The 57,671-nt window shown below is 61.5% G+C and carries 45 protein-coding genes and 1 CRISPR repeat array (1 of these 46 cut by a window edge); of the genes, 20 read left to right on the top strand and 25 right to left on the bottom strand.

Annotated elements, in window-relative coordinates:
• Positions 1 to 241 precede the first annotated feature (241 nt).
• The 8 genes from gdhA to HWX48_RS09350 all read right to left on the bottom strand — a co-directional run bounded on the left by gdhA (position 242) and on the right by HWX48_RS09350 (position 6,565).
• A complete protein-coding gene (gdhA, locus tag HWX48_RS09385; protein WP_175956921.1) occupies positions 242 to 1,606 on the bottom strand; it encodes an NADP-specific glutamate dehydrogenase in 1,365 nt (454 codons plus the stop codon).
• 183 nt (positions 1,607 to 1,789) lie between these two features.
• Entirely contained in the window at positions 1,790 to 2,311 is a 522-nt protein-coding gene (locus tag HWX48_RS09380) for a hypothetical protein (RefSeq protein ID WP_175956920.1), read from the bottom strand.
• Entirely contained in the window at positions 2,298 to 2,783 is a 486-nt protein-coding gene (locus HWX48_RS09375; protein ID WP_175956919.1) for a hypothetical protein, read from the bottom strand. The genes HWX48_RS09380 and HWX48_RS09375 overlap by 14 nt, the downstream gene beginning before the upstream one ends.
• Positions 2,783 to 3,193 carry an ABC transporter gene (locus HWX48_RS09370; protein ID WP_175956918.1) on the bottom strand — a complete coding sequence of 137 codons (411 nt, stop codon included), beginning with the start codon at positions 3,191 to 3,193 and terminating at the stop codon, positions 2,783 to 2,785. The genes HWX48_RS09375 and HWX48_RS09370 overlap by 1 nt, the downstream gene beginning before the upstream one ends.
• Positions 3,180 to 3,386: a hypothetical protein gene (locus tag HWX48_RS09365; protein WP_175956672.1), complete on the bottom strand. Its 207-nt coding sequence runs from the start codon at positions 3,384 to 3,386 to the stop codon at positions 3,180 to 3,182. The genes HWX48_RS09370 and HWX48_RS09365 overlap by 14 nt, the downstream gene beginning before the upstream one ends.
• Positions 3,387 to 3,425: 39 nt before the next feature.
• Positions 3,426 to 4,502: a type II secretion system F family protein gene (locus HWX48_RS09360; protein ID WP_175956917.1), complete on the bottom strand. Its 1,077-nt coding sequence runs from the start codon at positions 4,500 to 4,502 to the stop codon at positions 3,426 to 3,428.
• Positions 4,499 to 5,359, bottom strand: coding sequence for a type II secretion system F family protein (locus HWX48_RS09355; protein ID WP_175956915.1), 861 nt, complete (start codon positions 5,357 to 5,359; stop codon positions 4,499 to 4,501). The genes HWX48_RS09360 and HWX48_RS09355 overlap by 4 nt, the downstream gene beginning before the upstream one ends.
• A complete protein-coding gene (locus HWX48_RS09350) occupies positions 5,360 to 6,565 on the bottom strand; it encodes a CpaF family protein (RefSeq protein ID WP_175956913.1) in 1,206 nt (401 codons plus the stop codon).
• A 174-nt stretch (positions 6,566 to 6,739) separates the two neighbouring features.
• Here HWX48_RS09350 and HWX48_RS09345 point away from each other — a divergent pair, with 174 nt between their 5' ends.
• Positions 6,740 to 7,918 carry a phosphotransferase gene (locus HWX48_RS09345; RefSeq protein WP_175956911.1) on the top strand — a complete coding sequence of 393 codons (1,179 nt, stop codon included), beginning with the start codon at positions 6,740 to 6,742 and terminating at the stop codon, positions 7,916 to 7,918.
• A gap of 103 nt (positions 7,919 to 8,021) precedes the next feature.
• Here HWX48_RS09345 and HWX48_RS09340 read toward each other — a convergent pair whose 3' ends face one another.
• Together HWX48_RS09340 and HWX48_RS09335 are read right to left on the bottom strand one after the other, a co-directional pair.
• Entirely contained in the window at positions 8,022 to 11,612 is a 3,591-nt protein-coding gene (locus tag HWX48_RS09340) for an ATP-dependent helicase (RefSeq protein WP_217701616.1), read from the bottom strand.
• 23 nt (positions 11,613 to 11,635) lie between these two features.
• A complete protein-coding gene (locus tag HWX48_RS09335) occupies positions 11,636 to 14,893 on the bottom strand; it encodes a UrvD/REP family ATP-dependent DNA helicase (protein WP_175956908.1) in 3,258 nt (1,085 codons plus the stop codon).
• Positions 14,894 to 14,974: 81 nt separating this feature from the next.
• On the opposite strand from HWX48_RS09335, the gene HWX48_RS09330 reads away from it, so the two are divergent.
• Positions 14,975 to 15,196 (top strand): DUF3107 domain-containing protein, encoded by a 222-nt coding sequence (locus tag HWX48_RS09330; protein ID WP_175956906.1) that lies wholly within the window; start codon positions 14,975 to 14,977, stop codon positions 15,194 to 15,196.
• 27 nt (positions 15,197 to 15,223) lie between these two features.
• Here HWX48_RS09330 and HWX48_RS09325 read toward each other — a convergent pair whose 3' ends face one another.
• Positions 15,224 to 16,174, bottom strand: coding sequence for a glycosyltransferase family 2 protein (locus tag HWX48_RS09325; protein ID WP_175956903.1), 951 nt, complete (start codon positions 16,172 to 16,174; stop codon positions 15,224 to 15,226).
• Positions 16,175 to 16,293: 119 nt separating this feature from the next.
• Positions 16,294 to 16,920 (bottom strand): ferritin-like fold-containing protein, encoded by a 627-nt coding sequence (locus HWX48_RS09320; protein ID WP_175956901.1) that lies wholly within the window; start codon positions 16,918 to 16,920, stop codon positions 16,294 to 16,296.
• A gap of 328 nt (positions 16,921 to 17,248) precedes the next feature.
• On the opposite strand from HWX48_RS09320, the gene HWX48_RS09315 reads away from it, so the two are divergent.
• From HWX48_RS09315 to HWX48_RS09285, 7 genes are all read left to right on the top strand, one after another.
• Positions 17,249 to 19,228: a DEAD/DEAH box helicase gene (locus HWX48_RS09315; RefSeq protein ID WP_254873054.1), complete on the top strand. Its 1,980-nt coding sequence runs from the start codon at positions 17,249 to 17,251 to the stop codon at positions 19,226 to 19,228.
• A gap of 283 nt (positions 19,229 to 19,511) precedes the next feature.
• Positions 19,512 to 20,564: a hypothetical protein gene (locus HWX48_RS09310; protein ID WP_175956899.1), complete on the top strand. Its 1,053-nt coding sequence runs from the start codon at positions 19,512 to 19,514 to the stop codon at positions 20,562 to 20,564.
• A 119-nt stretch (positions 20,565 to 20,683) separates the two neighbouring features.
• On the top strand, positions 20,684 to 21,817 hold the full coding sequence (locus tag HWX48_RS09305) for a hypothetical protein (protein WP_175956897.1): 1,134 nt from the start codon (positions 20,684 to 20,686) through the stop codon (positions 21,815 to 21,817).
• The gene (locus HWX48_RS09300; RefSeq protein ID WP_175956895.1) at positions 21,814 to 22,500 is read left to right on the top strand and encodes a response regulator transcription factor; all 687 of its coding nucleotides are present in this window, start codon (positions 21,814 to 21,816) and stop codon (positions 22,498 to 22,500) included. Before HWX48_RS09305 ends, HWX48_RS09300 begins: the two co-directional genes overlap by 4 nt.
• A gap of 63 nt (positions 22,501 to 22,563) precedes the next feature.
• Positions 22,564 to 23,646: a hypothetical protein gene (locus tag HWX48_RS09295; protein WP_175956893.1), complete on the top strand. Its 1,083-nt coding sequence runs from the start codon at positions 22,564 to 22,566 to the stop codon at positions 23,644 to 23,646.
• A gap of 176 nt (positions 23,647 to 23,822) precedes the next feature.
• Positions 23,823 to 25,049 carry a peptidoglycan-binding protein gene (locus HWX48_RS09290; protein ID WP_175956891.1) on the top strand — a complete coding sequence of 409 codons (1,227 nt, stop codon included), beginning with the start codon at positions 23,823 to 23,825 and terminating at the stop codon, positions 25,047 to 25,049.
• The gene (locus HWX48_RS09285) at positions 25,049 to 27,028 is read left to right on the top strand and encodes an ATP-binding cassette domain-containing protein (protein ID WP_175956889.1); all 1,980 of its coding nucleotides are present in this window, start codon (positions 25,049 to 25,051) and stop codon (positions 27,026 to 27,028) included. The genes HWX48_RS09290 and HWX48_RS09285 overlap by 1 nt, the downstream gene beginning before the upstream one ends.
• A gap of 304 nt (positions 27,029 to 27,332) precedes the next feature.
• On the opposite strand, the gene HWX48_RS09280 is transcribed toward HWX48_RS09285, so the two are convergent.
• The 3 genes from HWX48_RS09280 to HWX48_RS09270 are packed head-to-tail and all read right to left on the bottom strand — an operon-like array spanning position 27,333 to position 29,232.
• Positions 27,333 to 28,172 carry a hypothetical protein gene (locus HWX48_RS09280; protein WP_175956888.1) on the bottom strand — a complete coding sequence of 280 codons (840 nt, stop codon included), beginning with the start codon at positions 28,170 to 28,172 and terminating at the stop codon, positions 27,333 to 27,335.
• On the bottom strand, positions 28,172 to 28,867 hold the full coding sequence (locus HWX48_RS09275; RefSeq protein ID WP_175956886.1) for an ABC transporter ATP-binding protein: 696 nt from the start codon (positions 28,865 to 28,867) through the stop codon (positions 28,172 to 28,174). The genes HWX48_RS09280 and HWX48_RS09275 overlap by 1 nt, the downstream gene beginning before the upstream one ends.
• A complete protein-coding gene (locus tag HWX48_RS09270) occupies positions 28,864 to 29,232 on the bottom strand; it encodes a GntR family transcriptional regulator (protein ID WP_175956885.1) in 369 nt (122 codons plus the stop codon). Before HWX48_RS09270 ends, HWX48_RS09275 begins: the two co-directional genes overlap by 4 nt.
• A 252-nt stretch (positions 29,233 to 29,484) precedes the next feature.
• Between HWX48_RS09270 and HWX48_RS09265 the strand changes: the two genes are divergently transcribed.
• Positions 29,485 to 29,910, top strand: coding sequence for a pyrimidine dimer DNA glycosylase/endonuclease V (locus HWX48_RS09265; RefSeq protein WP_175956883.1), 426 nt, complete (start codon positions 29,485 to 29,487; stop codon positions 29,908 to 29,910).
• A 319-nt stretch (positions 29,911 to 30,229) separates the two neighbouring features.
• Here the strand turns inward: HWX48_RS09265 and HWX48_RS09260 are convergent, their stop codons facing one another.
• Together HWX48_RS09260 and HWX48_RS09255 are read right to left on the bottom strand one after the other, a co-directional pair.
• Entirely contained in the window at positions 30,230 to 30,862 is a 633-nt protein-coding gene (locus HWX48_RS09260; RefSeq protein WP_175956881.1) for a MarC family protein, read from the bottom strand.
• Positions 30,859 to 31,701, bottom strand: coding sequence for a PHP domain-containing protein (locus tag HWX48_RS09255; RefSeq protein WP_175956879.1), 843 nt, complete (start codon positions 31,699 to 31,701; stop codon positions 30,859 to 30,861). The genes HWX48_RS09260 and HWX48_RS09255 overlap by 4 nt, the downstream gene beginning before the upstream one ends.
• A gap of 176 nt (positions 31,702 to 31,877) precedes the next feature.
• On the opposite strand from HWX48_RS09255, the gene HWX48_RS09250 reads away from it, so the two are divergent.
• Positions 31,878 to 33,428: an aminopeptidase P family protein gene (locus HWX48_RS09250; protein ID WP_175956877.1), complete on the top strand. Its 1,551-nt coding sequence runs from the start codon at positions 31,878 to 31,880 to the stop codon at positions 33,426 to 33,428.
• Between the two features lie 99 nt (positions 33,429 to 33,527).
• Here the strand turns inward: HWX48_RS09250 and HWX48_RS09245 are convergent, their stop codons facing one another.
• Entirely contained in the window at positions 33,528 to 39,650 is a 6,123-nt protein-coding gene (locus HWX48_RS09245) for an Ig-like domain-containing protein (RefSeq protein ID WP_175956875.1), read from the bottom strand.
• Between the two features lie 296 nt (positions 39,651 to 39,946).
• Entirely contained in the window at positions 39,947 to 40,666 is a 720-nt protein-coding gene (locus tag HWX48_RS09240; protein ID WP_254873053.1) for a general stress protein, read from the bottom strand.
• A gap of 96 nt (positions 40,667 to 40,762) precedes the next feature.
• Between HWX48_RS09240 and HWX48_RS09235 the strand changes: the two genes are divergently transcribed.
• The 4 genes from HWX48_RS09235 to HWX48_RS09220 all read left to right on the top strand — a co-directional run bounded on the left by HWX48_RS09235 (position 40,763) and on the right by HWX48_RS09220 (position 44,475).
• Positions 40,763 to 42,052 carry a CBS domain-containing protein gene (locus HWX48_RS09235; protein WP_175957031.1) on the top strand — a complete coding sequence of 430 codons (1,290 nt, stop codon included), beginning with the start codon at positions 40,763 to 40,765 and terminating at the stop codon, positions 42,050 to 42,052.
• Positions 42,045 to 42,647, top strand: a complete 603-nt coding sequence (locus HWX48_RS09230; protein WP_175956872.1) for a DUF1003 domain-containing protein — start codon at positions 42,045 to 42,047, stop codon at positions 42,645 to 42,647. Before HWX48_RS09235 ends, HWX48_RS09230 begins: the two co-directional genes overlap by 8 nt.
• Positions 42,648 to 42,656: 9 nt before the next feature.
• Complete coding sequence (locus tag HWX48_RS09225; protein WP_175956869.1) at positions 42,657 to 43,781, top strand: Mrp/NBP35 family ATP-binding protein; 1,125 nt, start codon at positions 42,657 to 42,659, stop codon at positions 43,779 to 43,781.
• Positions 43,782 to 43,845: 64 nt separating this feature from the next.
• Positions 43,846 to 44,475, top strand: a complete 630-nt coding sequence (locus tag HWX48_RS09220; protein ID WP_175956867.1) for an O-methyltransferase — start codon at positions 43,846 to 43,848, stop codon at positions 44,473 to 44,475.
• A 138-nt stretch (positions 44,476 to 44,613) separates the two neighbouring features.
• On the opposite strand, the gene HWX48_RS09215 is transcribed toward HWX48_RS09220, so the two are convergent.
• From HWX48_RS09215 to dapE, 4 genes are all read right to left on the bottom strand, one after another.
• Positions 44,614 to 44,991 (bottom strand): DUF5684 domain-containing protein, encoded by a 378-nt coding sequence (locus HWX48_RS09215; RefSeq protein WP_175956865.1) that lies wholly within the window; start codon positions 44,989 to 44,991, stop codon positions 44,614 to 44,616.
• A gap of 259 nt (positions 44,992 to 45,250) precedes the next feature.
• Entirely contained in the window at positions 45,251 to 45,415 is a 165-nt protein-coding gene (locus tag HWX48_RS09210; RefSeq protein WP_175956862.1) for a DUF3117 domain-containing protein, read from the bottom strand.
• A gap of 141 nt (positions 45,416 to 45,556) precedes the next feature.
• A complete protein-coding gene (locus HWX48_RS09205) occupies positions 45,557 to 46,306 on the bottom strand; it encodes a TIGR00730 family Rossman fold protein (RefSeq protein WP_175956859.1) in 750 nt (249 codons plus the stop codon).
• A gap of 79 nt (positions 46,307 to 46,385) precedes the next feature.
• A complete protein-coding gene (gene dapE, locus HWX48_RS09200) occupies positions 46,386 to 47,492 on the bottom strand; it encodes a succinyl-diaminopimelate desuccinylase (RefSeq protein ID WP_254873052.1) in 1,107 nt (368 codons plus the stop codon).
• A gap of 225 nt (positions 47,493 to 47,717) precedes the next feature.
• Between dapE and HWX48_RS09195 the strand changes: the two genes are divergently transcribed.
• Together HWX48_RS09195 and HWX48_RS09190 are read left to right on the top strand one after the other, a co-directional pair.
• On the top strand, positions 47,718 to 48,548 hold the full coding sequence (locus HWX48_RS09195) for a purine-nucleoside phosphorylase (RefSeq protein ID WP_175956855.1): 831 nt from the start codon (positions 47,718 to 47,720) through the stop codon (positions 48,546 to 48,548).
• Positions 48,549 to 48,577: 29 nt separating this feature from the next.
• Positions 48,578 to 50,269 (top strand): phospho-sugar mutase, encoded by a 1,692-nt coding sequence (locus tag HWX48_RS09190; protein ID WP_175956853.1) that lies wholly within the window; start codon positions 48,578 to 48,580, stop codon positions 50,267 to 50,269.
• Between the two features lie 128 nt (positions 50,270 to 50,397).
• Here HWX48_RS09190 and HWX48_RS09185 read toward each other — a convergent pair whose 3' ends face one another.
• Positions 50,398 to 51,021: a hypothetical protein gene (locus HWX48_RS09185; RefSeq protein ID WP_175956850.1), complete on the bottom strand. Its 624-nt coding sequence runs from the start codon at positions 51,019 to 51,021 to the stop codon at positions 50,398 to 50,400.
• 184 nt (positions 51,022 to 51,205) lie between these two features.
• Here HWX48_RS09185 and HWX48_RS09180 point away from each other — a divergent pair, with 184 nt between their 5' ends.
• Entirely contained in the window at positions 51,206 to 52,261 is a 1,056-nt protein-coding gene (locus tag HWX48_RS09180; protein WP_175956848.1) for an FRG domain-containing protein, read from the top strand.
• A gap of 17 nt (positions 52,262 to 52,278) precedes the next feature.
• Complete coding sequence (locus HWX48_RS09175; RefSeq protein WP_175956846.1) at positions 52,279 to 52,665, top strand: hypothetical protein; 387 nt, start codon at positions 52,279 to 52,281, stop codon at positions 52,663 to 52,665.
• A gap of 80 nt (positions 52,666 to 52,745) precedes the next feature.
• On the opposite strand, the gene HWX48_RS09170 is transcribed toward HWX48_RS09175, so the two are convergent.
• Positions 52,746 to 53,372 (bottom strand): hypothetical protein, encoded by a 627-nt coding sequence (locus tag HWX48_RS09170; protein WP_175956844.1) that lies wholly within the window; start codon positions 53,370 to 53,372, stop codon positions 52,746 to 52,748.
• Positions 53,373 to 53,495: 123 nt separating this feature from the next.
• Here HWX48_RS09170 and HWX48_RS09165 point away from each other — a divergent pair, with 123 nt between their 5' ends.
• On the top strand, positions 53,496 to 53,822 hold the full coding sequence (locus HWX48_RS09165) for a hypothetical protein (RefSeq protein WP_175956841.1): 327 nt from the start codon (positions 53,496 to 53,498) through the stop codon (positions 53,820 to 53,822).
• Between the two features lie 380 nt (positions 53,823 to 54,202).
• A CRISPR array of direct repeats spans positions 54,203 to 57,671; the repeat unit is 28 nt; unit sequence GGGTAACCCCCGCATGTGCGGGGACGAG (it continues 7,291 nt past the right edge of the window).

Here is a 57,671-nt window from a genome sequence, read left to right as displayed (position 1 = left end):
CGCGTCATATTAGTGTTGCTCATTCGCAGCGGCATCGCTATTGGGGATGTCCCTGATTTTCACCCTGTAGTGGCTGGGGTCAGGCAATATACGGATCCACGGGGAGGCCAATCCACGGGGAGGCCAATGCACAGGGCGGGGCGGAGGACATTGTCCTCCGCCCCGCCCTATAGCGTGAGTGGTGATCCGATCAGACGTGTCCCTCTGACAGAAGAGGGCGCCTATCGGATGAGACGCGCTCTCAGATCAGGCCCTGCGCGACCATCGCATCGGCGACTGTGATGTAGCCAGCCAGGTTAGCGCCCGCCACATAATTGGCGCCCTGACCGTACTCGTCAGCGGTGGCCAGACAGTTGGCGTGAATGTCGATCATGATCTGGTGCAGGCGCTGCTCAGTGGTCTCAAAAGTCCACGAGGTGCGGCCAGAGTTCTGCTGCATTTCCAGAGCAGAGGTAGCCACACCACCTGCGTTGGACGCCTTACCGGGAGCGTAAAGCACGCCAGCATCCTGAAGCAGATCAATTGCATCGGGGGTGGTGGGCATATTTGCGCCCTCGGCGACCAGCTGGACACCATTACGGATGAGGGTGGCAGCAGCCTCGGCAGGCAGTTCATTCTGCGTAGCGCAGGGAAGAGCCACGTCACAGGGGACATCCCAGATGGATCCGCCCTGGATGAAACGGACTGAGCCGCCACGCTCGGTGGCGTAGTCGGAGACGCGACCGCGCCGCTTTTCCTTAATGTCCTTGAGCAGGTCAAGGTCGATGCCAGCCTCGTCAACGACGTAGCCCGAGGAGTCCGAGCAGGCGATCACGGTCGCGCCAAACTGCTGGAGCTTTTCGATGGCGTAGATGGCGACATTGCCCGAACCGGACACGACGACCTTCTTACCGTCGAAGGAGTCACCCTTCGCCTTGAGCATTTCTTCCGCGAAGAACACCAGGCCGTAACCGGTGGCTTCGGTGCGCGCTTGAGAACCTCCCCAGCCCAGGCCCTTACCGGTGAGGACGCCGGCATCGAAGCGGTTCTTGATGCGCTTGTATTGGCCGAACATGTAGCCAATCTCGCGGCCACCCACACCGATGTCACCGGCGGGAACGTCCGTGTCGGGACCGATGTGACGCTGAAGCTCAGTCATGAAGGATTGGCAAAAACGCATGACCTCAGCGTCGCTGCGCCCCTTGGGATCGAAGTCGGCGCCGCCCTTGCCGCCACCGATGGGCAGGCCAGTCAGGGCGTTCTTGAAGATCTGCTCGAAACCGAGGAACTTCATGATGGAGATATTCACCGAGGGGTGGAAGCGGATACCACCCTTGTAGGGGCCCAGAGTGGAGTTGTATTCCACGCGGTAGGCGCGATTGACGTGAATTCGTCCAGCGTCATCCTGCCAGGGGACGCGGAAGATAATCTGGCGTTCAGGTTCAACAATGCGCTCAAGAATGGCCAGGTCGGTGTATTCGGGCTTAGCATCGCCCAGGGGCCCCAGGGTGAGGAGAACTTCGTACACTGCCTGCAAGAACTCAGGCTGAGCCGAGTTCTTATTGATGACAGATTGGAACTGGGGGCGCAGGGCTGGCGCCAAGCGCTCAATGTCAAGGTTTGCCATGTGTTGAATTCTCTCAGAGAAAACTTTGCCATCCCTAGACCGTTTCAACATGCGAGCACTACAAAGGTAGAGACTGACGGATCAATCACAGCAGCACAGACCACACCTAGGCCCTTCGCCCTGCCTTGCTTTGCCCTCCCCTACTGTGCCCTGCCCTTCCCTGCCCTAGACTGCCCTGCGACGCTAGCGCATCACAGCCGCACCTGACTCCTGCAGACGCGGAGCCAACAACTCATTAACAAACGGCGGCACCAAAGGCAGAGTCGCCACCGCCCTCACCTCCACCACCACATCCTTCACCGAACGGGTCACACTGACGACCTGCACGCCCTCGCCCACCCGGCAGGTCGAGGCCGACAAGTCCACTAAACGCTGCTGAGTGACCCCCAACGCCCACGCCGGATTCACCTCAAGATTCTGGCCCCCACTGGAATAAAACGGATGCGCATCCACATTGCCCGAAGCCGCGAGCGCCACAGCATCCGCGCAGGCCAGCAGACGCCTGTGCTGCAAATGAACAGCCGCAATATTCGCCGCCACCAGGCATGCGATGAGGACAATCATCACAAGCACCGCCATGAGGACACCGATGCGCCCCTCCTCAGCATCGGCCTCACCCTCGTCCTTCACACTAGGGGGACGAAGGAAGAATGCGCGCCCCTGCACAAACCAGACCACAGCCCAAGGGCGTCTACTCCAGACCATGCACACTCAGTCCTTCCACCGGCATCCCCACCTGCGCTACTACGGGAATAAAAGCCCGCGCCCCCACCCAGTCAGGCACAAGAGGCAGAGGCGTACGCGCCTCCACTGTCACCGTCACCACGCCACCAGTCGAACAATCTGCGGGCTGGCACACTGCATGAAACATTGGGGGCGCCAGGCCGAAATCACTAAAAGCCAGCTGCACCTGCCGCTCAGCCAACGCGTGAGCCTGCGGGTGTGCAGCCAGGATTCTCGCGCCATTGCGTGCGGCGGCCTCGGCAGCGTAGGTGGCGGCCTGCACCTGCCCCAAGGAAAGAATGATGTAGAAGACGGGAATAACGAAAAGGATCATCACGGCAATGAACTCAATGAGAGCCTCACCTGCTTCTCCGGCACGCCACTGCTCTGTCTCCGTCTCATCCTGCCCCCTGGCCTCCCGCAAGAACAGCTTCGCCTCTCTCAAACAGCGCATCAGGGGGCCTCCATGACGGCACTGCCCTGCACTTCCAGTAACGGGGGGCCGAGGGTGAAGAACACGGGCAGCGTGGTGCGCACCGTGACCACCGCAACAGCGCCCGCCGGATCCGGTCGGGTACTCAACACCACACTGCGCCCAGGATCGTGCCCCAGCAAGCTCTCAAGCAGAGCCTCCACGCGGTGCTGAGCTTCGGCAGAGTTTCCACCCAGCAGGGCAGCTCGACGCGCCCCCTCACCCGCAGCAGAAATCGTCGTATTGCGGGTGTGGACCAGGATCGCGCTTTGCAGGAGGATCATCACCACAAGAAGTACAAGGAATTGGACGAGGATGTGGGAGACAACCTCAGACCCTTCGTCTCGGGATGGGTCCTGACGCTGAGCTTCAGAGGGTCTAGCGGCCAGCAAAACGCTGCATCGCCTGTTCGAAGAGTTGAGTGAGTGCTTCATTGGCGACCGCCCAGATCGCGGCCACAAGGGCGGCCGTCATCAGGGTGATGAGCACCCAGCCGGGCACGTCGCCGCGTTCAGGGTCATCGCCCTCGCAAGGAGGGAGGATGAAACGCTTCAGGTGATTGTATGTTGAACGAAGGGTGGACATTTTTCTCCTCAGTGAAGGGTCGTGGACAAGCGAATACGGTCAAGGCCCAATTTTGAGGGCCGCCAAACCGGGATAGAGAGCGAAAAGAATAGTGATAGGAAGGATGAGGAAGACGACGGGAAAGAGCATGATGATCTCTCGTTTTCCGCCTTCTTCCATGAGCCGCTGGCGGTTGTGTTCGCGGATATCTTGCGCCTGATCGTGAAGGACCATCGCCAGCGGTGAGCCGCGCTCAATGGCGGTCACCATCGTCTGACACAGACGACTCAGGGAGGGCGAGTCATTGCGTTGCGCAAGCTGTGTCAGCGCATGCGAGGTCGGTTTCCCCAAGGTGAGCTCGGAGACGGTCCGAGAGATCTCCCCAGCTAGCTCGCTGGCGGCCACGCTTGATACCCGGGCCAGGGCACCGGGAATGGATTCGCCTGCTCCGACGGCCAGAGCCAGCAGGTCAGACATGTCAGGGACCTGGGAGTCAATGAGGCGTTGGCGGCGCTGGGCGCGCAGGGTCAGCAGTTGATCCCACAGAGCAGCCCCGGCGAGTGCGCCAATAGCAAGTGCGAGCACGACGCTGAGGAGGCCACTCAGACTCAGTCGTGCCACCAGGAGGGCGCTTGCGACGCCGAGGGTGCTCATCGACACGAGGGTGGCAATGACCTGCTGGAGTCGGAAGTGCGCCAGGGTGTGCGTCCCTCCCAGGAGTTCGAGGCGGCGCTCAACGGAAGTTGAGGTCGACCCGATAGCCTCAACCACCTGCGCCCAGCGGGATCGCAGCCAGCTGAGGGCGAGGTTCTCGCCTTGCCCTTCCGGGTGGCGGACGTGGTGCAGTCGCGATGCGAGGGTGACGCGGTGGCTGCGGATGGCGCTGGCGATGAGGACTACTCCCACTGCCCCGACAAGGACGACAAGGACGCTGGCGAGGCCGCCGGAGAAGGGAGAGTTCAGGAGAGGGACGGGGGCATCCTGCCCGTACTGACCAGACATCATCTCGCTGGCGTCCTGGCCGCTGTGCATCGGACGCGGGTCAATGGGTGGCAGTGGAACTGCGGACAGGGCGTGGGTCCCCGGCAGTGCCAGTACCCCAATGTCTGCTGAAGGTATCCACGCTGAGGGGTTCATCGCAGTGACCTTTGATCGGTGGACAGACGCCCAATCTTTCGCATTACCGCGTAGGCAACAGCGCACACCAGCGCCCCAAAACCGAGGACTCCCAGCCCTTCGGAGCTTGCGTAGGCAGCGGCCGCATGAGACTGTCCAGAGATCAACAGGAGCACCACCCATGGTGCGGCAACGCCCAGGCGGGCGGCATTGACCGTCCAGGATTGCCGAGCTTCCAGCTCGCCACGCACTCGCGCGTCCTCACGTAGCAGGGTTCCCAGATCACGCAGCAGGAGGGACAGGTCACTGCCGCCGACCTCGCGAGCCAGGCGGAGAGCCTCGACAATACGATCGGCCACCGGGTCAGCGCAGCGGTCTTTCACTCGCAACAAGGCTGGCTCGAATCGGCCTTCCGCACGGTAGTCGGTGGCGAAAGTGGTGAAAACCTCGCGCATGGATGGTGGCCCACTCTCCCCGAGTTCAATGAGGAGGTCGGGCAGTGAGGCTCCTGCGCGCACGCCTGACACGAGGGAATCAATGATTTCGGGCCACACTTCACGCATCTGGCGCGCCCGCTTATGGGCGCGGGTTGAGACGAAAGCATTGGGCAGTGGCGCTGTCACCACCGCCAGGATGAGGCTCACCGGCCCAACCCCCGTCCACGCGAAGGCAACGATGAACACCAGCAACGCCAAAACCAGGCTCAGCCCGAGCAAGCGCGGAACGTTCAGGCCCCGAATACCTGCCCGCTGAACATGGTCCTGCCAGTGCAAATACCACTGGGGCGGGCGCAGACGCAGGGCCGGGACCCCTGTCACTACTGACATGATGAGCACCATGCCCACGCCCACACCAATGCCGATAAGGACCCCTTCCATCTACTCACCTCCCAGGAGCGCGCCGAGCTCAAACCCGGCCTGCTGAAAACGGTCGTGCCATTCACTTCCGCCAGGGCCACGTCGCAGATCATGCCCATCCCAGTTCCACACCTCTGCTGCCTCAATGCGTTCGCCCTCGACGCGACCGGGGATGGAGAGGACCTCACGCAAGTAGCGCCGCCCGCTGCGGTCACGATGAACGTGCAGGACCAGGTCCACTGAACGAGCCACGGTGGGAATCACGAAGTGGGAGGTGACATTCTCGCCCGCCAGAAGGGGCAGCATGGAGAGTTTGACGAGGGCCTCGCGCGCGGAGTTGGCGTGAATGGTGCCCATGCCGGGTACACCCGCATTGAGGGCAAGGAGAAGGTCAAGGGCTTCAGCGCCACGCACCTCCCCGACGATGAGGACTTCAGGGCGCATACGCATGGTCTCGCGCACGAGGTCACGTAGGGTCACCTCGCCCCGGCCTTCCACATTGCCCGGACGGGTTTGGAGCGCCACACAATCACGGTTAGGCAGGTGGAGCTCAAAGACTTCCTCGCACGTGATGACCCGACGGCTCCGAGGAATAGCGCCAGTGAGGGCGCGCAGGAGCGTTGTCTTGCCCGCCTGCGTTGCGCCCGAGACGAGGATGGAGAGCCCCGCGCTCACCGCTGCAGCTAGGAAACGTCCCACCTGCGGGGGCACCATGCCTACGGCCACGAGGTCTTGAAGGCTTCGGGAGTTTTGGACGTGCTTGCGGATATTGACTGACCAGTGGCGCCCGGCGACCGGTGGGATGACGACGTGGAGGCGTTCACCGCCGCGCAGCATGGCATCAACGAAGGGTTGGGAGAGGTCCAGGCGACGGCCGGAATGGTGGAGCATGCGTTCAACGAGGTCGCGTACCTGCTGCTCACCCAGGATGAGGGGTGTCAATTCGGGGGAGCCGCCGCGGGCGACGAAGACACGGGTCGGCTCGTTGATCCAGATTTCCTCAATCTCCGGGTCGTCAAGGTAGGGCTGGAGTGGCCCCACGCCGACGACATCTGCCAGCATCTTGGCAATGAGTTCCTCACGATCGGAGCCGACGTAGAGGTCACCGGAGCGGTCGAGGGCATCTTGAATGATGCGGGTCACGACATCCCTGTGGGCGTAGGGGTCAATGGCGCGTGCCGTGACCTCGTCGCGGACCCACTGCAGCTGAGTGTCGTAGTCTTTCATCCACCCCTCCATGAAGGTTTATTTTTCAGCCTGCTAGGCAGACTAACGAGTTTTTTCGCGCTTTTTGCGTCATTGGGAAAATCTGTGGATAACTTTTGCGCTCCGCACCTTCAACTCACTCACCCCGGGCGTTTTCTCCGGCGCCAAAGCCCCTGATGCCGCTACCTTTGAAGGGTGAGCCGCGCAAAAACACCCCTTGAATTGGCCGCACTGGCCACCGCAGCCGTCCCCGGCCTCAACGTCGCAGGCCTGCGCCCACCCCAGTACAGTGACGAGCTGGTCTCCGTCACCGGCATCATTGACATCGCCGGGAACCGCTGGATGGTCACCTGCCCCCACGACACTGTCGGCGGCCTCGACATGGAATCCCAGGTCAGCGTCCTCTCACGTCTCTCCCAAGCTCAGGAAGCGGGCATGATCCCCTTCCGTGTCCCCCGCCCAGCCGGTTTTGCCCGCACCAGCGACGGCTCCCGCGTCATGGTCCACAATGACCTGGGCGGACGCTTCATGACCGACGAGGACTTCGCCGACCCCCACGTCCTGCCCGCATCCCTCGCTCGCGCTCTCGCCCACCTGCACAACCTGCCTACCGGGATCTACACGGGCGTGGACCTGCCCACCTACACGGCCGCCGAATGCCGCCAACGCCACCTCGCCCTGCTTGACGAGGCCGCCTCCCACACCGTCATCCCCGCTAACCTGTGGAACCGTTGGGAAGGAGCTCTCGAAGACGTTGCTATGTGGCGTTTTGCCACCGCCCCCATCCACGGGGACCTGCAGTGCACCTCGGTGTGCGTCCACGAGGGTGCGGTGAGCGCGCTCTCGGGTTTCTCCTCCGCTCACGTGGGTGATCCTGCCACTGATATTGCGTGGGTACTTGCCCAGGGCAGTGACGAGTTCATGCTGCGTTTCCGCGAGGCCTACGCCATGACCCGCAGCGCTGTGGACGTCCATCTGGAGACGCGCGCTCAGCTGATCTCCGAGCTTTCCCTAGTGCGCTGGCTCCTCCACGGCGTTCACGCTGAGGATGCGGAGATTGTGGAGCAGGCGCGTGAGATGATCCGTGAACTCTCCGAGGACCTCGAGGATGAGCCGCTGGTGGCCGCGCCCTTGTCCGTGGATACTCCCGCTGAGGAAGCCTACGCGGTATGGGGGCTCAACGGCCCCGCTGCGCACACTGCCCCCACGCCCTCGGCGCACAGCCGGGAGGATGCGGGCGCGGACGATGTTGCGGGCAAGGATGGTGAGGACGAGGATGGTCCTCCGACAGTCGCGGCCTCGCTGGGCGAACTCACCCAGGATGACGAGGACGAGGTCGAGACCATCGTCTTACCCACCCAGCAAGAACGCTAGCCCGGCCGCCGCGCCCCGCCGCGCCTGTGTGCGTTGCGGGTCCCGTAACTGCGCTCGTGGCAGGTCCATTGACTGCGCCTGCACCTATTTTCTGGGGGATCCCCTACCTCTCGTCCTCATCGGAAAGAACAAGGGCGAGGGCCTCGTCAAGAGGCCTACCTGCCCCTGACGCGCCGCTGGCCGACAGCATCTGAGTAATCTCCGCCAAAGTGAGGACACGATTGTGCTCCAGGAACACCAGCTGAGCGTCAACGCTGTCAACGGGTTGGCCGGAGTGCAGTGCCCACGCCTGCTGGTACAGACGCAACTGGTTGAGGAAGTATCGCAATTTCTCCGTATCTCGACTGGTCGGTACGCGGCCACTCTTCCAATCCACAACGATGCTGCGCCCATCAGGCGCCGCAAAGACCGCGTCAATACGCCCCTGGACCGTCACCCCCGCAATACCAACCGCGAAAGACTCTTCCACCGCCACCGGAACACCTGGCATATTCATCCCCATGAAATTCTCTTGCATGCGCGCTAAGCGCTCTGCATCCCGAGCGGAGAGCATCTCCACACCCTCAACGGGCTCCATCCAGAGCTCGCCGCTGTTTTGCCGCAATTGGCGTTCAGCCCAGGCGTGAATCAAGGTCCCCAGGGTCGCACTTGAGGAGGGCCGCACAGGCAGTGGCCGACGCAAGGACAAAGCAAAAGCGCGTTCATCCTCCAGCAGGGAGGACACAGCCGTTGCCCGCAGGCGTCCGAGCGTCACCGTGAAATTCTTTGGTTCGCGTCGGATCCGCTCCTCCTCAATCAACGCAATCGCGTCACGAATAAGGTCATGGGAGCTCATGGGAGCAAGAGCGTCAAGGACATCTCGATCTCCACGCATCTCCTGGGAACGGGCGAGCACCGCTTCGGCGGCGGCCTCAACCAGTGTCAGAGCCTCTCCCGCAGGCGGAGGAAACTCCACATGATCAGGGTTTTCTTCACCGGCAACTTCACGTTCCTGGCCGAGGGCCTCAACAATCTCGTCAGCCCGGCGGAAATCCTCCAGCAGTGCCTCCCATGCGCCCGCGGCGCGAGCGAAAGCCTCAGTCTCCAGGTAGCGAGGTTCTGCCGCGCACCCCAGTCGCCCGCGCGCCTGCTCGTCCCCCTCTACAGCCTGCGAGGCCAACAGATGGAGGGTGGCGAGGGCCTCGTGCAGGTAGATCGACGGGTAGCGGCCCTTGGCCAGCCCATCATGCCAGTCACCGCTCATCAACAGCGTAGAACGGGCTCGGGTGACGGCCACATAGGCCAGTCGGCGCTGCTCACGCTCCAGGTAGCGCCCGACCTCGGGCTCGTAGATACTCGTCAACCACTTGGGGAAGGTCTGCTTTACTTCCCGTCCTGTCTCGGGGTTCGTACTGGTGCCACCAATCCACCCCTCAGGGTCGTCGAAAGCGGGCAGTTCCGCGCGGTCGCCTCGCAGATCGTAGGGTAACTCCCCCACTGCGGTCTGCCAGCCCCTAGACCTCCAGATCCCCTCCGGCGCGGCCTCGTAGTGGTGTTCCTTGGCGACAAGGGGGCGCAGCGTGCTGGTGGAACCATGTCGCGGGAAGGCCCCATCCCCCATGCCCACCACGGCCACAATGTCCCACTCCAGGCCTTTGGAGGCGTGAACCGTCATAATCTGCACGGCCTGAGGGTCGGGCTCGCCCGCAGGCAGGGGCAGGCCGCGTTCCTCCGTCTCTGCCAGGGTCAGCCAGGTGAGGAAGCCTGGCAGGTCAGCACCATCCGTGTCGCGCTCGTAGGTGGCAGCAATATCCACGAAGGCATCAAGGGCGACGCGCCCCCGCGAATCCTGAGGATCAGCCAGGCATTCTTCAATGAGGCCCATGACGGAGATAGCACGTTCGACCTGCTCAACGACGCCGCGCGCCCCATAGGCGCGGATGGCGCGCAGGCGCCTACCCAACAGGCTGACCCTCTGGTGGGCGGCCTGCGTGAAGCGCGGTCCGCCCTGCCCAGGGCCAGACCTCTCGTCAAGACCAGCCCCCTCTTCAGGGCCAGCCCCCGCTGCGGGACCCCACCCCACTTCAGGAGGAGAATCCACCGCTTCAAGGAGGAAGGCCTGCGGGTGGTGGTCCTGCGGGTGGGAACGCGCCAGGTGCTGGGCCCATTCCCACAGGCAGAATAGGTCAGCACTACCTAAACGCAGGCCAGTTAGGAGGCGTAGCAACTGTGGGGTGGCCTCAATGTCGCTGGCAACTTCGAGCACCGCCCTCAAGTCCCTGACAATCGGCTGATTTAAAAGCCCGCCTGCCCCGATCACCTGCGTGGGAATATCCCGCTCCCTCAAGGCTTGTTCGTAGAGATCAAAGTCCTTGCGCCGGGCGCAGAGTACCGCAGCTGTGGGCGTCTTGCCCGAAGCCTTGCCTGCCCGGTAGCGCTGGGCAATTTCCTCAGCAATAGCTGCGGCTTGCTCCTCACGCGTTGGCGTGTAGTGGAAGCGCACCTCGCCTCGCCCTGCGCCAGGGCGTGCGGACAGAATCGGAGACTTTGCCTTGACGGAATGAGAACGCAGGGGCTCAGCCAAGGCATTGGCGACGGTGAGGATCTGGTGGTCATTGCGCCACGCCGTCGACAAAGTGAGGGTCTGCCCGGGGTCGTGACACTGCTCTGGGGCGCCACTCTGCCCCTCATCTAGGGGATCGAAGGCGTCCAGGAATCCTTCCAGCGAGGCGGCCGAGGCCCCGCGCCAACCGTAGATTGCCTGATTCGGGTCGCCCACGGCCGTCAATGCCAGGCTCTGACCGGCGCGCGTGCCAAAAAGTGCAGAAAACAGCGTCATCTGAATGACGGAGGTGTCCTGGAACTCATCAAGGAGCACCGCATCGAACTCAGAGCGGATTACCTCGACCACGTCGGGGCACTCCGTGACCAGGCGGGTTGCCACAGCGATCTGGTCCGCGTAGTCAATGACGCCCTCGCGTCGTTTGCGTTCTTGGAAGGCGGCGATGAGTTTGAGGTAGATACTGCGCCGCCCCAGGGCTTCAACAGCGGCCCTCGCTCCGGCGGCGATGTCCCCTTGAGGCTTCGCAGGCGCACCCATCTGCTCAATATGCTCGGCCAGCGCATCAAAAGAGTCCGACACGCTGTCAACGGTGTAGCCGTGCTCAGCAAGGTTTTGCGCCAAGCTCAGCGCGGTCGAGACCGTGCTAGCAATCGACACGCCGCTAGGTAGTTCCTCCCCCGTCCACTCGCGGACGATCTCAGACATCATCTGGACGGAGGCAGCCTCGCCCATGAGGCGCGTGTCCGTTGAAAAACCAATGCGCCACCCGTGCTCAAGGACGATCCGCTGAGCAAAAGCGTTATAGGTCGAACACTGAGGATCCCCCGCCTCTTCGAGTGCGGGAATAGTGCGGGCCAGTGTTGCCAGTCGAGCGCGCAGACGCTCGGAGAGTTCACCGGCCGCCTTGCGGGTGAAGGTCAGGCCAAGGATCCTCTCGGGATCAATACCCTGGTTGGCAACGAGCCAGAGCACGCGCATCGACATCGTCTCTGTCTTGCCCGCGCCAGCACCAGCAACGACGAGCGTGGGCCGCAGCGGTGCTTCAATGACAGCTTTTTGCTCGGGCGTGGGTGCTTTCGTGGGGTCAACGCAGCGTTGGATGACTTCGGCGGTAAAGGCTGGATCCCCCGCCCACACTGCGTCTTCGGTCATTGTCTGACTCTTTTCCTCAGTCATTAGTTCACCACCCGTTCTGCTCCGCCCTGGGCCGGGCAGCTTGCCACGAAGACGCAGCGTTCGCACTCGCTGGAGGTCACGCTGGCAAAGGTCGGCCCCCTCATGTGGGTGACAAGTTCTTGCAGATGCCGACGCTGGTCGGCGAGCTTCTCATCTGAGAAGGCCGCCTGCGTGCGAGCCCCTCGAATATGGCGAGGCACGGGTGGGCGCTTGCCGTCGGGAACGCGCAAGTATTGCAATTGTGCGCCCTCAACCGTGTATCCCAGGGCGTCCAGAGCTACCTGGTAGGTGGCGAGCTGGGGGTCCTCTTCGGCTTCCTGTGCGCTCTTTTCCCGACCGGTTTTAAAGTCCACCACGCGCACGCCGTGCTCGCCCGACTCGAGGCGGTCAATGGAGCCGCTAATGATGTAGTCGCCCATGTCGGCTCGCACCCGGAATTCCGTCTCCACCTGCTGACCGGCGGGCAGGTGGGCAAGGTAGGCGACCAGTCCTTCAATGAGTTCCTCCGCTTTTTCACGTTCAGCGCGTTCTTCGAAGGGCTCGAGTTCGCGCGCGAGGGTTGGCCAGGCCTCATTGAGGGCGGCCCGCAGGGTGTCGGCATCGCCCGCAGGGTGTGCCTCAGCGATGGCGTGAATGAGGGTGCCCAGGGATTGGGAGAAACCGCTGCGCGCATCTCCGCCGATCCGGCGGAAGAACCACTTGAGCGGGCATTTCTCCATGGTTTCCACAGAGGATGGGGACACGCGGATCGCTTCGGCACCAAAGAGTGGCGCATGTGAGGTCACGCCCCCTGCTCCACCCCAGTACACGGGGTCGGCGCCGGGGATGCCCTCACGTTGAAGTAGGGCGAGGGCGGTCAGTGCCGCTTCCTTTTCGTCACTGTTTTCCTCCTGCGCAGCCCAGTAGCGCAGTGCCCCCATGAGGCCATGAAAATCCAGGGGCGCCGCTGTTTTTTCAACGCGGTAGAGGGGGCGGCCATCCTCAGCTCGCTCAACCTTTCGGGTGCCTGTGTCCTCGGCGAGGGCGACCCGGTCGCAGAGTTCTGACGGAGCTGCTTCCTCGTTGAGGACGACCGCTACGTGGAGGAAACGTGAGGCTCGGGAGGCTGCGCAGGCGAATAGACGGTACTCATCGTCTTTGACCGCGCGGCGCCTGCTGCGCACGTGGGTGAGTTCCTCCCAGCTGAGTTCGTCTGCTCCCTGACGTATCCCGAGCATGAGGGTGCCCAGGGTGTCGGCGTGCAGCATGTGGTTGCGCAGGGCCGTGTTGGGCCAGAGTCCATCTTGGACGCCTGCAATGGCCACGACCTGCCATTGGCCGCCTGCGGCTTGCGCTGCGGAGAGGACTGGGACGCCCGCTGGCCGTTGGCCGGTGTCGACGATGGTGTCGACGGGGAGGAGCTGGTCAATGATGGCGGAGGCGAAGCTGGCGGCATCTCCGGCGGGGTTGCGCTGTTCCCACACGTCAGCGACGCGGAAGAGTGCGAGGATGGCGTCCAGTTGCGTGTCGTACCAGAAGCTTTCCGCAGTGTCTTTGACGGCTTCTTCTTGCCAGGTGTGGGCAACCCCGGCGGCTTCCCACAGGTCCCACAGGCCCTCGCGAGGGCGTTTGCGTGCGGCTTGAGCGCTCAAGCGCCACATGCGGGCGGCGCGGGTGAGGTTTTCACACAGCTGCGCGTAGCGGCTGAGGCGCTCGTAGCTGGTGACGTCTCGTTGCGCTTGCTCGGGATCGCGGTAGCGGGTGAGAAGGGCTGCGAGGTCGACTTCAGCGACACTGGCCGGAGCATCCTGCCCGGCAGTACCGGCGTTGAAGGCCCCCTCAGCGTTGAGAATCCTCCACAGTCGGCGCACATCGACAGGGTCGGCGCCAATCAGTGGAGAGGACACGAGTTCTTCCACGAGGCCACCGCTGTCCGTCCCCAGCTCTGCGGCGGCCGTCAACAGGCGCAGAAGAATACGCGTCACGGGTTCTGTGGTGAAAGAAAAAGCGCGCTCCTGATTCTCAATGGGCACGTGGGCGCGACGCAGCTGCCTGCGGATCTCGTCGGCGGCCGCAGCGGAGCGGACGATGACCACCTGTTCTCCCCAGGGAATGCCATCGTAAAGGTGGTGTGCGCGCAGGTGTCGTGCGAGCTGGGCACCCATTTGTGCGCGGGTTTCGGCAACGTGTATCCGCACCTCATCGCCCGTCGGCGGCTCGGCGGTGGCCTCGTCCTGCGAGGGGGCGGTTCCCACCAGTCGTCGCCCGATGGGGCCCTGCTGGGTGATGCCCTCGCACACGCGCTGCACAACCGCTCGCAGTTGCGGTGTCCCCCGGTAGACCTCTCCGAGCTCACGAATCTCGCAGCCCGTCGCGGCGGCAAGCACCATATCCGCGTTCGCATAGCCACCACGGTAGGAGGCCACCGCAATATCGGGGTCTGAAAACGCCAGCAGGCGCGCCCCGCGCGAGTGGACGGCCTCAATCAAGGCCAGCGTCGCGGGGGTGCAATCCTGCAGGTCATCCACGATCAACAGGTCAGGGACGGGCAGAGGCTCACTCACCTGACGCTCCGGGGCAGCCTCCTCCCAGCAGCGCACAAGGTCGGCCGCAACATGCTGGATCCGCGAGTGTGAGGCGCGCATCGTCCCACGCACCTCGGAATCAGCCTCGCCGCGCTGATCCAGAGCGCGACGTAGGCGGGCCCCGCCCAGCCACGCGGGCTGGGCGTAGCGCTGCCCCAACGCATCCAACTCTTCAGCGCTCACGGCATGCTCATCCGCGCGGCTCAGGAGGTTACGCACCTCCATGCGCATCATGCTCATCTCCAGCAGTTCAGGAGCAAACACGCCCTCCCACTCGGGCACGCCCTGCGCGAGAAGCTCAGCGATGGCGGCGTCCTCTTGCGCGCCCGTAATGAGCTCTAGGTCGCCCAGAGGGTCTGCCCGGCGCGTCCGCCACAGATTCACCACGTTGTAGGCAAAAGACGCTGGCGTGCGCACGGGGCGCACCACATGCGGCGCCACGGCCTGCAAGCGGGGGGCGAGTAGTTTTTCACGCACCCGATCGGGGACGAGGACCGCCACTCGTTCACCCGCCTCCAACGCCGCCTGCGCTGCAGCCAGAAGCGTCGTCGTCTTGCCTGAGCCCGGGGCACCGCGCACAATGAGGGACTCACGCGCACTCGCCTCGCACACGGCGCGCTGAGCCTGTCCCAAGGATGGCAGGCGGGTGGCCTCCGGTGACGGGGCGACAAGATCGACCTGGATTTCGCTCATGGCTCTATAGTTTCAGAGGCACCCCGGATTTGGGTCAACTAAACTAGCGGTAGTCGCTATTTTCTCTCATAAGGAGCCCCCATGAAGGTCACCATTGGTGTGCGAAATGTCGCCCGCGAACTCATCCTCGACCTGGATAGCACCGCAGACGACTTCGCCGCGCAGCTCACCGCAGCCCTCAACCAGGGCACCGTCCTTGACCTTACGGACGCTCAAGGCCAGCGCGTGCTCATCCCCGCAGACGCCATTGGTTTCACGCAGATCGGGTCTGAGGAACCACGCCGCGTCGGCTTCGCCCTCTAAACGACACGCGCTGCGGCTGCCTCGGCCTTACTCCGTCCGCTCACTAATGATGTAGCGCGGGCGCTCCTTGCTTTCCATGTAGATCTTCCCGACGTATTCGCCGATGATCCCCAGGGACAACAGCTGGAGGCCACCAAGGAATACCGAGGCAGCCGTGGTGGATGCCCATCCTGGCACCGTGGTCCCCCAGAAGAAGGTGCCAATAATCCACAGGATGAAGAAGAAACTCAGCAGGGACACGACAATCCCCGCAGCCGTAATCATGCGGATGGGTTTGACGCTCAAACTTGTCACACCGTCAACGGCAAGACCCAGCATCTTCGTCAACGGGTAGTGGCTTTCACCGGCCATGCGCTCATGGCGGGCGTAGTACACCGAGGTGCTCTTGAATCCCACTAGGGGGATGAGGCCACGCAAGAAGAGATTCACTTCCTTGAAGCTGGCAAATTCCTTGAGGACTCGAGAGGAAATCAGGCGGTAGTCGGCGTGGTTGAACACCACTTCCACGCCCATCGTCGCCAGAATCCGGTAGAAAGACTCAGCGGTAAAACGCTTGAAGAAAGAATCGGTCGCGCGGTCGTTCCTCACGCCGTACACCACTTCTGCGCCCTCAGCGTAGGCGGCAAGCATCTCATCCATGGTGTTGAGGTCGTCTTGCCCGTCACAGTCGACGCTGATTGTCACGTCGTAGTCGTGCATGGATTCGAGTAGGCCAGCTAAGACGGTGCTTTGATGTCCACGGTTGCGGCTTTGGCGCAGGCCTCGAATATGAGGGTTTCCGCAGGAGAATTCTTCGATGAGCGTCCAGGTGGCGTCCCGACTGCCGTCGTCAACGAAGACGAGCGCTGAGTCCCGGGCCGCCTTGCCAGCCTCAATCAGGGAGAGCAGTTTGTCCTCAAAGAGCGGTTTCGTGACAGGTAGGACCGCTTCCTCGTTGTAGCAAGGAATCACGATGGCGAGACGGGGAACACCAGACATAGTGGTCCTTTCACGTGGAGACATCGTCAAGCAGACTGAGCGCCCATCGTAGGTGATGGGCCGTAAACCAGCAGCGCCGCGTGGGAACACTGGTCCTTTTCGTGGTGCCTCAGGCGTGCTTAGGGCTGAAGGTGCAGCTGCTCCATACGCTCGCAATGGCGGGCACTGAGCATCTCAACGATACCTGGCTTGTCCAAAGGCTCTGCCAGCAGGTCAGGGTGCTTGTCGAGCAGGAGCAGGACAAGGCCGAAGACCTCGCCGGCAACGCGACGGGCCCATAGTGACAGACGCGCCTGCATTTGAGTGTCAACGGCGGTCAGTGGGGCAAGCGCGCCCCTCTCCCACTCGTTTTGGCCCAGATCCCAGCCGATCGCGCCGGAGAAGAGCTTGCGGCGCTTGGCGACTTCTTGCAGGAAATCGGCGAGGATACCGATAGTGACGTAGGTCTTGACCGTGCGTTCCCACCAGCTATCGGGGCGGGTGCGCGCATCGAGGTCATCGAAGAGGCCCTTGTACTGGCCAGCTGCTTCTTGAAGGTCAACGTCACGATGCACTGCCCACAGTTCCAATTGGCTGAAAACCACGTAGGCGCGGGCGGACATGTGCGCGTGTTCAATGTGGGCCGAGATCGTTGGCGCGCCGTCGCCGTCCTTTGCCAGGCGCGTCATTGCGGCCAAGGTTGCGTACGCAATCAGGCCCACGACATTGCGGGTGCCTGCATCAACGGGTTCATAGACCTTTTCCATGCCTCCAAGCCTAGCGCGCCACGGCCCAGACTCCCCAGAAACGCCCACTTTCTTCATTGCATGACCAGCTCCGCTGCACTATAGAGCGTGCCGCATAGCTCTGAGGTGTCACTTTTGAGCGCAAACTCACCGAGTTGTGTGCTGCGCTCGGGCCGTGCTGGCATCCTCACGCAGTAGACTGAAGGGGACCGACGGCTGACCGATCGTCTCGACTGTTTCATTCACGCGCGCGCTGCGCTGCGTCCCGCCAGACACTGCGGGTGGTATTCCACGATCGGCTGCTCCACACCACCGGATGCTTTCTTTTCCGGAGATAAGGCTCATCGTGATGACCGACACTACCTTTATAGATTCCCCTGCCCCTATGCCTAAGGACGAGGCCACCGCCGCCGATACTGTCGCTGCGAAGTCTGCTTCTGCGGGCCCCTCGTCAGGCGCTGCTTCTGCCACGCCCGCCGAAGCTGCAGCGCCCAACGAACCCGCCGCGCCCACCGCGCCCACCGAAACTGTGGAGTACTCCGCTGGTGTCGTGCGCCTGGGTGACATTGTCGCCCCCGCCCCTGAGGTGGAGGTGCCCGCCGACATTACCAACAGTGGCGAGGAAGACCTCAACCAGAAGACTTTCGCTGACTTTGGCGTGACCGACCCCATCGTTGACGCCCTCGAAGAACGCGGCATTGTCCACCCCTTCCCCATTCAGGCACTGACCCTGCCTGTGGCCCTTGACCGCCACGACATTATTGGTCAGGCGAAAACCGGTACGGGTAAGACCTTGGGCTTTGGTATTCCCGTCCTCGAAGACGTCATTGCCCCCGACGAGGAAGGCTATGAGGACCTCCTCAATCCCAATAAGCCTCAGGCGCTCATTATTTTGCCCACCCGTGAGCTCACAAAGCAGGTGGGTGACGATTTGCGTGCGGCCGCGAAATACCTGAACCTGCGTATTCTCGATGTCTACGGTGGCGTTGCGTTTGAGCCACAGATCGAGGCCTTGGAGCGCGGCGTCGATATTGTGGTGGGCACTCCTGGGCGTCTGATTGACCTGCTGCGCCGCGGTCACCTGCACTTGTCGGGTGCGGAAACCGTGGTTTTGGACGAGGCCGACGAGATGCTTGACCTGGGCTTCCTGCCCGACGTTGAGGTGTTGCTGTCGCGCACTCCCGCGAATCGCCACACCATGCTGTTCTCGGCCACCATGCCCGGCCCGGTCATTGCTCTGGCGCGTAAGTTTATGAAGCAGCCCACCCACATTCGCGCTCAGGATCCCACCGATCAGGGGGCGACGGTGAAGTCCGTTAAGCAGGTCATTTACCGTGTGCATGCGATGAATAAGGGTGAGGTTGTCTCTCGCATTCTGCAGGCGCGCGGGCGTGGGAAGACCGTGGTGTTCTGTCGGACGAAACGCACGGCTGCCCGCCTGGGTGAAGAACTGACTGCCAATGGTTTTGCTGTGGGCGCACTGCACGGCGACCTGGGTCAGGGCGCGCGCGAGCAGGCCCTGCGTGCCTTCCGTAAGGGCAAGGTGGATGTGCTGGTGGCAACCGATGTTGCTGCGCGTGGCATTGACGTTGACGATGTCACCCACGTTATTAACTACCAGTGCCCGGAGGATGAAAAGACCTACATTCACCGTATTGGCCGCACGGGCCGCGCGGGTAATTCGGGCACGGCTGTGACCTTCGTGGACTGGGATGATGTGCCTCGTTGGGGGTTGATCTCGAAGGCTTTGGGCTTGGGTGTGACCGATCCGCTGGAGACCTACCACACGTCGCCTCACTTGTTTACTGACCTGGATATTCCTTCTGATGTGACCTCTCGTTTGCCGCGCGCAAAGCGCACGCGAGAGGGGCTGGCGGCTGAGGTTCTTGAGGATCTGGGTGAGACCGGTACTCGTCATCGTTCCGCTGGGCGAGGGCGCAGCGCTGGAGGTCGTACCGCTGGTGGGCGCTCTGGTGGCAGCCGCACTGTTGGCCGTGGGGGCCGCTCGGGTGGTCGTGGCAGTGGTCGCGGGGCTGCTGGAGGAGGTTCTGCAGCACGAGGCGGGCGCGGCGCTGAGGGCGCTGGTGAGCGCGGTGACGCTGGCGCTGCTAAGCGCGCTGGCGGTGGACGTTCTGCGAGTGGACGTTCTGGGCACCGCACCGATGCTGAGCACCGGATCAGCTCGCGTCGCGGACGTGGGGCGAACGCGCAGACTATGGGCGATCAGCAGGGAGCTGCGCCTCAAGGCTCTGCTGGGAAGACTTCTGGCGCGAGTGGTGCGCCGCGTCGTCGTCGCCGCATCTCGAAGGTGCGCACAAGCGAGGACTGACGGCGCTATCTACTTAAACGTGAGGGCCGGGTGAACGCAAGCAGGGCGTTCACCCGGCCCCTTACCGTTATGGCAAAGATCCACTTGTATCCCGCGCTTGCGCCCGCCTTGTCTGCAGGCACAAGTGAAGTGGGTTGAACTCCGCTCTCTATTAGGTATTATGAAGCAACTCTCAACGATCGCTGCCTCGTAGTAGAGAGAAAACTTCCAATCAGACCTGCAGCGGCCCGGAGCATCGGAATGCTCCCCAACGAAAACCTTGAGTATCTCGGAGATGAGGACAATGAAGTCACGTGGACGCTCAACCGCATTTTTGCTCTGCTTCGCTCTTGTCTTGGCGTCCTGCAGCGCATCAGATGCAGGTAATGTTTCTTCCTCTGAAGAGGCGACGTCAGCTCCTCAATCGAGCAATCAGGGGCTCGAAGGGGCGACAAGCATCCCGCAGATCGTGCTATCTGATGCGCTTCCTCAGAAAAATCAAGATCGCTGGGTGTTGCCAACGGATGTTTACGACGGCCGGACACTCGGCAGTTACGTTGTCGACGCTAAAATTGTGGCGGAAGTTCACTGCATGCAGCAAAAAGGCTATGCAGACTTCCCGCTTCATATCAAGCTGTTCCAACCAGAAGATGAAGTTTATCCTTGGGGATCAAGCAAGAAAATATTTAATGAGGGCATTGCATCCCGTTTTGGCTATCGCTTGGATGGAACCAACTCCTACGTGGAGGGAGCGCCACCGCCTGACACCTACGCCTCGACCTTAGGTGGCGACGCGAAACAGCACTTAGCGCAGTGTCGTGATGATGCGATGCAAAGGATCACTCCCGATGAATATGAGGCACTGAAGAAAGAGATGCAGCGTGTTTCCTCCCTCAAGGAAATTCCTCAAACTGAAGAGGAAGCCCGTGCTCTCCTTGGTGAAGACCCCCGCTCGGATGCTGAAAGGCAACTGGGTCGTTTGACGTTGGATCTTCAACAGCCTGTTTTGCTTGACGCTGCACAAAAATGGCGTGAGTGCATGGCACCATTGGGGATTGCTGATCTTCCAGAGTTTCCGTGGGAGACAGCAAGCTACGATCTGCCCATTTCCCTCCAGGACCGATGGAATTGGGACACTGGCGGAACACCCTCACAGGAAGAAGTGCAGTACGCCGTACACGATGCGAATTGTCGGCGTTCCTCAGGCTGGTTTGACACCTTGTACGAGGAAGAATGGAAGCTGTGTGAAGAGTTTGTCACCGCACACCGCGCCGAACTTGCTCCGCTCCTCGAGCGGCAACGCCAGCACGTCAAAAACGCGACCGAGGTCTACCTCGAAAACGGCTACGGGCAGTAGCGCTCACCAGCACCCCGGCGAAAGCCTCGTTAACAAAAGTTAAGAAGAAGGGGGCTCCGCAAGCGGCCTGAAATCCTGCACACTAAAATCCTGAAAGCACGACAAAGGAAGGGCAGGCATTGAACAAGAACCATGCATACGCCCTCTCTGCCCTTGCCCTCTTCTGTGCGGATTTCTTGGTCATCCACGTTCTGCAAGGAAGATCTCTCAGCGCCTTAACGCCCAGTCTCCTTCTTCTCCTGTCTGCCATACTCCTCACCCGCTGGCCGCTGATCGGCGCACTCGGCATCTGCGCAGTGATCGGAGCCTCAGCCGCTACCGCCATCGGAAGTGGCATCCCCTTCAGCGGGCTGCTTGTCATACTCGCACTCGCTGAACTCATCGCCCAGAAACGCTACTGGCCCTACGCCGTCCTTGCCGTAGGAACAATCGCTTCCATTCACATTGGCGCATCCTGGCCAGTTCTACCCATTCAGCGCCTGACATCCCTAAGCATTCAGTCATGTCTGGGTGTCGGAATGGGGACATTCCTGTACACCAACAGGAAAAAGATCGAACAACTCGAAGAAGAAATCCACACCATTGCCGTATCCACACGCGCTGACATTGCCAGCTACATTCACGACTCCGTGATGACCGACCTCGCCGCAATCATCATGACAGCACGCGAACTCCACAACCTCCACCCCCACAGTGCTGACAGTCCACATGCAGATGACATGGCGCGCGGAATCGCCACCATTGAAGACAAAGCCGTACAAGCATCCATCTACCTGCGTCAGGTTTTCACCAACGCAGAAGGCGGGCAAACAAAGCAGAACCTCAGCCTTGGCGACGTCATCCGAGAGGGCCAAGAAATTCTCACCCGCGGCGATCACTCACTCACCATTGACCTGCCCAACCGCTCCTACCTCAACAAAGCCCTCGACCAGCGGGCGACAGAATTCCTGTGCACCTTCCTACGAGAAGGATTCATCAACTGCACCAAATACGCCCCCCACGGAAGCGACATCTCTCTCTGGGCTGAGACCACCCACCGCCACCTCGAAATCGCACTCGTGTCCCCCTGCGCACATCTGAGTGAAAGTGAAACAGAAACGGCGCTCAGTTCAGGACTGGGCATTGCAAGCCTCTACGAAAAAGGCCAAACCCTCGACCTTGATGTCCTCATCGGCCCGGCAAACGGAACCTGGTTCCACAGCGTGCGCATCCCCATTTTCCAGGCCAGCCCACAAGACAAGGAAGAACCGTGACACGCCCCGCGCCAACCCCCATGAAGGTCATGCTCGTCGAAGACAACGATGCCCTGCGTGAAGGTCTTGCCCGTCAGCTCCAGCGAGCCGGAAAGATCACCATTGTTGCCACCGCACACGACGGATACGAAGCGCTCGAACTCCTGCGAACGATCCCCACCGACCTCGTGCTGATGGACGTCGAAATGCCACACCTTGACGGTGTTGAGGCAACCCGTATCATTACTGAAGAGCACGCGAATATTCGCGTCGCCATGTACACGGCCTTCGAACGATCTGAACGCCTCAGTGCGGCATTGGCAGCCGGAGCCGCCGGATTCCTCACCAAAGACATGCCCATCAAGGACGTGATCGACGCACTTGAGCGTATCCGTGTCGGCGAGCATGTGTTGTCCCCCCAAGCAACGAATGCGGCCATCAGCACCCTCAAACTCATGGGCGACTACCACCGCTCCTCCACACACTGGAACGAACTCGTCGACGAACTCAGCATCGGACAGCGTGCCGTCTACGACGAACTCATCACCGGAGCAACAAACAAAGAAATTGCCAAGAAAATCGCCTACTCAGAAGGCACCGTGCGCGTGTACGTCACCCAGATCTTGGATCACTTCGGCTGCCAGTCCCGAACGGAAGTGGCTCTACGAGCAGCACGTGCAGGAATTGTTAACAAAACTCAATAGAGAAACATGCCTTCCCGCTCATAGGATAAAAAGAGCACGTCAGCAGATATTCAAGGAGGATTCATGCTGAAAGAGGCACGCAGGCAGGCACTATGGAGTGTCACTATCGGCGTGATCGTCCTCGCAGGCTGTACGGCCACCGAGGCTGAGGACACGCCACGAAAGCAGGAGCCTGTGGCTGAAAGCGCCGCCCAAAGCACCGCGGCAGAGGTGACTTTTGACCCCTCGCGTATGCCTATCTTCAGTGATGAACTTCCAGTGAAAGACCGCAAACAGTGGACGCTGCCAACAGACCCGTATTTCGACCATCGTGACTGGGAACTGGAAACTGCGGCTCAGGTTCTCATGCACGTTGAGTGCATGAACCAGCGGGGATTCACGGAAGAAAAAATGCACCTCGTTCCTTTCGCTCCGCGCTCCGAATCCTACGGACCGGGTGGGGAACGGCTCTTTAACGAGGAACTCGCCGGCAAGTACGGGTACCGCCTGGCCCCTGATCCCAGCCGAGTTCCAGGTGTGCCCTACCGTGATCCCCAGAGTGAATCCCACGAGCAGAGAATGGCTGACCATGAGTGCGATTTAATCGCGCGAGCCCGTTTCGATGGGATCAGCGTTGAGGAATGGAAGAAACGAAACTACGAAGCAGCGCCAGGCACCGACTCGGGCGATGCTTCCTTCCTGGGCAGTGAAGCAGACATGGCGCTGGAAGTACTCGAAGCCCAAGCGACTGTGGGGTCACAGCTCAACCGACTGCACGCCGACCGTCAAGCCCCTGCCATCGTTGCCGCAGCCGGGCGTTGGAATGAGTGCATGCAGCCCCTGGGCATCCCCGACCTTCCAGACCAGCCGTGGGATGTTACTTCTGTTCATGCACTGCCGGAAAGCCTCCAAAACCGCTGGGTTTCCTTCGACGACTCCAGCAGTCCAAATGCTGACGCAGCAAGTGCCGACGAGATTGCCGTCGCCGTCCACGACGCCCAGTGCCGCGAAAGCTCGAGCTGGAATGAGGAACTCTACGAGGCAGAATGGGCAATCCGTGAAGAGTTCGTGACGGCGCATCGCGAGGAGCTCCGTTCACAGTTTGACGGGAGGGCCGAAAAAGCAGCCCGAGCCCTCCAGATTCTTGCCGAGTACGGCTACAAATAGTCAGCTTCTACTGGCACGCCCCGCAATAAACACCCATCAATTACTCGGCACGCGAACGCCAGAAAACCGGCCCCGACTCTGAACCGGCCCCAACTCTGAAAAGGCACGCTTAAAAAGGCACGCTGCATGAGCAGTGCAAGCTCCACCTCAGAAGAGCCCTTACAGAAAAGAATGACATGACAGTACACACAGGCAAACGGATAAAACGCCGATTCATCATCGGCACTGTCATCGTCGCAGCGCTCGCACTCATCGGCGCAACCTGGGTTGCAGCCAGCCAATTTCAATCCAGCGCGCAGCGCGCCGCTGCCGCTGCTCCACCTGCCGCGCAGCCCGTCCTTGTTGCGATCGAGAAAACAGACCTGGTTGAGCGGACAACCATGAAAGCAAGCGCCAGGCGGTCAGGGGAACGAAAGTTCACCCTCCCCAAAGCTGGGGCAACATCTGTCATCACCTCGCAGGGAATCCAGCAGGGCCAAGAGCTCCGCTCAGGAACAGTCATCACATGGATCAACGATCGCCCCCTCATCGCGCTCTCCGGGGGTTTTCCTCTCTATCGTGATCTGGGCCCAGGCGATAGCGGCGAAGACGTCCGCATGATTCAAAAAGCCCTGCAAGGACTCGGCTACGACCTCCACCCAGACGGGCACTTTGGCGCGTGGACAGCCGCGTGCATTCAGGATCTCTATTCGGAAAACGGTGCAAAAGCACCCCAGCGAGAAAAGAAACCAGAACCCCCCACATCCGAGGTCGCGCCGGATAGTGCACAATCTACCTCCACCGCGCCCAGGCCCGCCGCCCCCACCAAGGTAGAGAAAGAAACGTACCTGCCCGCCAGCGAAATCCTCGTCATTCCCGGCCTGCCCGCGCACGTCAACGCTGTTCCCGGGCTGGGCACAACCCTTGGGGATGAAAACAGCATGCTTGTTTTAGCGTCCTCGACCATCACCGTCAGCAGTGAAGTGCCCGGACCTGTAGCGGCACGTTTGATGGAAGGACGTCCCGGAACCGCAGTGCTTGGACACGAAGAAATCAACGTCCGCATCAGCACAATCGCCGAGAAAAAAGAAGAAGGAGAAGGCGCCCAGATGCGTGAGAGCTCAGGGAGCTCAATCATTGAATTTACCCCCGAAAACGGCACTATCCCACTGGAATGGGCAGGACACAACGACATCCTCATCACCATTAACTTCACCGATCCCCTCCAGGGCGTCCTAGCTGTACCTCAACGGGCCATTGCCACTGATGCCGCCGGTCAGGCACATATCCTGCTTCAGCAGGCGGACTCTTTCATTCAAGTACCTATCCGCCAACTCGCCTGCGTCACAGGAATGTGCGCCATTGAATCCATGCACGCCGACAGGGCACTCAGCGAAGGCCTCAAGGTCAGAGTGGATCGCTGATGGCTACCCTGCGCCTCGAAAGGCTTGCAAAAACCTACACCGGTCCGGTCAATGTCACGGCCCTGAAAGACGCGACAGTAACCATTGAGCAGGGTGAATATGTTGTCATTGAAGGACCTTCCGGGTCGGGCAAATCCACCATGCTCAACCAGATCGCCCTTCTGGACACCCCAACAGGTGGCAGCTACTTCATTGACGGCACTGACACAACAACACTGACTGACGTACAACGAGCCCGCCTCCGTTCCTCCACTTTTTCCTTCATCTTCCAGTCTTTCCACCTGCTTGATGGGCGCAACGTCCTCGACAACGTGGCTCTTGGCACCCTCTACCGAGGCCTCCCCGCCAAACGCCGCAGAGAACTAGCAGAAAAAGCGTTGAGCTTTGTTGGGCTTGAACACAAAGCAGAACAAGACACCGCGACGCTCTCTGGCGGGGAACGCCAACGCGTCGCCATTGCCCGCGCCATCGCCTCCGGCGCGCCGATCCTCGTCGCCGACGAACCCACAGGCAACCTCGACCAAGCAAATGGCCAACAGGTGATGGACACCCTTGAAGCCCTCAACGCCCAAGGAATCACCATTATCCTCGTCACCCACGACCCCGCCGTAGCAGCCAGAGCACCCAGGCGTTTGCACGTCCTCGATGGGATTGTCAGCGAGACTCACCCCGCAGCTCAGCCTCGTCATCCTTCTACGGAGCGGGAACGTCCCTCCCCCACGCCCGAAGGGACAAGCTCCACCGTCCGCATTAAGGACGCCCTCAGCGACGCATGGAAGGGACTCTGGGCAAAACCCGCACGCAGCATCGCACTCATTGCCTCCGTAGCCCTCGGCGTCGGCCTGGCCCTGACCACCACAGGGCTCGCACAAACCGCCCAGTACCAGGTCTCAGACATCTTCGACGCCCAACGAAACCAACGCGTCGCCCTGCAAAGCTCAGCGGCGCACACCTCGCCAGGCGGACGGCAAGCCAGCAGCCACGACTCCCTCGAACGAGTGAAAAAACTGGCGGGCGTCGAAGACGCACTCATCACCGTGACCCACGGCCAACATCGCATCACCGCCACCCCTCTCAGTAGCGCGGGCGGCCAACAGGTCCCCTACGACCTTGTTGGCCTGGTCGACGGCTACATACCCTCCCAAATCGTCACAATTGAGACCGGAAACGGGCCAATCGGAGCGTTAGCACAAGACACACCACCCACTGATAGCGCCCAATCTGCCGCTGAGAAACGTATTCCCACGCTCTTAGAAGGAGAAGTGCTCCTCGGTGCGCAAGTCGCTCAAGAGATCAACCTCGGCCCCCTCCTCGCCTCGCCCGTAGTCTGGATCGACGGGCAACCCAAACGAGTCGTCGGCGTCTTAACGGATGCCGGCCTGCAACTTGCCCTCATGCGCTCAATCATCACCGCCGAAAACGAAGCGCAATCATTCTCCGCCGTGCGCTACTACAGCGCCGAAGTCAAAGTAGTACCCGGAGCAGCCCAACAAGTCGCTGAACAAGGCCCCGTCGCGTGGATCCCCGCATCCCCAGAAAGCGTCCGAGTAGACGCCCCACCTGACCCCACGACCCTGAGAGAAAACATCGAAAGCAACCTCCAAACCATGCTGCTGACCCTGACAGGGGTTGCCCTACTTGCCGCAGTGCTCTCCATGACAAATGCCATGACAGCAGCAGTCTTCCAACGAATCGGAGAGTTCGGCCTTCGACGAGCAATCGGCGGACGCAGGATTCACGTCACCGGTTTGGTCATGACTGAATCCCTTGTCATCGGCGTCCTGGGCGGCATCGTCGGAGTGTACGGCGCGGTCCTCGTCATCCTGGGGGTGACCCTCGCCCGCCAGTGGCAACCCGTCCTCGACCCCGTCATGGTGCCCTTGGGCATTCTCGGAGGGATCTTCGTGGGCTTACTCGGAGGTGTCGTTGCCACCCAGCGGGCCTCCCGGATTGAACCCTCCGATGCGCTGCGCTCTTGAAGCCACTCACCGACTTTTCCACACCGCGCTGCGCCCGCCTGTCTGCGGTCGGCCGTCTGCCTGCGCCCGCTGCGCCCCGCCCTCGCCCAACTTTTCCACACCGCGTTGCAGTTTCCACACCGCATAACCCCCAGAAACTACAACGCCCCTCCCATAGCTGGCCCTCTCACCCTCCGCCCCATCCCCCGCCCTTACTTGCCTGACAGCGGCAGTACGGACGCAGCTCTGCCTCGCAAAGGATCGGGGGTGTGAGTGTTGGGACAACGCCCAAGACTCACACCCCGCATGTTGATCCCTACAAGCGTTAGCGCACGTAGAGGTGCTTTTCCAGAGCTCGGATGGCCAAGAAAGCGGCAATGATGCCCAGCGGGATTGTCGCCAGAGGGCCACCCATGCCAACCAGGCTAGGCTCTCCGCCCGTCTGCACTGCCCTGATGAGGTCGGGCAGCATCATGGAGAATGCAACTCCCGTTGGCGCATCGCCCTCAATAGTGAGGCTCAGCGGGATGAAGAGCATCCCCACCACAGCGACGACCTGGTTGATGAGATAGGTCGCCGCCAAAGCAAGAACGGGGCCAACATAGCCGCGCGCGGTGTAGCGCCCGGAGAAACCAATGGTGATGGCGCCAAGGAGTTGAAGCGTGCCCGCCACTGAAGCCAACACAACCGTCAGGATCAGAGCCACCATGGCCCCCGATGACAGCACAGCGGACAACATCTGCCACGTCCCCTCCCACAACATCGAGTAGGTGTCGACCAGGCTGCCGCCCTGAGCAATGGTCTGAGCTGTGACCAACACAAGCGCGGCGAGCAGAGTGGGAATCGCTGAGAGCGCGACCGCCACCATGTAGTAGACAACCTTCGCAGTAAAAAGCATCCGCCCCGACACTGGAATGGAGTGTGTGAACGGCGCCTGCGAGCCGTGCATGGAACGCCAGTAGTGGACGGTCATGACAATGAGCGTGGCAATGCCAATACCGACAATGACGATATTGAGGAAGAACTGACCTAAATGGCTAATCACCGGCAGTCCCGTGGCCACCATAATGGCGCTCACCGCGCCCACCGCCGCCGACCACAGGAGGATCTGCAGGAGACTGCGCATCGTGAAACGGAACTCTTGAGCAAGTAGTGCGCCAAACATCAGGCGTACACCTCCTTAAAGATGGCTTCGAGGCTCTTGCCGTATTCTTCGCGCAGAGCGTCAGTTTCTTGGTTGAGAATGAGCTGGCCACGTTTAATGAACAGGGTCTGGTCAATGACGGGTTCAATGTCGTGGATAAGGTGGGTGGAGACCAGCATGAGTGCGTCCTCGCTGAAGTTGGTGAGGATGCCGCGCAGGATGCGTTCGCGCGAGGCTGGGTCGATGCCGGACAGTGGCTCGTCCAGCAGGTAGATCTGCGCTTGGCGGGCAATCGCCAGCAGGATCTGGAGTTTTTCTGCTGTGCCGAGTGAGAGTTCGCTGATGCGTTTGTGTTCGGGCAGGGCGAAGAAGTCGATCATCTCTTGGGCTTTTCTGCGATCGAAGTCGGCAAAGAAGCGCGCGTAGAGGTCAACGGCTTGGGTGACGGTCAGGTTGGTGGGGATTGCTGAGGTGTCTGGCAGGTAGGAGACGAGCTTCTTGGTTGCCGCGCCTGGCTGATGTCCGCTGATGCGGACGCTGCCCTGGTAGTCCATGAGCAGTCCGGCCAGGATTTTCAGCAGCGTGGTTTTGCCGGAGCCGTTTTCTCCCAGCAGGCCAACAATACGTCCGCCCTCGAGGCTGAGGCTGAAGTCGTCAAGGGCTTTGGTTCCTCGGAAGTCTTTTGTGAGATGGTCGATCTGGATGAGAGGAGTCATCGGGGGTCCTCCTTGTCCCAACGGGTGGTGATGAGGTCAGCGGCGAGTTCTGCGGTTATTCCCAGTCCTTTCATTGCGCTGACGTAGGTGTCGGTTGCCTCTTGAGCGAGTCCGATCCGCGCCTGATTGACGAGGTCGGCGTCGCTGGTGACGAAGCGCCCTGCAGTGCGTTCCGTTTGGGTGAGGTGTTCTCGGTCAAGCTCCCCCAATGCCTTTTGGATGGTGTTGGGGTTGACGCCGAGTTCAAGGGCAAGTTCGCGGACGCTGGGGAGTTTGCTACCGGGCCCCCATTCTCCAGAGACGATGCGTCGTCGAAATTCTTCGACGAGCTGGATCCACAGTGGTCGCGAGTCATTGAGATCCATAGGCACCTCCTATCGTTGTGGGTGTGTTGCCAACACCCATCTGTATTACTTGCCTAATACAGTGATACACCATGGGCATGGAGGTACGCAACCCCTAGCTCCGACTTTGCCATCCTCACCCTCACCGCCCCTCTCCCCCTCGCCCAACTTTTCCCCACCGCGTTGCAGTTTCCACACCGCATAACCCCCAAAAACTACAACGCCCCTCCCATGGCAGCGAGTGCCCTCCAAGGAACAGGGAATAATTAAGGGATGCGCTTATGGTCTCTTCACCCCTCGTATTTGGATCGTCAGGGCCTCACAGCTTGCTGGCGAGAGGCTCTGCTCGCCCAAGCCGTGATTGCCGGTCGAACCAAGGGCTACACGCGGCATCCCCAGCTGGAACGCTTCCAGGCCTGCGAGGATCCCCTCGAAGCGGTCGGAACCTTCCTTGCGGGCATCCAGCAGGAAGCAACTCGGCGAGGCTACCGCTTTGACGCTTCGCGCATTGACCGCCCTGGCACTACGCGCATTACCGTCACCGCAGGCCAGATATCTTTTGAGCGTGGGCACCTACTTGCTAAGCTCCGGCAGCGCACACCTGGAGCCGTCGCCGCCCTCGAAAAGGACGAGGTTCCCGCAATCCACCCCATGTTCGACATCATCCCCGGCGGCATTGCTCCCTGGGAGCGCCCCTAATCTCTCGTCCTCAGCCAGCGTCGTACACACCGCGTTGCAGTTTCCACACCGCATAACCCCCAGAAACTACAACGCCCCTCCCATATCGACGAGGGCGGCGCGGCCGGCAAGGCGGGTGAGGTGGGGCGCTTGCGGCACGGTTGGGCATAGGAGCCGAAGCGAAGCGTAGGCGAATAGACACAAGCGCCCCGCCTCATCGGCCGGGCTTCGAGCGCCTTGCAAAGCAAGGCGTGAGCGGGCGGGCCGGGCCACCGTCCTTGGTGCCTCGGCACCTCAAAACATAGGCACAGGCACCGCCCGCCCCAGCGCCCCTGAGCAATCAGTTATTCGCGATGAACTTGAAGATGGCGTTCATAATCATTTGCGTGGCGATAGCGGCCAGCAGCAGGCCAGAAATCTTGGTGAGGATCATGACGCCGCCCTTGCCGAGCAGGCGCGACAGTTCTAGCGAGAATCGCATGGTTGCCCAGATGACGAGGTGCATGAGCACCACGGCAATGAGCACAGCGATCCACCCGTCGGCATGATCGCTGGCTTGAGTCACCGACACCATGACGGCCACAATCGCGCCCGGCCCAGCTAGTAAAGGCGTGCCCAGAGGAACAAGGGCAACATTGACGTTGTTATCGCCCGTGTCTGGTTCTTCGGCGTCACCATGATCCATCAGCAGTTCCATAGCGACCAGGAAGAGCAAGATACCACCGGAGAGCTGCAGGGCCTCAATAGAGATTTGCAGGAAGGTCAAGATGTATTGGCCGAGCACGGCAAAGAGCACGATGACACCAAAAGAGGTCAGCGTGGCCTGGACGGCAGCTCGCCGCTGGTCTGCCTTGGAATACTTGCCGGTGAGGGCAAGGAAGACGGGCACGGTGCCAGGCGGGTCCATGATGACGAACAACGTGGTGAAAGTCGTCGCTAGGAGGGTCGTATCGACCCACGCATTCAGATTCACGGACGGATAACCTCCAGTCGGCCTTGTTCTTCTACCTGCGCGATCACCGCAGGGTCGGTGAGGTGTTCACCAAGGCGGTTTAGCTTGCCTGTGCCATGGTAGTCCGAAGATCCGAAAATCCTTAGCCCGCAGAGTGTGGCTATGCGCTCAACGTCGGCGCGCGCGGCCTCGTCGTGGTCGCGGTGGTCCCGTTCGATGCCGAACAGGCCCTCTTCGGACATGGCGATTATCACCTCTTCGGGGAGGAGCCGTTGGCGTTTAGCGGCGCGGGGGTGGGCGAGGACGGGCACTCCCCCAGCGTTTCGGATCATGCGGACGGCGTCGACGGGATCAACGGCGTCTTGATGAATGTAGTAGGGGCCACGGGGGTGTAGTGCCCACTCGAAAGCGGCATTACGGTGGGGGAAGGCTCCTGCGTTGACGAGGGCGTCGGCAATGTGAGGGCGTCCGACAGGGCCGCCGTTCGGAGCAAGCGCGCTCACGTCTTCCCAGGTGATGGGGTAGTCGGCGCTGAGGCGTTCCACCATGAGTCGGCCGCGGTTTTCACGCGTGGAACGCTGCGAATCGAAGGCCGCGTTGAGCTCCCGATCGGCAGGATCAAAAAGATACCCCAGCAGGTGAACAGTAATCCCCCCTGCAGAGCATGACATCTCCACCCCACGAAGCAGCGCAACACCGCTGGACTCGACCGCTGCGACTGCCTCGTCCCAGCCGATGGTGGTGTCATGATCGGTCAGTCCAATCATTCCCAGGCCAGCGCGCGCGGCACACTCCATGAGTTCGGCGGGAGTGTCGGTACCGTCCGAGTAGGACGAGTGGGTGTGAGGATCAATGCGCATACTCTGACACTAGAGCACGGCGGGCACGTCGTGCACCCCGCGACGTTGAGAGTATCCGCTATCTTCCTCGCTTCTCATCAGGTCAAGCCTGTGCACCTGGCTTTTGAATAGCCGACCTTCTACGGAACCTCCCTTAGAAACTCCATCAGAAGAAAAGTGGGATGATGGAACACATGATGACTGAACACAACGCTGACCACGAGACTGCACATGACGCTCAGGCGATGGAAGACCGCAATGACAACCGCTCCCACCGACCTGAAACCGATGCCTTCCGCGAGTTCATGGCCTCTCACTGGGGGCCTCGCTCCTCTGAAATGCCCGAGCGTTCGGCGGCCGCCGACTTCCTGCAGGCACGCGCGGATAAGGCGGGCAAGCCTTTTGTAGGAGAACGCTTGGTAATCCCTGCTGGCACCTACAAGGTGCGCAGCAATGACACGGATTACCGTTTCCGCGCTCATTCTGCTTTCGCTCATCTGACGGGTCTGGGAGGAGACAAGGAACCCGATGCTGTACTGGTTCTTGAACCCCTGACAGCGCCGGGTGAGGCCGTTGACGGTTCGACCCATGAAGCCGTTTTGTACATGATGCCGCGTGCGTCGCGTACCAGCCAGGAGTTCTACGCTGATTCCCGCTACGGCGAGTTCTGGGTAGGGGCGCGTCCCTCCCTTGAAGAGATGGAGGCTCTGACAGGTCTGCGTTGCGCGCATATTAATTCCCTGCGTGATGCGCTGGCGAAGGACGCTGGCCAGGTGCGCCTGCGCGTGGTCCCCCAGGTGGATGCGGCTGTGGAGGCGATGGTGAACGAGGTTCGCCAGCAAGCTGGTCTGCCCTCTGGTGGGGATGCCCGCGTTGAGGATGATGCTTTGGATGAGCGCCTGTCGGAGATTCGCCTGTGTAAGGATGCCTACGAGGTTGCTGAGCTGCAGCGTGCCGTTGATATCACCCGCGCTGGCTTTGATGACATTATCCGTATTCTTCCCCGTGCGATTGGTCATCGGCGAGGCGAACGCGTGGTTGAGGGCGCTTTTGGTGCCGTTGCACGTGAGGAGGGTAATGGCCTAGGGTATGACACGATTGCTGCCTCAGGCAATCACGCTAATACCCTGCACTGGATTGATAATGATGGTGAGGTTCGCCCCGGCGATCTGATCCTGGTGGATGCTGGTGTCGAGGTTGATTCCCTCTACACCGCTGACATTACCCGCACTCTGCCGGTCAATGGCTCATTCTCTGAGCCCCAGGCCCAGATCTACCAGGCTGTGCTGGATGCTTGCGAGGCTTCCCTTGCAGCAGCCAACAAGCCTGGCGCTCGTTTCCGTGATCTGCACCAGGCTGCGATGGAGGTCATCGCCGCGCGCCTGGAGGAATGGGGTCTGCTGCCGGTCAGTGCTGAGGAGTCCTTGTCGGCGAATGGCCAGCAGCATCGCCGCTGGATGCCTCATGGCACTAGCCACCACCTGGGCTTGGATGTGCATGACTGTGCGAAGGCTCGCCGCGAAATGTACCAGGACGCGTTGCTGGAGCCGGGGATGGCATTCACCATTGAGCCGGGCCTGTATTTCCGCGCTGATGACTTGGCTGTGCCCGAAGAGTACCGCGGCATTGGCGTGCGCATTGAAGATGACTGCATTGTCAATGAGGATGGCTCGGTGACGCGCATGTCGGAGGACATTCCTCGCACGATCGCCGACGTTGAGGAATGGATTGCGCACTTGCAACGCTAAAGGTTCTACTGAAGTCGAGGGCTTGCTGAACAGCGCCCAGGAACCTCCACTATTTCAGCAGTATCAGGGAAATGGCATCATACGAACAACAACGTGCACCTATCGGTGCAGCGGCACCCAGTTCACTTCACTGCCCTCGAGATCAACGACTCTTAAGGAGAAATGCTCGTTGGGTCTCAGGCTCGGGTTAGCCGGGTTACCTGCGCAGCGCACGCGAACATCGGACTTTGTTCCAACGAACACTCGATACGGACCACCCAAGTAGTTGGATGGGTTAGCTTCACGCCTGTTCCGGGCGTTGAAACACGAGATCACACGGTAACCAGGACGCCATGCCCCATCGTAAGTGAGAGTGAATGACAGACTATCACCCGGGTCCTGAGTTAGTATCATACGCCAAGAACCAGGCGTTTCATCATCGTCATCATCGTCGTCATCATCATCCGGTGGACCTGGATGAGCTGAGGCTTCGGCACAATTCGTTGCCGTCCTTTGGCTCTCGCTTTGGGTGACAACAACGCATGCACGAACGCTCTCCCCAGGATTCACTGCGTACGTTTGTTCGCCACTTGCATCGACATCTTTTTCGATCGGACCTTGTAGTGCGAAGAACGCCGATCGCCCATTGGGATCGCCACCACTCCAACGACACTGAACCTGCTTTTCGCCACCTTCGCAGGAGATCTGCGGGGCGATTGGAGGACCGTAAGGAGAGAACTCGTTTGATGAGCTGGTATCGGATACGACGGTGTTACCCTCACGAGTGCCAACTGCTCGCAGCATGACGGTGTAGCGTCCGCCGTTAACCCATGAGGGATGGCTCAAGAGTTCTTGGGTCAGCGGGTACCACCCCTCACCCCGACTCCACTCGTAGCTCAGGTCGGCGGGCCTCCACCCGTTTCCACCGGGGCTATTCGTCCACGTCACGCGGATCTCATTGTTTTCCCCGGTGGCCGTGGCATTGACTTGGCTCGGCGGAGGCGGCGTTCCCACCACCCAGGTTGTGACCGTTGTTGGTGCAGAGGTGTGGGTATCTGCTTGGTTTCGGTCGTTGGTTGCCGTCACCGTGACGGTCACTTGTTCCGTGGGGAAGGATGGCAGTTGGATTGTTGTTGCAGTCCCTTCTCCGGCTGAAACCTGCTTGCTGACCCCTCCGGCAGTCACAGTGTAGTACTCGATAGGACGGCCATTTATCTGTGCGGGTGCAGTCCAGCGGATGGTGAGAATAGGGGATGCTCCCTGCGGAGCATTCCCAAGGTCGTTGTAGTTCACCTGCAGGTCGGTCACCGGGCCGGGAGGACCAAAGGGGGTCGCAGGAGTACTTTCAGGAGACCACTTCGATACCCCCTGATCGTTAAGAGCACGCACTTTTGCGACGTACTGGGTGCCATTTTGCAAGCCGCTGATCGTGACGCTCTGCTCACTCATATCGCCAGGAACGGCGTGGACAGTTTGAACGCCGTGGGGAGACAGGTCCACTTCGTAGGAGCGAATGGGCGACCCCGCATTACGCGGCGGATTCCAACGCACAGTGACCTGCCCACCACCAGCAACGAGGCGAGGTGTACCAGGTGCCTCTGGAGTGGTGTCCACAGCGAGCGCGACAACCTCTGATGCGGGGGACTCCCCTACCTCGTTGTGCGCATTGACCGAGAAACGGTGTTCTGTTCCAGGCGTACGTTCCCGAACCAAGCAGCTGGTAGCCAGTCCGCATTCGGTGACGTCCCCCTGGGCGTGGTCGGTCACGGTGTAGTGCAGGATCGGTGTTCCACGCGATTCTGAAGCGCTCCAGCTGACTCGCGCCGCACTTGCTTCTGCGGCCTCTACCCGCACGTTGCTGGGAGCGGTGGGCACCCCGCGGACGTGAACGGTCAGGAGACCTTCGACTTCGCGCGCGGGATCGCGGCTTGCGTCGGCGAGGCGGTAGACGATTGTGAAGCTGCCACTGAAGCCAGCCTTGGGGCGGACGGTAATGGTCTCGCCGTTAACGGTGGCACTTCCGCCCTCGCTGACCTGCGGTTGCCCTACGATTCTGGCCGGCCCCTTCGCAGCAAGGGGGTTGATGAGGTAGTCGTTAATGTTGATGCTGCCCTCATTCCCCTCGTTGACGGTGAGGGTTGCGGGGGAGATCTGCATGAGGGGCAGGGAGCTTGGGCGTACCCGGATGGGGAATTGCCCACTGGCGCTTCCGCCCTTTCCGTCGTCGACGGTAATGACGAGCGCGCCTGCATCTCCCTGCGCTTGGTCGAGTTCTGCACTGACCGTCAACGCCGTGCCCGACAGGGCGGCACTGATTCCGGCGGGGACTTGTCCGAGGGAGAAGGTCATGGAGGCGGGGTCGTCATTGTCAGGATCGGTAACCATGGGGGCGAGGTCGACGGTTGTGCCGCCTTCGCCAGCACCTAGCTCAATGGCGGTGGGCCGAATGGTGGGTGGACGGTTTTGCCCGGCGCTCACGGTAATCGGCAGGTTGATGATGGCGGTTCGGCCTTCGGAGTCGTTGACGTCATCGCCATCGGTGACCTCGAAGGTGATGGAGGTTTGGCCGGAGAAGTCTGGCCGGGAGGTGAAGGTCAGGACGGTGGGTGATTTGACGAGGCGATCACCGTTTGCCCCGATGCCGACAGTGACTTTTTCCGCGCTGGTTAGTCGGACGCTGCGGCCCTCACGTGTGGAGACGTAGTCGTTGATGTCAATATCGACGGTCTTGCCCGCTTCCACGGTCACGGGGCGAACCTGGGTGTCAAGAATGGGACGGGCGACCTTCATTCCGGGGACGCGGACCAGTCCGGATGCGGAGAGTTGATCGCTATCAGTCAGTGTATAGATGAGGATCTGAGGCTCGGCTGCAAGGGTCACGTTGACGGTGCCGTCAGCGTTGGCTTTGAGGTTGGCGTCGGCACTGGTGACGGTGGTGTCGAGGATGTCGCCGTCAGGGTCTTCATCATTGGCTCGGACATCAATGCTGACGGTACCGTCGGTGGCGGCTTGGACTTGCTCGCGGGTGACGGCGTCATCACGCACGATGGGCGCAAGACGAGGGGCGTCCTCGCTGACGATCACTGTCAGGAGGCCCTCAGCGCGTCCTCCGGCTCCGTCGTGGATGCCGTAGGAGATGGTGTGGCGTGACTCGCTGTGGGGCGCGCTGAGGAGGATGCGCCCATTGCGGATGGAGGCTTGGGTGTCAGCCAGGGTGGGGCTGGTGAGGGAGTCGGGGACGAGGCTGACGGTGGCGCCTTCTGGGTCGGTATCGTTGCGAACGACGTCGACGGCGACTCGTGTTCCGGGCCTGACGCGCACGAGGTCAGGTACGGCGACGGGTTTGAGGTTTGTTGAGGGTCGCGCGGCGATGCCCACGTGGATGCGACCGGTGGCGCTCAGTCCCAGGCGATCTTCGACGATGTAGGTGAAGCTATCTGTTCCTGCGGTGTCGTCACCTGCGCGGTAGCGGAAGGAGGTTCCTTCGAGGGTGACAGTGCCCAGGCGTGGCGCTGTTCCCAGGCCAACGAGGGTGACGGAGTCTCCCTCGGGGTCGATCCCGTCGAGGGGGATATTGATGAGGACCTCGTTGCCTGCCAGGGTGCGAGCGATGATGTCTTGGGGTTTGGGTGCAGTGTTGTCGCCTTCGTCGGGTCCAATGACGGTGAGGTGGACGACGGAGGTTGCGGTTTTGCCGTAGCTGTCGGTGACTTTGTAGTAGATCTCGCCGTTGCCGGGGGTCTTGCCACCTCGAACGCGGATGAGGTTATTGGAGGTGAAGACCGTTGCGATCTCGGGCGCGATGGAGTGGTCGAGCGTGGGGGCGACGGTGAGTTTGAGTCCGCTTGGGGATCGGTCATTGTCGAGGACGGCGACGCTGGCTACGTCGCCGACTCGTACTGTGAGGCGATCGGGGGTGAGTTCGGGTCCCAACTGCGCGTTGTCGGCGTCGCTGGGGATGATGGTGACGGTTGCCCCCGCTGAGTTGACCCCGTTAGAGACGGTGTAGTTGAAGGTCTGGGGCGAGTGGAGACCTGCGGGTGCGGAGACTCGCACGATTTGGTGGTGAGTGAGGGCTACCATCAGCGAGGATGTCGCTGGCACGTCAAGCTGTTGGACGGTGAGGATTCCTCCGGCCGGGTCAGAGTCGTTGGCGAGGAGATCAATGAGGACGTGCCCTCCTGCGGGAAGGACACCGAAGTCGTCTTCGGCGGTAATCCGCAGGTCGGAGTTTCCGTCGATGACGTCGACGCGCACGATGCCGGCGGCGGTGCTGGGGCCGTCGCTGACGAGGTAGGTGAGGTAGTAGGTGCCGACCTCACGTCCTTCAACGGAGATGGTTCCTTCGAGGCCGTCCCAGTTCACTCCGATTCCTGCGGGTGGGGCGCTGACTTGGGCGATACGCAGGAGGTCTCCGTTGGCGTCGGTGTCGTTGTCGAGGACGCGTCCGACTGTGGTGTTGCCCTGTCGGACGATGAGGTGGTCAACATTGGCGACGGGTGGCGTGTTGTCGATGCCTGTGATGTCGACGATGATTTCGCCGCTTCCGGCTTCTCGTCCGTCGGAGACGCTGAGGCCGATGCTGGCGGTTCCCGGGCCGTGTCCGCTTTCGAGGATGTCGATGGTTCCGGTTTCGCGTTGGCGGACGTTGAGCCCTTCGGGTGCGGAGACTCGTTCGAGGTAGAAGGGGTCACCGTCGGGGTCATACCAGTTGGCGAGGCTATTGAAGACGGTGCTGCTCTTGAGGGCGACTCCGACGCGCGGCACGATGGCTTGGACGGGGGGCTTGTTTTCTTCGGGTTTGCGGACGATGAGGGTGACTTTGGCTTGTGCGACACCTCCGCGTCCGTCAGTGATGCGGTAGTCGAAGCTGAGGGTTCCACTGGTGCCGTCGTCGACGCGCACCTGGAGTGCTGCGCCGTAGCGGGCAATTGATACTTCTGCTCCGGCGGGTTGAGTGAGAGGTTCAGCAGTGAGGAAGTCTCCGTCAGGATCCGAATCGTTGAGGATGACGGGGAGAATATTAGTGCGGCCGTGGCGCACGCCGAATTCGTCGTCAACGGCGATGGGGGGCGTGTTTTCCTCGGTGCGTTCGGGGAGGATGGTTTCTTTGGTGTCGTCGACGGAGTCTTCTTCAGATTCGGTGTCGTTTTCGATCTGGGAGTGCACGTCATCCCAGTTTTCGATGAGGATCATATTGTGGTCGGGCAGCCACAGGGTTCCACTGCTGGTGTCGTTGAGGACGATGACGTCGCGGTTGACGCGGAATCGGGTGTTTTTTGCCCGTTGGAGGGTGTCGACGCTGAGAAGGGTGTCGTCGCTGTCGTCGACGCAGTCGCGGGTGAAGGTGCCTGCTCCCGTCCAGGCGCCGTAGGAGCATCCTTGGTGGAAGACGGGTTTGACGGGGCTGCCGGACACACTGTGTGCTGCCGATGTGCGGGGTTCTGCTCCGTCGAGGGGGACGCTGACGAGGGCGACGTCGGTGGCGAGGAGGACGCTGTCGGAGGCTGCGCTGGGTTCTTGGAGCGCGAAGGTGGTGCCTTGGAGGGTTTGGGTGGTGCCGTTGGGCAGGTAGAGGGTGTGGCTGCGGCGGTCGAAGAGGATGGCGTCGCTGCCCACGGAGGTGAGGGAGAGTTGTGCGTTGGTGGGCAGTTCGGGGAATTCGCGGGTGATTGCTTTATCGGCACCTGCCCCTGGGGGAAGGGAGATGAGTTGCTGTGCCTGCGCGGATGCGACGTGAATCGTACCGTCAACACCAACGCTCACCGTCGGTGAGGGCATGCCGGCGATGGCGGGGGCGACCTCGTCAGGCTCGAAGGGGGTGTGTTTGTGGAGGTTTTGGGGCCATACTCGTCCAGCTTGGGCGTCAATGACGGCGAGGGCGTTGGCTCCTGCTTGGACGTCCATTCCGGGGTAGGAGCTGGAGGAGGTGAGGGTGGCTGTGGCGACGTCAACTTCTGAGAGTGTGGAGTTTTCGATGTCGGCGAGGTGAAGCTCTTCGCCGTTTTGGTAGATATCGAAGGAACTGCTCTGCGTGCGGATAGCTGAGTCAAGTGCTTGGGCCCGGTAGTTGAGGTGGCCAACGAGGCCGAGGCGCGCGTTAGTTACCCAGACGCCCCCGTCGTTGAGGTCGACTTTAGCGCTGAATTGGCCGGGGTTAAGGAGCGCTGCGAAGACGACGCTCACTACCCCCACGACGGTGGTGAGGCTCGCCATCTTCTTGATGAGGGCTTCTTTCCTCATGGGTAGTCTCCCGACTGTTGTTTCCTGAAATGCCTTCTCAGCGCTTAATGCCTGAAATGACGCTACTCACTTCGAGCCTAGATCGTTACGCCCTGCTGTGCTATGGAAATGGAGAAGAGACCTTCGTCATTTTCAGTGTTCTTGGTCAACATTCCACATTCCTGAGAATCAAAGAGGTAATTTCCCAGACCTTTTTCAGGAGGATTGCAGCAATTAGTCATTTTCTCAGCAGAGATGCCCTGTTTGTTAGCATGTGTGACAAACAGGGCATCTCTGCAAGGAATTCTCGGGAGCTCTCAGCCTTTACCTTCAGGGGGAGGGTTCTCCATTTCTACGCTCTCCCTGTGAGCCCCCTCAGAATCATCCTGAGAATCCTGAACTAACTCACTCTCAGAATGGGCCGAAGCCGTGACGGAAGCCTCAGATAAACGCACTCCAAAACGAGGTTTCTCATCAGGACGCGAACCATACTCCGTGGGCCCCTCCTTCTCCTCACGCACGCGCTTAGGCGCTGGACGACGCTGATTACCCGGCGTCTTTTGCAAGAGCTCAAAGGCCTTCGCCACATCAGCGGCAGCCAACACCGCATAGCGCGAAGCAACCACCTGAGATTGAGAGGTAAAGTCCCGCTGCCCACCCGTCATCATGTACAGCAGCACCGACATCACGACGCCAGCCAAGGCACCACCCCCCATGCCTGCCAACACCCACAAGGAAGCGCTCGCACTAGAGGAAGCAAAGGACACCATCAGCCCCATAAAGCCACCCCACAGGGCGCCCGAAGACGCGCCCGAAAGGGCCACGCGCCCCGTCGTCAAACGTCCCGTCACGCGCTCCACCAAATGCAGATCCGTGCCCACAATGGTGATGGATTTGACATTAAAACCGCTGTCCGAGAGGTAATCAACCGCCGCCTGCGCCTCCAGGTAGGTGGCGTAGGAGGCAACTTCAGTGCCAGAGGGCATCATTGGGATGCGCGAACGGGGGTCGGCCCCAGCAGGGTGACGTTCAGACATTCTGCTCCTCAATCACAAGTTTTTGGGATAGTCCTGTATGCCGAACACACAGATTCATCGTATTCAGCCTAGGCTGTTCCTGTGAGTAATGCACCGATGAATGTAGGAACCAGCGGCCGCCGTGTCTTCATTGCCAGGCTGGCAGGCACAGGCGTCTTCGACCCTCTGGGCGAGAAAGTCGGCAAAATTCACGACGTTGTGGCGACCTTCCGCCCCGGTGCAGCCGCCAACGTCATTGGCTTCGTCGTTGAGGTTGGCCCGCGCCGCCGTGTCTTCTTGCCCCTCGGCCGCGTCACCGCCATCAAATCCGGAGCCGTCATCACCACGGGCCTGCTCAATATGCGCCGCTTCGAACAGCGTCCCCTGGAAACCCTCGTCCTCTCCCAGCTCTTCGACCGCGTCGTCACCTTAAACGACGGTTCAGGCGAGGCCACCGTCATCGACGTGGCAATGGAGCAGCGTCGCCCTCGTGATTGGATCCTGTCCAAACTGCACGTCCAACGCGTGCGCCTGTCCTCCCTCGGCTTCCAACGCAAGGGCGAATCCCTCACCGTCGACGTCAACGCCGTCTCCGGCCTCCTCAAGGTCGACATTACCCAGGGCGCAAGCACCCTCATCCTCCAAACTGAGGACATGAAGCCCGCCGACCTCGCAGACCTCATCCACGACCTGCCCGAGGACCGACAGCTCGCCGTCGCTAAAGCCCTGCCCGACGATCGCCTCGCCGACGTCCTCGAAGAACTTGGTGACGACGACCGCGTCTCCATCGTCTCTCGCCTGGACGCCACCCGCGCCGCCGACGTCCTCGACGTCATGCAGCCCGACGACGCTGCCGACCTCGTTGGTGAACTGCCCGCCGAACAGGCCCAATCCCTCCTGGCCCTCATGGAACCCGAAGAGGCCGAGGACGTGCGCCGCCTCCTCACCTACGAAAAATCCACCGCCGGCGCCCTCATGACCACCGAACCTGTCATCCTGGGCCCCGATGACACAGTCGCCCAAATGCTGGCCGCCGTTCGCCGTGAGGACCTACCTGCCTCTCTGGCCACCATCGCCTGCATCGTGCGCCCACCCATGGAAACCCCCACCGGCCGCTACCTGGGGATGGTCCACATTCAGCGCGCGCTGCGAGAACCTCCGCAGACGCTCCTGGGTACTATTGTTGATAGTGATATCGAGGCGGTGCCTCCCTCGGTTCACATTGCCACCGTCACGCGCCTGCTCGCCACCTACAACCTCACCGTCCTCCCCGTCACTGACGAGGACGGGCACCTCCTGGGGGCGGTCTCCGTTGACGACGTCCTCGACGAACTGCTGCCCGAGGACTGGCGCGACTACGATGACGAGGTCACCGACCGACTAATGGCAAGGAGCATTGATGGCTGACGCTCTTGATACCCCGATTGAACGCGCCAGCCGCTTCCGCCTCCCCCGAATCAACTTCGAGTCTGAGCGTCTGGGCCGCAGTGCTGAACGCATCGCGCGTTTTTCTGGCACCCCGCAATTCCTTGTCTACCTGTCAGCCTTCGTTGGTTTCTGGTTGGCGTGGAATACGCTGGCGCCCGCCCACCTGCAATTTGACCGCGCAGACCTGGGTTTCACCGCGCTGACCCTCATGCTCTCCCTCCAGGCCTCCTACGCTGCGCCGTTGATCCTCTTGGCGCAAAACCGCCAGGATGACCGCGACCGCGTGCAGGCCGAGCAGGACCGCCAGCGCGCTGAACGTAACCTCATGGACACCGAATACCTCACCCGTGAGATCGCCGGCCTTCGCCTCGCCCTCCAAGACGTCGCCACCCGTGACTTCGTCCGTTCCGAGCTGCGTGCCGTCCTCGAAGACCTCCGCGAGGAATTCGAGGAGGATCGCCGCGAGGAAGAAGAGCGCCGCGAAGAAGAGGAACGCCGCGAGGAAGAGCGCCGCACGGGTGAAGCCGGCGAGGCCGACAACAACCCGCGAGGCGACCTCAATCCCACCGCGTAGACTAGAGGCATGTCTGTCTCTGAAGAACTGGTGATGGCCGCCCTCGCGACCGTCAATGACCCTGAAATTCGTCGCCCGATTACCGACCTCAATATGGTCGATTCCGTTGCTATTGATGGCGCAACCGTGCGGGTGACAATCCTGTTGACCACCGCTGGATGCCCCCTGCGCAACACGATTATGGCCGAGGTTCAGGCCGCTGTCGGCGCCGTGGAGGGCGTCGAATCCGTCGTGATCGACATGGGCGTCATGACTGATGAGCAGAAGAAAGCCCTGCGAGAGAAGCTCAACGGCGGCCGCCCCGAGCGTGAGATTCCCTTCAATCAGCCTGGCTCCCTCACCCGCGTCATTGCCGTGACCTCCGGTAAGGGCGGCGTCGGCAAGTCCTCAATGACGGCCAACCTTGCCGCCGCCCTAGCAAAGCGCGGCCTGAAGGTAGGCGTCATGGACGCCGACATTTACGGCTTCTCCATTCCCCGCATGCTGGGTGTCACCACCGAACCCCAAGTCATTGACGGGATGATCATTCCCCCCGTGGGTGCAGGTGGCGTCAAGGTCGTTTCCATTGGGATGTTCGTCGCCGACGGCCAGGCTGTGATCTGGCGCGGCCCGATGCTGCACCGTGCGCTCCAGCAATTCCTTGCCGACGTGTTCTGGGGCGACCTGGATGTGCTACTCATTGACATGCCTCCGGGCACGGGCGACGTGGCAATCTCCATCGCCCAGCTGCTGCCTTCCTCTGAAATTCTTGTGGTCACCACCCCGCAGATTGCTGCCGCAGAGGTCGCCGAACGTGCGGGCTCAATCGCTACCCAGACTCAGCAGCGCGTCATTGGCGTTGTCGAAAACATGTCTTTCCTCCCCCAGCCTGACGGCTCCCGCCTGGAGATCTTCGGTGCTGGCGGCGGAGAATCCGTGTCGGCTCGCCTGACAGCCCAACTGGGCTACTCGGTGGACCTGCTCGGCCAGATTCCCCTCGATATTGCCCTGCGTGAAGGCGGCGACGTTGGCGCTCCCGTTGCCCTTGCTGAGGGACCCGCCGCTGAAGCCCTGCAAGCTCTCGCAGCCCGCCTGGGTGAGCACACCCGTGGCCTGGCTGGACGTCCCCTGGGGGTTTCTCCCATCAACAACTAAGTGATTCTCAGCCGCTAGGCTTAGTGGCAGGATCATTACCGGCACCGACATCCGTGGAGGATTCATGTCTGAGAAGGCACAGACCTGGCAATACGTCGAAGAGTACATTCCCGAAGGGGAGATCATTACTCAGGCGCGTGAAGCTGCGGTTGACCTCGGCGCTACCCCCGTCACCCCCGGCGTGGGCGCCACCTTGCGGATGCTCGCTGCTGTTGCTGGGGCGCGGGCCGTCCTCGAGATCGGCACCGGCGCGGGCGTTTCCGGCCTGTGGTTGCTTGACGGCATGGCGCAAGATGGCGTCTTGACCACCATCGACCACGAGCCAGAATTCCACAAGTATGCGCGTCGCGCCTTCCAGGCGGCAGGAGTGTCCTCGCAGCGAACTCGCCTGATTTCAGGGCGCGCCCTGGATGTACTGCCGCGCATGGCGGCAGGCGGCTACGACATGGTCGTTATCGACGCTGAGGTCTCCGAGGCGCCCGCCTATCTCGATCACGCTGTGCGCGTCCTGCGCCCCGGCGGGACCGTCATCGTCGTGCGAGCCCTGTGGCACGATCAGGTTGCCGACCCGGCCCGCCGCGATGCCGACACGGTGGTGATGCGCGAGATTGGCCGTTTCCTGGCCCAGTCTGAGGACTTCGTTCCCGCCCTACTGCCTGTCGGTGACGGCGTGGCCGTGGCGGTGCGCCGCTAAGAAGCGATTATCAGACGCTGAGCCTGGGCGAGCGTCAATCGACTCGAAAAACACACGGTGTGGGGGTCGAGTGCATGGCACTCGACCCCCACACCGCTGTTGAAGGAAAGGCCTATATGAGGGGCCCTTCAGCCACGATCAGGCCTGGACGCCCTGGTACTTGGCGTCACTGAAACCCAGGAGGATCATGAAGATAGGGCCGAGGAAGATCAGGCCAATAGCGAAGCCCACGCCCTTGCCGAAGGCGGCTGCGAGCTTGATCATCAGCCAGATGACGAAGAAGAAGTTGACCACGGGAATGAGGGCAAGCAGGAAGAGCCAGCCATTACCCAGGGCGATCTTCACCAGAATGTAGGCATTGTAGAAGGGAATGATGGCAGCCCAGCCGGGTTCACCGGCCTTCTCGAAAAGCTTCCACATGCCCACAATCGACAGGACCGTCGCGATGAGGGAACCAGCCAAGAATGGGACAGAGGTGTAGAGCGCGAGCAGGGCATTAGGATCTTGGGTTTCCATGGGGATCTCCTATCAGTTTGAGGGTGCCTGTTTGGCGCTATGCGACAAACATAGGGATGTCATTTGCGACTCTAGTAGTTGTGATTCCGCCATGGAACGCTTTTGACAGAAGTCGTTCACTCAGTGGACAAAATAGGGATTTCACCTTGTTTTCCGGCCTGAAATCTGCGTATATGCCCTCTAAGCAGCGCCGAAACAAGAGGTGGCCCCTCGCACCTGCGGGTGCGAGGGGCCACCTCGAAGATATTGAGGGAGTTCCTCAGACGGCTTCACCAAGTACCTTCGCCAGTTCCGTTGCTTCCTCCGGCGTCAGCTCAATGACCAGACGGCCACCGCCTTCGCTGGGAATGCGCATGACGATGCCGCGCCCTTCTTTCGTTGCTTCCAGGGGTCCGTCGCCAGTCCTCGGCTTCATTGCTGCCATGGTTTTCGGCTCCTCACTGTTTGTTCGCCTGCTGCATCGCCAGGATCGCTCTGCAGCTCACTGCGCGATCATCGCGCAGCACATAACAGCCCTATTTTACTCAATATTGGCCCAACTGCGCGGGGAATCAGGCACAGAATCTCAAGCAGATGCTGACATCTGCCCCGTTGCGATCCTCACGGCCTCAGCAGGATCATCGACAACCTGAACTAAATCAATATCTCCTGGAGAAATCATGCCCTGCTCACACAGACTTTCCTTGAGCCAATCCACCAGACCCGCCCAATACTCCGTGCCCACCAGAACGATTGGGAAGGACCGAATCTTGCGTGTCTGCACCAACGTCAACGCCTCAAACAATTCATCCAGCGTGCCAAAACCACCCGGCAGCACAATAAAACCACTGGAATATTTGACAAACATCGTCTTACGGGCAAAGAAATAGCGGAAGTTAATGCCGACATTCACCCACTGGTTCATCCCCTGCTCCTGAGGGAGCTCAATACCCAGACCCACCGAAATGCCACCAGCATCCCAAGCCCCCTTATTGGCAGCCTCCATCGCTCCAGGCCCGCCGCCGGTAATGACCGCGTAATCTGCCTCAACAAGGCGCTGAGCCACCTCGTAGCCGACCTGCCAATAGGGGTGATCCTCCTTCGTGCGCGCCGACCCAAAGACCGACACCGCCGGGCCAATCTCCGCGAGCGCACCGAAGCCTTCAACGAACTCAGACTGGATACGCAACACGCGCCAAGGGTCTTCATGCAGCCAGTCCGCTCCCTGCCCCTCACGAAGCAAACGCTCATCAGAGGTCTCCTTCGGGATCTGCGCTCCACGAAGGAGCACAGGGCCACGCTGGTAGGAACGGCGGCGTCCATTATTCTCTGCCATGAAAGTCATCCAATCTTCGTTAAGTGTCAGGCGCTACATTCACGATAGCGACCCTCAACGCCCACGTCTCAACGAAAGCTCAGCCAGTCTCCCCCGCCAACCACGCCCCCAACCCCTCAGCGCAACGGAGAATCTCAGCAACGGCGACAGCCTCGTCAATCGTGTGGGCGGCCAAGGGGTTACCCGGCCCATAGTTAATGGCGGGGACACCCAGCGCACCGAAACGCGCAACATCCGTCCACCCTTCCTTTGCATTAACCTCGACCTGCCCACTGGCCCGCGCGGCGGCGGCAAACTCGCGGGCAATGGGGGCGTCCATGCCAGGACGGGCTCCAGGGGAGAGGTCATCAACCTCAATGACGGCACCCGTGCCATCAAAGAAGGAGCGGACGAAAGCGAGGGCCTCCTCACCCGAGGTGGAGGGAGCGAAACGGTAGTTGACAACCATCCGAGCCTCCTCGGGGATCACATTAGCCGCTCCCCCACCACTGACCCCAACAACAGACAGCGACTCGCGATAGACCAGCCCGTCAACCTCAATCTCAGGATTCCCAAAAGCGGCGATTGCGCTGATGACAGGCGCCATCTTGTGGATCGCGTTGTCTCCCCTCCAGGCGCGCGCCGAGTGAGCGGCAACGCCCGGGAAGGTCGCAATCACCCGCAGCGTCCCATTGCAGCCGCCCTCAATATGCGCGCTAGTGGGCTCGCCAAGGATCGCGAAATCCCCATCGAGAAGCTCAGGAGCATCACGGCTGAGGCGCCCCAAACCGTTCAGGGCATCGGCAACCTCCTCATGATCGTAGAAGATCCACGTCACGTCGTGGCGGGGCGCGCTCAGGGCGTGAGCAAGATGCAGGGCAACTGCGACCCCAGCCTTCATGTCGACACTACCGCGGCCAATAATCGCCTCCTGTCCGTCGAGGACGCCGCGCCGGGATGGAACGTTGTCACTGATCGGTACCGTATCGAGGTGCCCGGCAATAATGACGCGCGTCGGTCGGCCACAATTCGTGCGGGCCACCACCGCATCCCCATTGCGTGTGACTTGCAGATGAGGGCAAGCGCGTAAGGAGGCTTCGACAGCGTCAGCGATGCGTGCCTCGTCGCCAGAGACGGAGGGAATATCGATGAGTTCGGCGGTGAGCTGCACAGGATCAGTGAGCGTCAACTGAGAGGGTGCCAGCACGGTGCCTCCTACAAGAGTCAACGAGAAGAATGCGGTGAAGAAAACAATGCTGCCTCTACCCTAAGTGGGCTCAGCGGTAGCGCGCAGGGGTGTTCACGTCTCCTGCACTGCCGCACCTCGCCCGGGGGCGCCCTCGTCCTGCACTCCCATTCGCTCAAGGACATGGCAGCGGGGAAGGCTCCCACCGTGTTCTCATTGGCGACTGATCTGCGTTAGCGTTAAGGAATGACTACTGACTCTCATTGCCACAGCGCCCGCGACCCCTTCGAACTCGCGCGCGAAGCCGCCGACGTCATCGCAACGCGTTCCGGCATCGACACCCACGACCTTGCCCTCGTCCTCGGCTCAGGCTGGGGAGGCGCAGCTGAACTCCTCGGCGAGACCGTCTCTGAGATCCCCGCCTCCGAAGTGCCCGGATTCCACGCCCCCGCCGTTGCCGGGCACGTGCCGGTCATGCGCTCGATCCGCATTGACGGCACCGACCGTCACGCCCTCGTCCTGGGCTCACGCACCCACTACTACGAGGGTAAGGGCGTGCGGGCGGTCGCCCACGGGATGCGCACAGCTGCCGCTGCGGGCGCCTCGCATGTCATCTTGACCAACGGCTGCGGCGGTCTGAACCCCGACTGGGCGCCCGGCCAGGTGGTCCTCATCCGCGACCACATTAACCTCACCGGCGCCTCCCCCTTGGAGGGCGCGACCTTCGTCGACCTCACCGACCTATACTCCCAGCGCCTGCGCGACCTCGCCCACGAGGTCGACCCCACGCTACCCGAAGGCGTGTACGTGCAATTCCCCGGCCCCCACTACGAAACCCCCGCCGAGGTGAAGATGGCGGGTATCCTGGGCGGCGACCTGGTGGGCATGTCCACCACCCTTGAGGCTATTGCTGCACGCCAGGTGGGCATGGAGATCCTGGGGCTGTCGCTGATGACGAACCTGGCCGCTGGCATTTCTCCGGTGGCTTTGTCGCATGAGGAAGTCATTGAGGCCGGGCAGGCCGCAGCCCCGCGTATTGCCCGCCTGCTGGCCGACATTGCCGCACGTATCCGCTGATTATTCTCAACCCGTTTAAAGGAGCACTTGTGTCTTTTGATGTTGACGTTGTGAAGGCCTGGATCGCCGACGATCCCGACGCCACCACCGCTGCTGAGGTTCAGGCTCTGCTGGATGCCGCCCTGGCGGGCGACGCCGCCGCCGAGGCTGACCTGGCCGATCGATTCTCGGGCGTGCTGGAGTTTGGCACCGCTGGCCTGCGCGGTCACCTGGGCGGTGGCCCCAACCGCATGAACCGCGCCGTGGTCATTAAGGCCGCCGCCGGTCTGATGGCGGTCCTGCGTGAGCGCGTGGGCGAGGGCTTTAGCGTGGTCATTGGCCATGACGCCCGCTACGGTTCGGAGCAATTCGCCCTCGACACGGCTGCTGTGGCTGTGGCCGCTGGCGGGCGCGCTTTGGTGATTCCCGACGCCCTGCCCACCCCGATCACCGCTTTCGCGCTAAACCACCTCAATGCCGATGCGGCCGTCATGGTGACCGCCTCCCACAATCCGCCCGAGGACAATGGCTACAAGGTGTACCTGGGTGGCCGCGTGGTGACCGACGCTGGCCGTGGAGCGCAGATTGTTCCGCCTTTCGACGCTGAGATTTTCGCTGCCATTCAGGCTGTGGAGTCTGTGGCTTCCGTACCGCGCGCCGAGTCGGGCTGGGAGCTTCTGGGCGCTGACCTGGTGGAGGACTACTACTCTCGCGTGGTGCCCCTCGTGCCCGGCGGCGAGAAGGACCTGCGCATCGTGCTGACCTCCATGCACGGCGTAGGCGGCGACACGATGGCCGAGGTGTTGCGCCGCGCTGGTTTCACCGACGTTCACCTCGTGGCTGAGCAGCACTCCCCCGATCCTGACTTCCCCACCGTCGCCTTCCCCAACCCTGAAGAGGCCGGCGCCCTCGACCTGTCGATGGCACTGGCGCGCTCGGTGGATGCCGATATTATCCTTGCCAATGACCCCGACGCCGACCGCTGCTCCGCCGCCGTACCTGACGCTTCCGTCGAGGGCGGCTGGCGTCAGCTCACCGGCGACGAGGTGGGCGCCCTCCTGGGTGAGCAGGCCGCCGCCCTCGCTGTCGAGGCTGGTGTGGAGGGCGCTGTCCTAGCCAACTCCATCGTGTCCTCCCGCCTGCTGGCCCGCATTGCCGCCGCTCACGGCCTCACCCACCGCAATACCCTGACCGGTTTCAAGTGGATCTCCCGCGTCGAAGGCCTGGTCTTTGGCTACGAGGAAGCCCTGGGCTACTGCGTGGACCCGCAGGGCGTGAAGGACAAGGACGGCATCTCTGCCTGCCTGCGCCTGGCCTACCTGGCTTCTCAACAGAAGGCTGCTGGCCGTTCCCTGCTCGATGCCCTAGATGACCTGGCCCTCGCTCACGGCCTGCACGCCACCTCGCCCGTCACCATCCGCGTTGAGGACCTCTCCCTCATTGCTCAAGGCATGGCGAACCTGCGCGCCAACGGTATCACCTCAATGGCGGGCTCACCCGTGGTGACCGTCGTTGACCTGGCAGAAGGCTCCGCAGACCTGCCTCCCACCGACGGCATGATGTTTGTGACCGAAGCTGGCGACCGCGTGATTGCCCGCCCCTCGGGCACCGAGCCGAAGCTCAAGTGCTACTGCGAGGTCATCGTGCCCGTTGTCGACGGCAATGTGGCTGCCGCCCGCGCCACCGCTGCTGAGCGCCTGGATGCGGTCAAGGCTGACGTCAAGGCTGCGCTGGGGATCTGAGGCACGATACTTGAACTATCTCCGGCCGTAGGCATTGACCTCTGCGAAGCATCCGTGCTGGTGGGGTGGAGAACCTGTAGGTTCTCCACCCCACCAGTGTTTTCTGCTCTGCACACCCACCGCGGGTTTTACTTGTACCCCAGTTCAGGTAAGAGCGCGGCAAAGAGAGGCTCGGCCTCCTCCAGGGGGAGTTCGGCATCGGCTTTGGCGAGCACGAAGTTGAGCAAGTGCGGTGCCCGGTAGTTCTTCAAGTCGACTTTAATCTCCTGCCAGTCCCGCCCAGTGTCCGGCTCTTGCGGAATAGGGAAAAACCCACTGAGCAGGAAACCATAGGGGCTGGAGGTGATGTGCAAGATGCGCGCGCCGTGATCGAAGTTGAGCTTCACATCCATAATGTCCTCGTGCCGGATCGTGACAGGTTGAAGGAGTGTTCGGACGGTAATGCAGTCTTCTCCATCAATGAGGAAACCCCAGTAGAAACGCGCCAGGATCTGCGCGCCCGCGCCCAAGGCGATCAGGACCAGAACACCGCGGGCAATATAGCCCGGAATATTGGCATCCTCCAAATAGATAAGGTGAGAGACCCCCGCAATGAAGAGAGCAGTCGCCATCACGAAAAAGCCAAGATACTTGATGATCGCTGAATGACGCTGCTTGGTGACGCCTTCAAGGTCACGCTCTGTGCGGGGCGTGTAACTTGTTTTCCCCAGGAGCCTCGCAATATTTCCGATGAGGAAATTCTTCACCAGCATCCCTCTTTCCCCTGCGCCCTCTTACCCATCTACTGTCCCTGCCTTCGTCTCAGCCGCTTTCCCTGTATTCTTCACAGCTGCGCGCGTCGTATTCTTCACAGCTGCGCGCTTCCGGAGCACGCCTGCACACCGGTCCTGTACCGTACCTTAATCAAAAGCGGGGTCGTGTCGGTACTGTAGGGACATGACGCAACCATCCGGCGACGCCCTCGTCAAACCTTCCTTCGCTGACGAGTTCTTTTCCGAGCGCGAAGTCCGCATCCCCGCAACCGATGCGGCATCCTTCTACGCCGCACTGGCCGACGGGCTCGATGCTGCGCCCCACTACAATCACACCTCCACGGGCAACCTCGCGGAATTCAAACGCGGACAGCCGCGCTTTTTGCGCCAACCCGAAGTGACCTTTTTCTTCCGAGGTCAGGCCAACGCCACTTTCGGATTGAATTCGTCTCTGTACCGAACAATTACCCCCTTATTACAGCCCGGAATGCAGCATCGAGAAATTGAAAAACTCCTGAACGCTGCAGAAAATCGCGTTCTTGACGCAGCACACGAACACGGCATCATCCGCGGTTTAACGGCCCTAGAACGATTAACAGTGCTGCAGCATCATGGGGCTCCGACGCGACTCATTGATGTCAGTTCAGATTGGCGCGTCGCCCTCTATTTCGCCATCGAAACCGACGACGCGACAGACGGGCGCCTCTTCGTCGTCACCGCCCAACACGGTAAATGGTTGAGATTCCCAAGGGCAGACGACGATGGTTTAGCGTGGCAGCAAGGCAAATTCGAGCAGTGGGACACCGAAGTCGTCCCCATTCTCCTGCCCTTCTCAGACGCCCGAATGGTCGCCCAGCGAGGCTTCTTCCTCGCGGGAGGACTGGTCACCAACGCCCATGGACACCGTCAATACCGGCGGTCTGGCGAGGGCGGCGCCACGCTCACCCAAGAGGAGATGCGCCAGGTCTCCACCCTGGCTGTCAAGTTCGCCGTCCCCCGTCACCGGCAGGATCTGGCAGCGACAGTCGCCGACTTCGTTGAGGCTGAAACTCTCGCACGTTCAAAGAAAGCGAAGTATGAGACTCGATGGTCATCCCGAGGCTTCACCGTGAGGATTCCCGCCGCCTGGAAGGGGACACTTCGCGCACTGCTCGCAAAAAATGGGCTGACACCCGACGCAATCTACCCGCCACTAGACGAGGTGCGGCGCCTGCTTCAACATGTGGCCCGCACCCCCTGAGCCTATGATGGCTGGTAATGCTTCAACGTCGAAGGGAAAGCAACACCATGGGGTCGTCAGGCAATAAGCGTGCTCTCGGCATGGTCATCCTCTTTCTTGCCGTATTTGGCGGCTCCGGCCTGGTGCTCGGCATCATTACCGGCCAGGTTTTCCTCGTCGTCCTCGGCACACTGGCTCTTCTAGGAGCACTCCTCGTGCAAAGCCGCGTAAGGACCGCCCTCAAGCACGACCTCGCCCAACTCGCACGCGAAGCCATCGGCCCCAACAACCCCCTCCCCACCGAGGAAGAACAGGCACAGATGGCCCAGCGCGCCCTCGAAGCAATCAGACGATCCGACCACGGTGAAGACTTCGTCGGCGCCTACCAGTACCTGTGCCGCGAATGGGCCAGGGAGAGGCGGTAGGAACCGTCAGCGCCGACGGACCATACCTGGCCGACCGACGTACCCAACGCGCGGCGTCCTCGTCAATCGGCAGGGAAAAATCACCACTTCGGCAGGTGATCCTTATCAGCTGGAAGGAACTCCACAGGCACGCCTGCAGCCATCACCTGCTCCACAGCCGCCCGCGCTTCAACGGAGATAAGGTCCATCGGATGGATCAACACCGTGTTCAGCGGATCGTAATCGCTCAGCCCCACAACAATGCCATTTGCGCGGACATCTGGCGTAAGGGAAAGGATCCTGCGCTCATTTGTTTCGGCGATCTGCGTGATGAATGCTTGAATCTCGTCGGAGGAAAAACGCGTCGGCACGATGCGGATCTCACTGCCAAGCTCTTTGGCGCGCGGCCCGAAGTCTTCCGGCAGCGCATCCAAACCACCCTTCACGTACACAACAAGCTTCTCCTCGCGGGGCGACAACGCCGTTCCGGCGCACACTGACGTCGGACAGCGCTCCCGGATATCGGCGGCCAATAGACGGCCCAGCTCAGACGATGGGACGCTCTGATCCAGGTCGAGGCCGAGTTCGATCATATTGTGCGGAGTATCGTGGAAAAGACAGGCCCGGTCTTCCTCTTCGGCAAAGAAACGCCCAGCCGCCCAACCTGCAGCCACAAGCAGGAGAGCCACCACTGCAGATGACAGGACAACCACAATGTTCCGTAGCATGAATGACCTCCTCACGCGCAATTCGGTCCTACTGACCGACTCTACTTGTGATTACAGACACATGCTCGCTGAGTAGGTTACGTTCCAGCCTCAGAATTTTAGAGGGTCCAAATAGAATGAACTATGCGATCCGAAGAACAGATCATTGACGACATCGTTGAGTTCACGGATGGGGCAGTAGCTCCACTTCAACTCTCCGGCCTTGACACCTGGCTGGGGGTATGGACCTATATGTTGAGCCTCCTCACCCAGCGTCGAATCGCCCTTCCCCTCGACCTCAAAGAAGACTTCATGCGAGTGATCGCCAGTCAGCTTGATGACTACTCAAACCGTGATGACGAGGAATGGGATCTTGAAAACGCTCGAGCCGATTACATCGAATACCTTTCAATCACCCCTCCGGTTGAGAACTTCTGCGCCGTCTGGAAGCCGAACACCGACGGCCTCTAAAAGGTACCTCCCTGCGTTCCCCTTAGAATTCCACGCCCTTCATCTCTAGCGATGCTGAAGCATCACTGAGATAGTTGACCTTCGTAATACTCTGAACTACGCCAGATAAAGGCTCCGGACCATCATTCTCCGGCTGAACAGGGTTCATCGGATCAGCGTGGGCGCAGGCGCACTCCGTGTAAGTGTCTACTACGAGGAGCCCGATCCTCAGCTCAGCTGCACTCCGCCCACCGCTTCACACACGCCACCCGAGCACAATCGCACGAATCGCTACCCCTCACCACGCTGGCGCCGACTCTCAGCCTGAGGATCCAAAGAGATCCTCCTTCCAGACCTAAGGGATGGGCTACATTCGACCGGTAGCAGTATCGGCTTATCCCTCAGGTAGCTGCGCGCATGCGAGGAAGAGTTCGAGCCTGCGTGCCACATAGGCGCCCCCTCGGGTAACCCCGCGTATACGGGAACGAGGAGTGGGCATCCCCATCAGGCGCGGCAAGAGACCGGGTAACCCCGCGTATGCGGGGACGGGGCGGCGATCCGTGCCAACAATGCTGAGCGGGAAAAGGTAACCCCGCGTATGCGGGGACGAGGCCCCCTCGGGGCTGAGCAAGCTCACCGCCATCGGGTAACCCCCGCATGTGCGGGGACGAGGGGGCTTACCTCGGAACATGATGCAGGAACGGGAAGTAACCCCCGCATGTGCGGGGACGAGGGGGGTGTGCAGGAAGTTCGGGACCTTATCGCCGGGTAACCCCCGCATGTGCGGGGACGAGCTGGGGGCCCATAGGCTTTCTTTTCTTCGTTGCGGGTAACCCCCGCATGTGCGGGGACGAGGCTTTCATGGATGGGCCTTGGGCGAGCCTCCACGGGTAACCCCCGCATGTGCGGGGACGAGGCCAGCGTCGGGCCGTGCCCCCCCCATCCTGCGCGGGTAACCCCCGCATGTGCGGGGACGAGAGGCCCAGGCGCTTGCCGTAGATGCGCTGGTTCGGGTAACCCCCACATGTGCGGGGACGAGAGGCCCAGGCGCTTGCCGTAGATGCGCTGGTTCGGGTAACCCCCACATGTGCGGGGACGAGCACTTCATCACCGACGGCGCGTGCAGGATGCGCGGGTAACCCCCGCATGTGCGGGGACGAGGAAGCGGCGGTAACCGTCGCCCCATTCCTCATCGGGTAACCCCCGCATGTGCGGGGACGAGGAGTGGAGAGCCTGATGGACTGGCAGTGTTTTCGGGTAACCCCCGCATGTGCGGGGACGAGATGTCGACCTCTATACGCAACTTGGCACACCACGGGTAACCCCCGCATGTGCGGGGACGAGCGGCAGCGCTAGCCCTAGAAATCATGGCTGATCGAGTAACCCCCGCATGTGCGGGGACGAGGCGGACATGATGCCCGAAGGCGCACAGCGGGACGGGTAACCCCCGCATGTGCGGGGACGAGCAGTGTTGGACGGGGATCAGGCCACGCCCGATCGGGTAAGCCCCGCATGTGCGGGGACGAGCGCGCGGGCGCGTTTGATTCGGATGTGTACGCCGGGTAACCCCCGCATGTGCGGGGACGAGTCGAGCGCCTCGATCACCGAACCTTCAGGCGCCGGGTAACCCCCGCATGTGCGGGGACGAGATGAGTTCGTCGATGAGGCGGGAGGCTGCCTTCGGGTAACCCCCCGCATGTGCGGGGACGAGTTGAATGCACGTTATTACCGCGTTCTGCACGCCGGGTAACCCCCGCATGTGCGGGGACGAGCGGGTAGCGGTCTGGGTGGCGATGAGGTCGACCGGGTAACCCCCGCATGTGCGGGGACGAGTACGGTGCGGAATTGCCACACGAGCGCGGGGTCGGGTAACCCCCGCATGTGCGGGGACGAGCGGCCTGGCGAAACGTGGGAGATGGCGGCCGCCGGGTAACCCCCGCATGTGCGGGGACGAGCGCTGGATAGTCTTGGTGCTCACTCCTGCTTGCGGGTAACCCCCGCATGTGCGGGGACGAGGCTGTTATTGGCGTGGTGGTGTTGGGATAGTCCGGGTAACCCCCGCATGTGCGGGGACGAGGAACCCACTGAAAGGAATTGACCAATGAAGGTCAGGGTAACCCCCGCATGTGCGGGGACGAGGTCTGCGTCAGATCACCGGCTCCCACTCTCTGCGGGTGACCCCCGCATGTGCGGGGACGAGCCGAGCTGGCTCTACGTCGGTATGCGTGCAAACGGGTAACCCCCGCATGTGCGGGGACGAGTCAATCAATCAGCACTGGCCCGCGCGATAGGGCGGGTAACCCCCGCATGTGCGGGGACTAGCAAGGCGCGAATGGAGCGCGCGCATGAGCGTCCGGGTAACCCCCGCATGTGCGGGGACGAGGCGAGGGAGCGTCCATGACCGTCAGCACCCACAAAGTAACCCCCGCATGTGCGGGGACGAGGCGAGTGCTGCCTTGTCGATGTCTTGCCCCCACGGGTAACCCCCGCATGTGCGGGGACGAGTCGGCGCGGCCAGCGTCTGCGCCGCCGCCAGGCGGGTATCCCCCGCATGTGCGGGGACGAGGCAGATGGGTAATCGCCAGGCTCGTGCTCAAGCGGGTAACCCCCGCATGTGCGGGGACGAGTAAAACCAACGCAGTGCATCCTCAGCAAACCGCGGGTAACCCCCGCATGTGCGGGGACGAGGCTACGTCCCTCGGGGGACGGCGGTTCCCGGCCGGGTAACCCCCGCATGTGCGGGGACGAGTCGGTCAAGTTCGGTGAAATTGCCGTTGACGTCGGGTAACCCCCGCATGTGCGGGGACGAGCGGGCTTAAGACCCGTGTAGCACACGTTGTCACGGGTAACCCCCGCATGTGCGGGGACGAGCTCGTACATTGGCCGCAACGATTTGCGCCCGGCGGGTAACCCCCGCATGTGCGGGGACGAGCCGAGGATGCCGTCAACGTCGAGGCCGTAGCCCGGGTAACCCCCGCATGTGCGGGGACGAGCCTCGATAGTCTCATGATGCGTTCAGGTGGTAAGGGTAACCCCCGCATGTGCGGGGACGAGATGAAACCGCAGAGACAGCGGCCGCCGCTTATTCCGTAACCCCCGCATGTGCGGGGACGAGATCAGGCCCTACCGGCCGTGTCAGATGCTTGCCGGGTAACCCCCGCATGTGCGGGGACGAGCATGTGGGCGGGAATGCCGAACATTCGACCGACGGGTAACCCCCGCATGTACGGGGACGAGAACGATGCGGATGCGGGACGGTGGGCGGGCGGGTACCCCCGCATGTGCGGGGACGAGGGCAAAGTGATCGCGTCCATGCCGACAATCCACGGGTAACCCCCGCATGTGCGGGGACGAGGACCCCTGGCAGCAGAACAACGGAGAACCCCCCGGGTAACCCCCGCATGTGCGGGGACGACTCTGCTCACCCTCTCGGGGAAGATGCACGGGTAACCCCCGCATGTGCGGGGACGAGTACTTCGGTGCAGCTCGGAAAAACACTCTCGAAGGGTAACCCCCGCATGTGCGGGGACGAGTGTTGGATCCTTTTGCAGGGTCAGGCACAACCCGGGTAACCCCTGCATGTGCGGGGACGAGACGTTTCGCGGCGGGGCCGGAGTGGTCGCGACCGGGTAACCCCCGCATGTGCGGGGACGAGTTGGCGGTGGCCGGGGAGGCGGTCAGTCACGGCGGGTAACCCCCGCATGTGCGGGGACGAGTTGTCGATGTCGTCGACGATGAAGTCGAAGGACGGGTAACCCCCGCATGTGCGGGGACGAGAAAAAGGACGGATTCTGCCTCATGGTGCAGCAAGGGTAACCCCCCGCATGTGCGGGGACGAGGGTGGCGTCGATTAGCGACGCGGGAGGCGGG

Source organism: Schaalia sp. Marseille-Q2122, assembly GCF_903645355.1.
In the GTDB taxonomy this organism is placed as follows: Bacteria; Actinomycetota; Actinomycetes; order Actinomycetales; family Actinomycetaceae; genus Pauljensenia.
Note: the sequence above shows the minus strand (reverse complement) of the source record. Positions and strands in the feature narration are given on the sequence as shown.

Bases quoted from the DNA above. Each gene is read 5' to 3' on its own strand.
- HWX48_RS09275 (WP_175956886.1), bottom strand. From the start codon at position 28,867: ATGACTCCTCTCATCCAGATCGACCATCTCACAAAAGACTTCCGAGGA.
- HWX48_RS09335 (WP_175956908.1), bottom strand. From the start codon at position 14,893: ATGAGCGAAATCCAGGTCGATCTTGTCGCCCCGTCACCGGAGGCCACC.
- HWX48_RS09350 (WP_175956913.1), bottom strand. From the start codon at position 6,565: ATGAAAGACTACGACACTCAGCTGCAGTGGGTCCGCGACGAGGTCACG.
- HWX48_RS09320 (WP_175956901.1), bottom strand. From the start codon at position 16,920: ATGGAAAAGGTCTATGAACCCGTTGATGCAGGCACCCGCAATGTCGTG.
- HWX48_RS09310 (WP_175956899.1), top strand. From the start codon at position 19,512: ATGAAGTCACGTGGACGCTCAACCGCATTTTTGCTCTGCTTCGCTCTT.
- HWX48_RS09360 (WP_175956917.1), bottom strand. From the start codon at position 4,502: ATGAACCCCTCAGCGTGGATACCTTCAGCAGACATTGGGGTACTGGCA.
- HWX48_RS09280 (WP_175956888.1), bottom strand. From the start codon at position 28,172: ATGTTTGGCGCACTACTTGCTCAAGAGTTCCGTTTCACGATGCGCAGT.
- HWX48_RS09270 (WP_175956885.1), bottom strand. From the start codon at position 29,232: ATGGATCTCAATGACTCGCGACCACTGTGGATCCAGCTCGTCGAAGAA.
- HWX48_RS09325 (WP_175956903.1), bottom strand. From the start codon at position 16,174: ATGTCTGGTGTTCCCCGTCTCGCCATCGTGATTCCTTGCTACAACGAG.
- HWX48_RS09230 (WP_175956872.1), top strand. From the start codon at position 42,045: ATGGCTGACGCTCTTGATACCCCGATTGAACGCGCCAGCCGCTTCCGC.
- HWX48_RS09225 (WP_175956869.1), top strand. From the start codon at position 42,657: ATGTCTGTCTCTGAAGAACTGGTGATGGCCGCCCTCGCGACCGTCAAT.
- HWX48_RS09315 (WP_254873054.1), top strand. From the start codon at position 17,249: ATGACCGACACTACCTTTATAGATTCCCCTGCCCCTATGCCTAAGGAC.
- HWX48_RS09240 (WP_254873053.1), bottom strand. From the start codon at position 40,666: ATGTCTGAACGTCACCCTGCTGGGGCCGACCCCCGTTCGCGCATCCCA.
- HWX48_RS09365 (WP_175956672.1), bottom strand. From the start codon at position 3,386: ATGTCCACCCTTCGTTCAACATACAATCACCTGAAGCGTTTCATCCTC.
- HWX48_RS09175 (WP_175956846.1), top strand. From the start codon at position 52,279: ATGCTTCAACGTCGAAGGGAAAGCAACACCATGGGGTCGTCAGGCAAT.
- HWX48_RS09285 (WP_175956889.1), top strand. From the start codon at position 25,049: ATGGCTACCCTGCGCCTCGAAAGGCTTGCAAAAACCTACACCGGTCCG.
- HWX48_RS09355 (WP_175956915.1), bottom strand. From the start codon at position 5,359: ATGGAAGGGGTCCTTATCGGCATTGGTGTGGGCGTGGGCATGGTGCTC.
- HWX48_RS09205 (WP_175956859.1), bottom strand. From the start codon at position 46,306: ATGGCAGAGAATAATGGACGCCGCCGTTCCTACCAGCGTGGCCCTGTG.
- HWX48_RS09220 (WP_175956867.1), top strand. From the start codon at position 43,846: ATGTCTGAGAAGGCACAGACCTGGCAATACGTCGAAGAGTACATTCCC.
- HWX48_RS09215 (WP_175956865.1), bottom strand. From the start codon at position 44,991: ATGGAAACCCAAGATCCTAATGCCCTGCTCGCGCTCTACACCTCTGTC.
- HWX48_RS09180 (WP_175956848.1), top strand. From the start codon at position 51,206: ATGACGCAACCATCCGGCGACGCCCTCGTCAAACCTTCCTTCGCTGAC.
- HWX48_RS09210 (WP_175956862.1), bottom strand. From the start codon at position 45,415: ATGGCAGCAATGAAGCCGAGGACTGGCGACGGACCCCTGGAAGCAACG.
- HWX48_RS09195 (WP_175956855.1), top strand. From the start codon at position 47,718: ATGACTACTGACTCTCATTGCCACAGCGCCCGCGACCCCTTCGAACTC.
- HWX48_RS09250 (WP_175956877.1), top strand. From the start codon at position 31,878: ATGACTGAACACAACGCTGACCACGAGACTGCACATGACGCTCAGGCG.
- HWX48_RS09245 (WP_175956875.1), bottom strand. From the start codon at position 39,650: ATGAGGAAAGAAGCCCTCATCAAGAAGATGGCGAGCCTCACCACCGTC.
- HWX48_RS09340 (WP_217701616.1), bottom strand. From the start codon at position 11,612: ATGACCGAAGACGCAGTGTGGGCGGGGGATCCAGCCTTTACCGCCGAA.
- HWX48_RS09265 (WP_175956883.1), top strand. From the start codon at position 29,485: ATGCGCTTATGGTCTCTTCACCCCTCGTATTTGGATCGTCAGGGCCTC.
- HWX48_RS09375 (WP_175956919.1), bottom strand. From the start codon at position 2,783: ATGCGCTGTTTGAGAGAGGCGAAGCTGTTCTTGCGGGAGGCCAGGGGG.
- gdhA (WP_175956921.1), bottom strand. From the start codon at position 1,606: ATGGCAAACCTTGACATTGAGCGCTTGGCGCCAGCCCTGCGCCCCCAG.
- HWX48_RS09330 (WP_175956906.1), top strand. From the start codon at position 14,975: ATGAAGGTCACCATTGGTGTGCGAAATGTCGCCCGCGAACTCATCCTC.
- HWX48_RS09380 (WP_175956920.1), bottom strand. From the start codon at position 2,311: ATGGTCTGGAGTAGACGCCCTTGGGCTGTGGTCTGGTTTGTGCAGGGG.
- HWX48_RS09255 (WP_175956879.1), bottom strand. From the start codon at position 31,701: ATGCGCATTGATCCTCACACCCACTCGTCCTACTCGGACGGTACCGAC.
- HWX48_RS09185 (WP_175956850.1), bottom strand. From the start codon at position 51,021: ATGCTGGTGAAGAATTTCCTCATCGGAAATATTGCGAGGCTCCTGGGG.
- HWX48_RS09290 (WP_175956891.1), top strand. From the start codon at position 23,823: ATGACAGTACACACAGGCAAACGGATAAAACGCCGATTCATCATCGGC.
- HWX48_RS09170 (WP_175956844.1), bottom strand. From the start codon at position 53,372: ATGCTACGGAACATTGTGGTTGTCCTGTCATCTGCAGTGGTGGCTCTC.
- HWX48_RS09295 (WP_175956893.1), top strand. From the start codon at position 22,564: ATGCTGAAAGAGGCACGCAGGCAGGCACTATGGAGTGTCACTATCGGC.
- HWX48_RS09235 (WP_175957031.1), top strand. From the start codon at position 40,763: ATGAATGTAGGAACCAGCGGCCGCCGTGTCTTCATTGCCAGGCTGGCA.
- HWX48_RS09165 (WP_175956841.1), top strand. From the start codon at position 53,496: ATGCGATCCGAAGAACAGATCATTGACGACATCGTTGAGTTCACGGAT.